At 60.9% G+C, this 57,671-nt stretch carries 51 protein-coding genes and 1 pseudogene (2 of these 52 cut by a window edge); 28 read left to right on the forward strand and 24 right to left on the reverse strand.

Annotated elements, in window-relative coordinates; all coding sequences use genetic code 11:
• The 3 genes in view from AXG89_RS34875 to AXG89_RS34885 are tightly spaced (at most 27 nt apart) and all read right to left on the reverse strand, a layout consistent with a single transcriptional unit that may run on beyond the window.
• Nucleotides 1-4, reverse strand: partial view of an ABC transporter ATP-binding protein gene (locus tag AXG89_RS34875; RefSeq protein WP_062001502.1) — the 5' portion only. Its footprint begins 800 nt before the window's first position; the window shows 4 of its 804 coding nt (coding positions 1-4); the start codon lies at nucleotides 2-4; its stop codon lies off the left edge, out of view.
• 3 nt (nucleotides 5-7) lie between these two features.
• Nucleotides 8-1,042 (reverse strand): aromatic ring-hydroxylating oxygenase subunit alpha, encoded by a 1,035-nt coding sequence (locus tag AXG89_RS34880; RefSeq protein WP_119024765.1) that lies wholly within the window; start codon nucleotides 1,040-1,042, stop codon nucleotides 8-10.
• Between the two features lie 27 nt (nucleotides 1,043-1,069).
• Complete coding sequence (locus tag AXG89_RS34885; RefSeq protein ID WP_075358037.1) at nucleotides 1,070-2,050, reverse strand: ABC transporter substrate-binding protein; 981 nt, start codon at nucleotides 2,048-2,050, stop codon at nucleotides 1,070-1,072.
• Nucleotides 2,051-2,492: 442 nt separating this feature from the next.
• On the opposite strand from AXG89_RS34885, the gene AXG89_RS34890 reads away from it, so the two are divergent.
• Nucleotides 2,493-3,515 carry a LacI family DNA-binding transcriptional regulator gene (locus AXG89_RS34890; RefSeq protein ID WP_075358038.1) on the forward strand — a complete coding sequence of 341 codons (1,023 nt, stop codon included), beginning with the start codon at nucleotides 2,493-2,495 and terminating at the stop codon, nucleotides 3,513-3,515.
• Here AXG89_RS34890 and AXG89_RS34895 read toward each other — a convergent pair.
• From AXG89_RS34895 to AXG89_RS34905, 3 genes are read right to left on the reverse strand one after another with little or no spacing between them, the layout of a single operon-like run.
• Nucleotides 3,510-4,379 carry an aldo/keto reductase gene (locus AXG89_RS34895; protein WP_075358039.1) on the reverse strand — a complete coding sequence of 290 codons (870 nt, stop codon included), beginning with the start codon at nucleotides 4,377-4,379 and terminating at the stop codon, nucleotides 3,510-3,512. The two genes, AXG89_RS34890 and AXG89_RS34895, sit on opposite strands and share 6 nt — an antisense overlap.
• On the reverse strand, nucleotides 4,376-5,602 hold the full coding sequence (locus AXG89_RS34900) for an MFS transporter (protein ID WP_075358040.1): 1,227 nt from the start codon (nucleotides 5,600-5,602) through the stop codon (nucleotides 4,376-4,378). Before AXG89_RS34900 ends, AXG89_RS34895 begins: the two co-directional genes overlap by 4 nt.
• Nucleotides 5,603-5,615: 13 nt before the next feature.
• Nucleotides 5,616-6,725: an alkene reductase gene (locus tag AXG89_RS34905; RefSeq protein ID WP_075358041.1), complete on the reverse strand. Its 1,110-nt coding sequence runs from the start codon at nucleotides 6,723-6,725 to the stop codon at nucleotides 5,616-5,618.
• Nucleotides 6,726-6,945: 220 nt separating this feature from the next.
• On the opposite strand from AXG89_RS34905, the gene AXG89_RS34910 reads away from it, so the two are divergent.
• From AXG89_RS34910 to AXG89_RS34955, 10 genes are all read left to right on the forward strand, one after another.
• Nucleotides 6,946-7,830 (forward strand): LysR substrate-binding domain-containing protein, encoded by an 885-nt coding sequence (locus AXG89_RS34910; protein ID WP_062002306.1) that lies wholly within the window; start codon nucleotides 6,946-6,948, stop codon nucleotides 7,828-7,830.
• A 133-nt stretch (nucleotides 7,831-7,963) separates the two neighbouring features.
• The gene (locus AXG89_RS34915) at nucleotides 7,964-9,088 is read left to right on the forward strand and encodes a Gfo/Idh/MocA family protein (RefSeq protein WP_075358042.1); all 1,125 of its coding nucleotides are present in this window, start codon (nucleotides 7,964-7,966) and stop codon (nucleotides 9,086-9,088) included.
• Nucleotides 9,085-9,840: an SDR family oxidoreductase gene (locus AXG89_RS34920; protein ID WP_075358043.1), complete on the forward strand. Its 756-nt coding sequence runs from the start codon at nucleotides 9,085-9,087 to the stop codon at nucleotides 9,838-9,840. The genes AXG89_RS34915 and AXG89_RS34920 overlap by 4 nt, the downstream gene beginning before the upstream one ends.
• Nucleotides 9,841-10,112: 272 nt before the next feature.
• Nucleotides 10,113-11,057 (forward strand): substrate-binding domain-containing protein, encoded by a 945-nt coding sequence (locus tag AXG89_RS34925; protein ID WP_062001494.1) that lies wholly within the window; start codon nucleotides 10,113-10,115, stop codon nucleotides 11,055-11,057.
• Between the two features lie 10 nt (nucleotides 11,058-11,067).
• Complete coding sequence (locus tag AXG89_RS34930; protein WP_075358044.1) at nucleotides 11,068-11,856, forward strand: ATP-binding cassette domain-containing protein; 789 nt, start codon at nucleotides 11,068-11,070, stop codon at nucleotides 11,854-11,856.
• 1 nt (nucleotide 11,857) lies between these two features.
• Complete coding sequence (locus AXG89_RS34935) at nucleotides 11,858-12,859, forward strand: ABC transporter permease (RefSeq protein ID WP_075358045.1); 1,002 nt, start codon at nucleotides 11,858-11,860, stop codon at nucleotides 12,857-12,859.
• Between the two features lie 3 nt (nucleotides 12,860-12,862).
• A complete protein-coding gene (locus AXG89_RS34940) occupies nucleotides 12,863-13,942 on the forward strand; it encodes a phosphotriesterase family protein (protein WP_075358046.1) in 1,080 nt (359 codons plus the stop codon).
• 89 nt (nucleotides 13,943-14,031) lie between these two features.
• Nucleotides 14,032-14,790, forward strand: a complete 759-nt coding sequence (locus AXG89_RS34945; protein ID WP_075358047.1) for a glutamine amidotransferase — start codon at nucleotides 14,032-14,034, stop codon at nucleotides 14,788-14,790.
• A gap of 122 nt (nucleotides 14,791-14,912) precedes the next feature.
• Nucleotides 14,913-17,357 (forward strand): penicillin acylase family protein, encoded by a 2,445-nt coding sequence (locus AXG89_RS34950; RefSeq protein WP_075358048.1) that lies wholly within the window; start codon nucleotides 14,913-14,915, stop codon nucleotides 17,355-17,357.
• Nucleotides 17,358-17,540: 183 nt separating this feature from the next.
• The gene (locus AXG89_RS34955) at nucleotides 17,541-18,032 is read left to right on the forward strand and encodes a DUF2501 domain-containing protein (protein ID WP_062001488.1); all 492 of its coding nucleotides are present in this window, start codon (nucleotides 17,541-17,543) and stop codon (nucleotides 18,030-18,032) included.
• 93 nt (nucleotides 18,033-18,125) lie between these two features.
• On the opposite strand, the gene AXG89_RS34960 is transcribed toward AXG89_RS34955, so the two are convergent.
• Nucleotides 18,126-20,003, reverse strand: coding sequence for an ABC transporter ATP-binding protein (locus AXG89_RS34960; RefSeq protein WP_119024766.1), 1,878 nt, complete (start codon nucleotides 20,001-20,003; stop codon nucleotides 18,126-18,128).
• A gap of 430 nt (nucleotides 20,004-20,433) precedes the next feature.
• On the opposite strand from AXG89_RS34960, the gene AXG89_RS34965 reads away from it, so the two are divergent.
• The 9 genes from AXG89_RS34965 to AXG89_RS35005 all read left to right on the forward strand — a co-directional run bounded on the left by AXG89_RS34965 (nucleotide 20,434) and on the right by AXG89_RS35005 (nucleotide 27,582).
• Entirely contained in the window at nucleotides 20,434-20,742 is a 309-nt protein-coding gene (locus AXG89_RS34965; protein WP_231941512.1) for a YXWGXW repeat-containing protein, read from the forward strand.
• A gap of 169 nt (nucleotides 20,743-20,911) precedes the next feature.
• The gene (locus tag AXG89_RS34970; protein WP_062001485.1) at nucleotides 20,912-21,496 is read left to right on the forward strand and encodes an RNA polymerase sigma factor; all 585 of its coding nucleotides are present in this window, start codon (nucleotides 20,912-20,914) and stop codon (nucleotides 21,494-21,496) included.
• On the forward strand, nucleotides 21,493-21,936 hold the full coding sequence (locus tag AXG89_RS34975) for a hypothetical protein (RefSeq protein ID WP_075358050.1): 444 nt from the start codon (nucleotides 21,493-21,495) through the stop codon (nucleotides 21,934-21,936). The genes AXG89_RS34970 and AXG89_RS34975 overlap by 4 nt, the downstream gene beginning before the upstream one ends.
• Nucleotides 21,933-22,406 (forward strand): periplasmic heavy metal sensor, encoded by a 474-nt coding sequence (locus AXG89_RS34980; RefSeq protein ID WP_075358051.1) that lies wholly within the window; start codon nucleotides 21,933-21,935, stop codon nucleotides 22,404-22,406. The genes AXG89_RS34975 and AXG89_RS34980 overlap by 4 nt, the downstream gene beginning before the upstream one ends.
• A gap of 72 nt (nucleotides 22,407-22,478) precedes the next feature.
• The gene (locus AXG89_RS34985; RefSeq protein ID WP_075358052.1) at nucleotides 22,479-23,873 is read left to right on the forward strand and encodes a DUF1800 domain-containing protein; all 1,395 of its coding nucleotides are present in this window, start codon (nucleotides 22,479-22,481) and stop codon (nucleotides 23,871-23,873) included.
• Between the two features lie 4 nt (nucleotides 23,874-23,877).
• Nucleotides 23,878-25,026: a DUF1501 domain-containing protein gene (locus AXG89_RS34990; RefSeq protein WP_062001481.1), complete on the forward strand. Its 1,149-nt coding sequence runs from the start codon at nucleotides 23,878-23,880 to the stop codon at nucleotides 25,024-25,026.
• 172 nt (nucleotides 25,027-25,198) lie between these two features.
• Nucleotides 25,199-25,828, forward strand: a complete 630-nt coding sequence (locus AXG89_RS34995; protein ID WP_075358053.1) for a cysteine hydrolase — start codon at nucleotides 25,199-25,201, stop codon at nucleotides 25,826-25,828.
• 29 nt (nucleotides 25,829-25,857) lie between these two features.
• Complete coding sequence (locus tag AXG89_RS35000) at nucleotides 25,858-26,373, forward strand: winged helix-turn-helix transcriptional regulator (RefSeq protein WP_062001479.1); 516 nt, start codon at nucleotides 25,858-25,860, stop codon at nucleotides 26,371-26,373.
• Between the two features lie 141 nt (nucleotides 26,374-26,514).
• Nucleotides 26,515-27,582 carry a threonine aldolase family protein gene (locus AXG89_RS35005; protein WP_075358054.1) on the forward strand — a complete coding sequence of 356 codons (1,068 nt, stop codon included), beginning with the start codon at nucleotides 26,515-26,517 and terminating at the stop codon, nucleotides 27,580-27,582.
• Nucleotides 27,583-27,598: 16 nt separating this feature from the next.
• Here AXG89_RS35005 and AXG89_RS35010 read toward each other — a convergent pair whose 3' ends face one another.
• On the reverse strand, nucleotides 27,599-28,408 hold the full coding sequence (locus AXG89_RS35010; protein WP_075358055.1) for an AraC family transcriptional regulator: 810 nt from the start codon (nucleotides 28,406-28,408) through the stop codon (nucleotides 27,599-27,601).
• 286 nt (nucleotides 28,409-28,694) lie between these two features.
• Here AXG89_RS35010 and AXG89_RS35015 point away from each other — a divergent pair, with 286 nt between their 5' ends.
• Both AXG89_RS35015 and AXG89_RS35020 read left to right on the forward strand, forming a co-directional pair.
• Nucleotides 28,695-29,192, forward strand: coding sequence for a hypothetical protein (locus AXG89_RS35015; RefSeq protein ID WP_231941511.1), 498 nt, complete (start codon nucleotides 28,695-28,697; stop codon nucleotides 29,190-29,192).
• A 74-nt stretch (nucleotides 29,193-29,266) separates the two neighbouring features.
• Complete coding sequence (locus tag AXG89_RS35020; RefSeq protein ID WP_075358056.1) at nucleotides 29,267-30,403, forward strand: PAS domain-containing sensor histidine kinase; 1,137 nt, start codon at nucleotides 29,267-29,269, stop codon at nucleotides 30,401-30,403.
• Nucleotides 30,404-30,407: 4 nt separating this feature from the next.
• Here AXG89_RS35020 and AXG89_RS35025 read toward each other — a convergent pair whose 3' ends face one another.
• On the reverse strand, nucleotides 30,408-31,901 hold the full coding sequence (locus AXG89_RS35025) for an MDR family MFS transporter (protein ID WP_075358057.1): 1,494 nt from the start codon (nucleotides 31,899-31,901) through the stop codon (nucleotides 30,408-30,410).
• Between the two features lie 186 nt (nucleotides 31,902-32,087).
• On the opposite strand from AXG89_RS35025, the gene AXG89_RS35030 reads away from it, so the two are divergent.
• A complete protein-coding gene (locus AXG89_RS35030; RefSeq protein WP_075358058.1) occupies nucleotides 32,088-32,513 on the forward strand; it encodes a GFA family protein in 426 nt (141 codons plus the stop codon).
• Between the two features lie 40 nt (nucleotides 32,514-32,553).
• Here AXG89_RS35030 and AXG89_RS35035 read toward each other — a convergent pair whose 3' ends face one another.
• The 3 genes and pseudogenes from AXG89_RS35035 to pdxR all read right to left on the reverse strand — a co-directional run bounded on the left by AXG89_RS35035 (nucleotide 32,554) and on the right by pdxR (nucleotide 38,488).
• Nucleotides 32,554-36,036, reverse strand: coding sequence for a response regulator (locus AXG89_RS35035; RefSeq protein ID WP_075358059.1), 3,483 nt, complete (start codon nucleotides 36,034-36,036; stop codon nucleotides 32,554-32,556).
• A 225-nt stretch (nucleotides 36,037-36,261) separates the two neighbouring features.
• A pseudogene (gene mnmD, locus AXG89_RS35040) lies at nucleotides 36,262-36,969 on the reverse strand (tRNA (5-methylaminomethyl-2-thiouridine)(34)-methyltransferase MnmD); the annotation flags it as partial.
• A gap of 55 nt (nucleotides 36,970-37,024) precedes the next feature.
• Nucleotides 37,025-38,488: a MocR-like pyridoxine biosynthesis transcription factor PdxR gene (pdxR, locus tag AXG89_RS35045; protein ID WP_075358061.1), complete on the reverse strand. Its 1,464-nt coding sequence runs from the start codon at nucleotides 38,486-38,488 to the stop codon at nucleotides 37,025-37,027.
• A gap of 148 nt (nucleotides 38,489-38,636) precedes the next feature.
• On the opposite strand from pdxR, the gene AXG89_RS35050 reads away from it, so the two are divergent.
• Nucleotides 38,637-39,350, forward strand: coding sequence for a GNAT family N-acetyltransferase (locus AXG89_RS35050; RefSeq protein WP_075358062.1), 714 nt, complete (start codon nucleotides 38,637-38,639; stop codon nucleotides 39,348-39,350).
• On the forward strand, nucleotides 39,347-39,808 hold the full coding sequence (locus AXG89_RS35055) for a GNAT family N-acetyltransferase (protein WP_075358063.1): 462 nt from the start codon (nucleotides 39,347-39,349) through the stop codon (nucleotides 39,806-39,808). The genes AXG89_RS35050 and AXG89_RS35055 overlap by 4 nt, the downstream gene beginning before the upstream one ends.
• A gap of 50 nt (nucleotides 39,809-39,858) precedes the next feature.
• On the opposite strand, the gene AXG89_RS35060 is transcribed toward AXG89_RS35055, so the two are convergent.
• The 6 genes from AXG89_RS35060 to AXG89_RS35085 all read right to left on the reverse strand — a co-directional run bounded on the left by AXG89_RS35060 (nucleotide 39,859) and on the right by AXG89_RS35085 (nucleotide 48,629).
• Entirely contained in the window at nucleotides 39,859-41,661 is a 1,803-nt protein-coding gene (locus AXG89_RS35060) for an NAD(P)/FAD-dependent oxidoreductase (RefSeq protein ID WP_075358064.1), read from the reverse strand.
• Nucleotides 41,662-41,745: 84 nt separating this feature from the next.
• Nucleotides 41,746-42,876, reverse strand: a complete 1,131-nt coding sequence (locus tag AXG89_RS35065) for a GAF domain-containing protein (protein ID WP_119024767.1) — start codon at nucleotides 42,874-42,876, stop codon at nucleotides 41,746-41,748.
• A 142-nt stretch (nucleotides 42,877-43,018) separates the two neighbouring features.
• The gene (locus AXG89_RS35070; RefSeq protein WP_086386616.1) at nucleotides 43,019-44,908 is read right to left on the reverse strand and encodes a sigma-54-dependent Fis family transcriptional regulator; all 1,890 of its coding nucleotides are present in this window, start codon (nucleotides 44,906-44,908) and stop codon (nucleotides 43,019-43,021) included.
• Between the two features lie 164 nt (nucleotides 44,909-45,072).
• On the reverse strand, nucleotides 45,073-45,465 hold the full coding sequence (locus AXG89_RS35075) for a DUF779 domain-containing protein (RefSeq protein ID WP_075358066.1): 393 nt from the start codon (nucleotides 45,463-45,465) through the stop codon (nucleotides 45,073-45,075).
• A gap of 77 nt (nucleotides 45,466-45,542) precedes the next feature.
• Nucleotides 45,543-47,063, reverse strand: a complete 1,521-nt coding sequence (gene adh, locus AXG89_RS35080) for an aldehyde dehydrogenase (protein WP_075358067.1) — start codon at nucleotides 47,061-47,063, stop codon at nucleotides 45,543-45,545.
• 201 nt (nucleotides 47,064-47,264) lie between these two features.
• A complete protein-coding gene (locus AXG89_RS35085) occupies nucleotides 47,265-48,629 on the reverse strand; it encodes a hypothetical protein (protein ID WP_075358068.1) in 1,365 nt (454 codons plus the stop codon).
• A 209-nt stretch (nucleotides 48,630-48,838) separates the two neighbouring features.
• Here AXG89_RS35085 and AXG89_RS35090 point away from each other — a divergent pair, with 209 nt between their 5' ends.
• The 3 genes from AXG89_RS35090 to AXG89_RS35100 are packed head-to-tail and all read left to right on the forward strand — an operon-like array spanning nucleotide 48,839 to nucleotide 51,669.
• Nucleotides 48,839-49,387: a lysozyme gene (locus AXG89_RS35090; protein ID WP_119024768.1), complete on the forward strand. Its 549-nt coding sequence runs from the start codon at nucleotides 48,839-48,841 to the stop codon at nucleotides 49,385-49,387.
• Nucleotides 49,388-49,400: 13 nt separating this feature from the next.
• On the forward strand, nucleotides 49,401-50,435 hold the full coding sequence (locus AXG89_RS35095) for a hypothetical protein (RefSeq protein ID WP_143325540.1): 1,035 nt from the start codon (nucleotides 49,401-49,403) through the stop codon (nucleotides 50,433-50,435).
• 34 nt (nucleotides 50,436-50,469) lie between these two features.
• On the forward strand, nucleotides 50,470-51,669 hold the full coding sequence (locus tag AXG89_RS35100; RefSeq protein ID WP_062001461.1) for a DUF2235 domain-containing protein: 1,200 nt from the start codon (nucleotides 50,470-50,472) through the stop codon (nucleotides 51,667-51,669).
• A 64-nt stretch (nucleotides 51,670-51,733) separates the two neighbouring features.
• Here AXG89_RS35100 and AXG89_RS35105 read toward each other — a convergent pair whose 3' ends face one another.
• The 6 genes from AXG89_RS35105 to AXG89_RS35130 all read right to left on the reverse strand — a co-directional run.
• Nucleotides 51,734-52,066: a DUF4148 domain-containing protein gene (locus AXG89_RS35105; protein WP_062001460.1), complete on the reverse strand. Its 333-nt coding sequence runs from the start codon at nucleotides 52,064-52,066 to the stop codon at nucleotides 51,734-51,736.
• Between the two features lie 341 nt (nucleotides 52,067-52,407).
• Nucleotides 52,408-53,475, reverse strand: coding sequence for a LacI family DNA-binding transcriptional regulator (locus AXG89_RS35110; RefSeq protein WP_062001459.1), 1,068 nt, complete (start codon nucleotides 53,473-53,475; stop codon nucleotides 52,408-52,410).
• A gap of 64 nt (nucleotides 53,476-53,539) precedes the next feature.
• Entirely contained in the window at nucleotides 53,540-54,871 is a 1,332-nt protein-coding gene (locus tag AXG89_RS35115) for an MFS transporter (protein WP_062001458.1), read from the reverse strand.
• Nucleotides 54,871-55,602 (reverse strand): ribonuclease activity regulator RraA, encoded by a 732-nt coding sequence (locus tag AXG89_RS35120; protein WP_062001457.1) that lies wholly within the window; start codon nucleotides 55,600-55,602, stop codon nucleotides 54,871-54,873. Before AXG89_RS35120 ends, AXG89_RS35115 begins: the two co-directional genes overlap by 1 nt.
• A gap of 22 nt (nucleotides 55,603-55,624) precedes the next feature.
• Nucleotides 55,625-57,391 carry an L-arabinonate dehydratase gene (gene araD / locus AXG89_RS35125; RefSeq protein ID WP_086386608.1) on the reverse strand — a complete coding sequence of 589 codons (1,767 nt, stop codon included), beginning with the start codon at nucleotides 57,389-57,391 and terminating at the stop codon, nucleotides 55,625-55,627.
• Between the two features lie 106 nt (nucleotides 57,392-57,497).
• Nucleotides 57,498-57,671 carry the 3' end of a TetR/AcrR family transcriptional regulator gene (locus AXG89_RS35130; protein WP_075358070.1) on the reverse strand. 504 nt of this gene lie beyond the right edge of the window, so 174 of the gene's 678 nt are visible here — the last part of the coding sequence; the start codon falls outside the window, past its right edge; it ends in the stop codon at nucleotides 57,498-57,500.

The following is a 57,671-nucleotide window of genomic DNA, read 5'->3' on the forward strand; positions in this document are numbered from 1 at the left end:
TCATGCTTCACTCCTCCGTTGCAATGCGAAACACTTCGCGCTCGCCGTGCTCTTCGAGCAGCTTAAGCAACATCCGGCGCATCAGCAGACCAGGTTGATCCGACGCCATGTGGCACTCCTGTTGACGACGTATGTCGGTACACGCGTCATAGTCAGTTGCCTCGAGAATCTCGCGGTCTTCGTCGGTGATGGGACGATCCCAGTCGATCAGCTCCTGTGTCGAGCACGCCTCCTCGCTGTCGTTGCGGTAGAGCCATTGCACGAGCATCATGGTTTTATCGTCGATAGGCGTCGCGCAGTTGTAGATGATGTGATGCACGCCGCTTGCCGGATACATGCAGCCGAAGCGCCGCGAAAACGGCATGAACCACCGGTTCACGAGGTGGCGTTCGGTGACGTCGTCGGTCGTGCCCGTGATGCGGAAACTCGCCTGCGGATTGCGAATGGGCACATGCGTTTCCGCTTCGAAGCCCCATTCGTTGGGGCGAAATTCATACTTCGACGGTTGCGGACTATTGAAAAGACCGAAGTTCGATTTATGCACGAAGCTGAAATGCGAATTGTCGAAAGAGTTTTCCATCATGCGCAGCGGGCTCGTGTTCCACTGCTCGTAGAATTGCATGATGCGTCTGTAGCCCGGCGTGAACTCCTCCGGAAACTCGGGAATGGGTTGCAGCGGCTCTTCGAGCGCAACCCACGCGTAACCGTAACGCTCCTCGCACCTGAACGACTCCACGATCGCCCGCGACGGAATCTCGCCGCCCGCGTTCTGCGGGATCTTCACGCATTGCCCCGTGCAGTCGTAGGTCCATCCGTGATAACCGCACGCGATGTTGCCATCGCCGTCAACGAAGCCTTTCGAGAGCTTGGCGGTTCTATGACAGCACCGGTCGCGCAACGCGTGAGGTTTGCCGCCCGCGCCCTTCCACAGCACGATGCCGACGCCCAGCAGCGTGAACGGCTTGGGGCCATCGTCGAGATCCGACACGGGCATGATTGCGTACCAGAAGCGGCGCAGGACTTTTTGACGTGTAACCAGCATGATTCGATTCCTTTTTATCAGCGCCGCTTACGGCATGACCTTGGCGGTCTGGATGTACTGCAGCGTGTAGGCGCTCTTGTAGTCGGTACTGGCCTTGAGAAGCTTCGCGCCGACCATGTAGTCGTAGGTCTTCTTCCAGCGGGCATCGGTCATCGCGCCTATGCCGAGCGTGCCTGCGTCGCCCCCTGTCACGAGCTTGAGTTTCTTCAGTTGCGCCACGCCGAACGCGAGCTGCGCATCGGTCATCTCGGGGTTGTCCTTCTTGATCAGCGCGTTGCCCGGAGCCGGATTGGCGAGGTAACTTTTCCAGCCTTCCATCGATGCCTTCACGAAACGCGCAGTCACGTCGGGCCGGTCGGCGAGCGTCTTGCGCAAGCCGACGATGGTCGTGTTGTAGGGCGGATAACCGTCGTCGGCAAAGAGGAAGAAGTGGGTCTTCACGTGCGCCTGATCCGCCTGGAATGTCTCCGATGACGGATACGCCTGCATCGCGACATTCGGATCTACAAAGAACGGTTGCAGGTTGAACGTGTAAGGGCGCGTCTGGCTGTCGGTATATCCGTATCTGGACTTGAGCCACGGCCACCAGCTTGTCCTGCCCGCGCCCGCGACCAGGATCGTCTTGCCCTTCAGATCGGCGAGGTTCTTCACATCATCGTGAACGAGCATGCCCTGCGGATCGAATTGAAACGATGCCGCCACGGTCGTGACTGGAATCCCCGCCTCCACGCTGGACAGGACCTGGAAGTCATAGCCAAGGATGAAATCCGCCTGTCCGCCAACGAGCAATTGCATGCCGTTCACTTGCGGACCGCCCATCTTGATCGTGACATCGAGGCCGGCCTGTTTGTAAAGCCCGGTAGCCAGCGCCTGATAAAAACCGCCGTGCTCGGCTTGCGCGTACCAGCTTGTGAGCACGGTGACGGAATCGGCGGCGTGAACAGGGGAAACAAGAATAACGCTTAAAACAAGCACTGAAAGATGAAAGAAGCGACGTAGAACACGCATGTTTTTTGACTCCGCGAGTGAACGTGGGGAGCCAGCTACAACGCCTGAACGTGTTCCGGATTGCCGATACGCACAACAGGGAGATGGTGGGGCAACTACACGCACGCTCCTCGTTGAGCGAGATCGGACGATCCCGTTCAAACGCCGACGCTGGTCGACGTGGGCGCGCGATGCGCCCCAAGAGCAATGCCCCATGCTGGTTACTGCGAATACACCAGACACTAGCCGCTTCTACTCTGCAATGTTTCTAAGCGAATTTTATGCCAATGATTTTATAAGGCCCGAACGTCGCTGACAAGCGATGCCGGCGTGCACACCGCACCCGCGCGATGCACGCTCGCACCGCCGAAGTGCCCGGCCATTATTAACCAGCGAACGCTCATGCAAATCCCCGCGTTACACTACGCCCGAACCCGGCGCCCAACCTGCGTGGAAACCCCAAGTGGCAAAAGTCTCTACCATTCGCGATGTTGCCGAACTGGCGGATGTGTCGAAAGCGACCGTCTCGCGCTACCTGAACGGCAGCCTCGTGCTGCCGCCTGACACGGCCAAACGCGTCGATGACGCCGTGCTCGCGCTCAACTATCGCCAGAACAGTCTCGCCCGGCGGCTCAGCCTTGGAAGCAGCGAGACCATCGGCCTCGCCATGCCGGAAGTCGCCAATCCATTCTTCGCCGAACTTGCCGACGCCGTCGAGGAAGCCGCCTCAGCCAGCGGTTATGGCCTCGCGCTCTGCATCACGCGCAACAAGCTCGAACGCGAGGCGCTTTATTTGAGCTGGCTCGACACGCGTCATCTCGACGGCCTGATCTTCGCGACGAACCGACCGGACGATGGGTCATTGCGAAAGCTCATGGGCGAGCGCGCTAACATCGTGCTGGTGGACGAGGACGTGCCGGGCGCGGACGTGCCGCGTGTTTTCGTCGATAACATCGAGGGCGGTTATCAGGCCACCCGCCATCTGCTCGATGCCGGCCACAAGCGGATCGCGCACGTGACCGGTCCCGAAGCGCTCTTCACGGTGCAGGAACGGCTCGCGGGTTACAAGCGCGCACTCGCCGAAGCACAGGTCCGCTTCGATCCGAAGCTCGTCCACTTCGGCTCGTACGGTCGCGCCTTCGGGCGCGAAATCGGCACGAAACTCGTCACGAGCGCAAAGCCACCGACCGCGCTGTTCGCGACCAGCGACTACATTGCGGTCGGCGTGCTCGATGCGCTGCGCGAACGCGCGCTGAGCGTGCCGGACTACATGTCGATAGTCGGATTCGACGACATGGAGTTCGCCAACCTCCTCATGCCCGCCATCACCACGGTGCGCCAGTCGGCCGCCGAACTCGGGCGAACGAGCGTGGCGCTGCTGGTATCGATGCTCACGGGCAACGTGACGTCCGACCCTGCCATACATCGCCTGCCGGTGCGCCTGATCGAACGCGCGTCGGTTGCGCCGCCGCGCGCCGGGTCATGACTCGTGCCCGCGTCCCGCGGTTGCGCGATCGAGTTCGCAGAACTCGTGATCGGAAAGCGTGATCGCGCTGGAGGCCACATTCTCGACGAGATGTGCGAGCCTGGAGGTTCCCGGTATCGGCAGCATGACCGGACTGCGCTGCAGTAGCCATGCAAGCGCAATCTGGCCGACGCGAGCGTCATGACGACGGGCGATGATATCGAGCAGCGACCCCGGCCGGGTCAGTTCCCCGGCCGCCAACGGGTACCACGGAATGAAGCCGATGCCATGCGCCGTGCAGTAATCCAGCACGTCTTCACTCCTGCGATCGCCCAGGTTGAAGCGGTTCTGCACCGTTGCTACCTTGAAGTATTTGGACGCGGCCTTGATGTCAGGCACGCAGACTTCGCTCAGGCCTGCGTGGCGGATCACGCCGGTATCGATGAGGTGCTTTACCGCCCCAAACTGTTCATCGCGCGGCACGGCGGGATCGATCCGATGCAACTGCCATAAACCAATCTGTTCGACACCCAATCTCCGCAAGCTGCCATGAGCCTGCTCGATCAGATACTCGGGGCGGCCATGCGATTCCCATCGGCCGGGCCCCGAGCGCACGAGACCGGCCTTCGTCGCGACGAGCAACCGGGCGTCATACGGATGCAGCGCTTCGCGGATCAGTTCCTCTGAAATACCGGGCCCGTATGAATCGGCAGTATCGATGAAATCCACCCCGAGTTCCGGCAGACGCTGCAATACGCGGATAGCTTCAGCGTGATCGGCGGGCATGCCCCAGACGCCCGGACCGGTAATGCGCATGGCGCCGAAACCGAGTCGCCGGACCTCGGTTTCCCCACCAATCCTGAACGTCGAGCGAAGAATGGTCATGCGGGGCAGGCGGTCGATGCGCACCGGACTTTGACCACAGGCCGGCCGATACTCACGGTCAGCACCAGCGCCCCTACCTCGCATAACGCGGCGACCCAGCCGAGGTCGCTCACGGACGCGACACTCAAGGTGAGTGAACCGAGCGCAGCGCCAAGCGAGAAACCAAGGTACATGAACGAAGCATTCAGCGACAAAGCGATCGGCGTGCCGCGCAATCCGGCGATGCCAATCAGTCCCGCCTGCTGCGCCGGATAGAAGCACCAGTGCGCGATTCCCCACGCCACCACACCCACGAGCACGGGAACCAGCGCAAGCGAAGCGGGCAACCAGTGCGCACTCGCCGACATCAGCGCGAAAGCGAAAATCGATACCGTCAGACAAGGAATGATCACGCGCCGCGAGCCGAGCCGATCCACCGCCTTCCCGCCGATAAACACCCCTACCGCCGCCGCGACGCCCCATGTGAAGAGCACGTACCCGATCTGCGCGCCATGCAGCTGCGTCGTCCTGGCAATAAAGAGCGCGAGATACGTATAGATCGTATAGGCGCCCGTGGCCCACAGCGTGGTGACGAGCAAGGTCATCAGGACCACGGGTTGGCGCGCGGTATCGATACGTTCACGCAAGGTAGCCGTCGGCAATCCTGCGCCGATTGAACGCGGCAGTCCGAACAACAGCCCGGCGCTCGCGGCAGCGGAAAGCGCCGCGACGCCCGCGAACGTCATGCGCCAGCCGAGCCGGTCACCAATCACCGCGCCCAACGGCACGCCGAACGCCACGGCAATCGTGATTCCGCCATTCACGATTGCGAGCGCCGTGCCGCGCCGATCCGGTCCGGCGATCGCGCCCGCCAGCGCGTTGGCGCCGGGCACGTACAGGCCCGCGGCGGTTGCGAGCACGATGCGCGCCGCCATCAGCTCCCAGTAATTCTGCGCGCCCCAGGCGAGGACGTTCGCCACAGCGAATGCCGAGAGCGCCGCAATCATCAGCGTGCGCCGATGAAACGCGCCGGTCAGCGCCGTCAGCACGGGCGAACTGAACGCGTAGGCAAGCGCAAACACCGTGACAAGCTGCCCCGTCGCAACGATGCTCGTGTGCAGGTCGGCAGCCATGTCGGGCAACAGCCCGGCGATCATGAAGCTCTCGGTGCCGACTGCAAACGTACCCAGCGCGAGCCAGTAGAGCGGCGCAAGGGACGGGGAAGACGAGGATGAAGAGTTCACGTTCGGCTCCCGGTCATGCGGCCACGGCTTCGCCGCTATGGAACGGATAGTCGGTATAACCGACCTCCGTGCCGCCAAAGAACGTGGGACGATCATATGGATTGAGCGGCAACTCAAGACGCAGGCGTTCGGGCAGATCCGGATTCGCGATGAAATCACGGCCAAACGCCACGAGGTCCGCGTCGCCCGCCTGAATCACGGCTTCCGCTGTTCCGGCCTTGAAGCCGCCTGCCGCGATGATCACGCCCTTGTAGTGCTTGCGGATAAGCTGTGCAGCGACGGGGTTCGGGTCCTTGCTGTCGTCATCGACATTGCCAAGCACACGCGGCTCGATCAGATGGATATAAGCGAGGTTCAGCTTGGCCAGTTCCTCTGCAACGTAAGTAAAGAGGCCTTCCGGGTTGCTGTCGGACATATCGCCCCATGTGCCGCTCGGTCCAAGGCGCACGGCCACGCGGTCGCTGCCCCAGACCGAGATGACCGCACGCGTGACTTCCATCAGGAAGCGGGCGCGGTTTTCGAACGAACCGCCATAGATGTCCGTGCGCTTGTTACTGCCGTCCTGCAAGAACTGATCGAACAGATAGCCGTTCGCCGCGTGCAACTCGACGCCATCGAAACCCGCCTCTTTGCCGCGCAAAGCGGCGGTACGGAAGCTCTCGACCAGCCCGGCGATTTCGGGCACCGTCAGCGCACGGCTCGGGGTATTCGGAATCCAGCCAGCTTCGGTATAAGCCACGCCGCCGTGCAGCACCTCGGAAGGTGCGACCGGCTGGGCGCCATCCGGCTGCAACTGGCTGTTCGACTGCCGTCCCGCGTGATAGAGCTGCAGGAACATGTGGGCGCCTTTGGCATGCACGGCATCGGTGATGTGCTTCCAGCCGGCGATCTGGCTGTCGTCGTACAAACCGGGCGCGCCCAGATAACCGTTGCCGTTGGGCGCGGCAATGGTAGCTTCGCTGATCAGGAAACCGCCCTTCGAGGCGCGCTGGGTGTAGTACTCGGCCATCAACGGACCGGGTCTTGCGCCTTCCTCGGCACGCATGCGGGTAAGCGGCGCAAGCACGACACGATGCGAAAATTCCAGGGGACCCACTTTGACGGCGGAATGAAGTTTAGACATGACTCTCTCCAGATTTGGTGGGCTGCCGATATTGACCGGCAGCGGGTGCTTCGACCTTGGATGAGAGTGTAGGAACGATTCAAAAGAAGAAAAATGGGCTAAGGTTCCGAATATATTGGACAGAAAAGTCCTTAATCGCATTTGCACGGTCGTGACCGGCCAGGCGCAAATGCGCCGCGTGGCGGACGGAAAATCTGCGAACTTCTCCCGGGACACAATCATGGACAGCCTTGGCGGCATTTCGATGTTCGTACAGGTCGCAGACACCCGCAGCTTCACGGAAACGGGGCGGCAGCTCGGTTTATCGTCGTCGGCGGTTGGCAAGAGCATCGCGCGAATGGAAGAACGCCTGGGCGTGCGGCTTTTTCATCGCAGCACGCGCAGCATCACGCTAACCGCCGAAGGCACGCTGTTCCTCGAGCGATGCCGGCGTATTCTCGGCGAGGTGGAAGCCGCTGAAGCCGAACTGTCCGACGCCGCCGGCAGCCCGCGCGGCCGCCTGCGGATCAGCACGCCGCAGTTGTCCGGGCTCATCATGCCGGCGCTCGATGGCTTCATGGCGCAGTACCCGGACATCGAAATCGATGTGGACTTGTCCGATCGAATGGTCGATGTGGTTGAAGAAGGCTTCGACACCGTGATTCGCACGGGCGCACAACATGACTCGCGGCTGGTATCGCGCCGTCTCGGTTCCTGCGGGCAGGTACTGGTCGCCTCGCCCGGTTATCTCCGGGAACGGGGCACGCCTTCACATCCGTCGGAACTCGTTCATCACGCTTGCCTGCTGCACAAATTCCCGGCTACAGGCAGGCTCGAACGCTGGCCGTTCCAGCTTGCGGCATCGGAGGCGGATCCAGAGCTGCCGCAAACTTTCGTCAGCAACACGATCGAAGTCCTGGGGTTTCTTGCGCTGCAGGACAAAGGTCTGGCGTTCCTGCCAACCTTCCTCGTTCGCGATGCGCTTGCCAGCGGCGCACTGCAAGTCGTGCTCGACGATTACATCAACCAGACCGTAACCTTCTGGATTCTCTGGCCGGCGAGCCGCTATGCGTCGCCCAAGCTGCGCGTGTTCATCGACTACATCAGTCAGAACCTGAAGATCTAGTGCGCTCAATACGTTTCGGACATCGATGTCCGCAATGTTCGGAATCGCAGCCCGTTTATCTTTAATCCCGTCACTCCTACGATGCCTCCTGTCGCCGCGCAGTCGTCTGCGCAGCCTAACGCAGGAGTTTCTCGTGAACGATAAAAAGATTGGCGTCGGTGTCATCGGCCTTGGCCATTGGTCGGAATACGGGCATTTGCCGTCGCTCAAGCGGTTGCCCGATTACGAACTGACGGCCGTGTACAGCCGCAGCGCCGACAAGGCATCGAGCCTCGTGGAACGGCACGGCTTCAAATACGCGGCATCGTCGGTGCAGGAGCTGGTATCGAATCCGGAAGTCGATCTGGTGCTCGTGCTGACGCCGGCGTTCCAGCACGAAGAAGGTATTCGCGCCGCGATCGCGGCAGGCAAGGACGTGTACTGCGAGTGGCCGTTGACGCCCGACACGGCTTTGTCGAAGGAGCTGCTTGCACTGGCCGACAAAGCGGGCGTGCGCACGATCGTCGGCCTGCAGCGGCGGTTGAATCCGGGATATCGCTACGTGGGCGATTTGCTGGACCACGGCGATATAGGCGATATCCGTTCCGTGCGCCTGCATGTCAGCGTGGAATATTTCCAGCGTGAACGCCCTGCTTCGCTTTACTACACCATCCCCGAGAAAAACTTTTCGAGCCTCCTCTCAATCTATGGCGGTCATTTCCTGGACGCCTTCTTCACGACGATGACCGGTTTCCCGCAAAGCCTGTCCGCGCTCACAGTCAATCAGTTCAAGGAAGTCACGCTGTTGGAAACGGGCGAAACATTGCCGCATACAAATGCAGACCAGGTCGTTCTCGCGGGAACGTTCGCAAACGGCGCCGTGCTGAGCGTTCATCTCGAGGCAGGCAAACGCAACAACTACGGCGTTCAGCTCGACATTACGGGCAGCAAGGGCGACCTGAAGATCACGAACACGTCGAGCTTCGGCGACACGTTCAACCGTATCGAAATCGCACGAGGCGACAGCCAGCCAATGACCGTGCTTACGGTTCCGTCCGAATACGAATGGCTGGAAGAGGGCGAACTGGGCGGCAGTGTCGTGGAGCTGGCGAGCCTCTATGCGGCCCACGCTCGCGATGTCAAGACCGGTTCGACGCTCGCACCTTCATTCGCGGACGCAATCCGGATGCATGAGTTGATGGAACAGATCAAGGAATCGGATCGTTCAGGCAAAAGGGTCGAGTTGTCGTTCAGTCATTCCATAAAGGACGCATCATGAAACTCACAGGCAATACGATCTTCATCACCGGCGGCGGTTCGGGCATCGGCCGGGGCCTCGCTGAAGCGCTGCACAAACTCGGCAACCAGGTAATCATTGCAGGCCGGCGACGCAACCATCTCGACGCCGTGATCGCAGCCAATCCGGGCATGAAGGCCGTTGAGCTCGACATCTCCGATCCAGCGAGCATCGAACACGTGGCAGCAAAGCTGATCGTCGATCACCCCGAGCTCAATGTGCTGATCAACAACGCGGGCATCATGCAGGCCGATGCAGTCGCCGGCAAGATCGACGACGCCCAGATGGTGTCCATCGTCACGACCAATCTGATCGGTCCGATCCGGATGACCTCCGCGCTGATCGAACACCTGAAGACCCGCAACGACGCAATTGTCGCGTACACCAGCTCGGTGCTCGCGTTCGTGCCGTTGGCGCTTACGGCGGTCTACTCGTCGACCAAGGCGGCGCTGCACTCGTACGCACTGTCACAACGTTTCATGCTGAAGGACACGTCGGTCCGCGTTCTCGAAATCGCGCCGCCGTGGGTGCGCACCGAACTCATGAACAGCCAGGAAGCCGAGATGGCGATGCCGCTCGATCAGTTTATCGATGAGACGATCAAGGCGCTCGGTAGCGGGGCGGACGAGATTCTGGTGGCAGCAGCCAGGCCGATGCGCGCGAACCCCGGACCGGGCGAGCACGATTTCGTCAACGGCTTCAATTCCCAGATGATGGCAACAATGGGCGGATAACCTTCCTCCGCGCATATGAGCCGGCTGGAGCCAACTGCGCCCCAGCGGCTCGAGCACTAAGCTTTACTTCTCTCCCTGCACTCCCTCGTACTTTCCCCTATCTTTTTTTGAAAAGATTGACAGCCCAATACTCGCGGTTTAATTTTTATAAACCGGTTTACAAGCGGGCGGCGCAATGTCGGTTGCGCCCACGAAGTCTTCCTTCAATTTACCGGCCGCGCGGCTTTCAATGACCGTACAAAACGGCCGGACCAACCAGGAAAGGGATTCCGATGAGCGCTGCATTGCATTTCCGCCGCATGACCGCCGTGTTGCTTGGCGCGTCCCTGCTCGCTTTCGCGGGCGCGGCACTGGCCGCGGGCAAGAAGATCGCCATGGTGCAGATCAATCAGGAGGCGCTCTTTTTTACGCAGATGGACCAGGGCGCGCAAGCCGCCGCGAAAGCCGCGGGCGTCGAGCTCGCCATCTTCAATTCGAACAACGACCCGAGCGCGCAGAACAGCGCCATCGAAACGTATATCCAGCAAAAGGTCGATGCGATCCTGGTCGTCGCCATCGACGTGAACGGGATCAAGCCCGCGATCACCGAAGCCAAGAAAGCGGGCATTCCGGTGGTAACCATCGACGCAATCGTCGATGGCGATAACGCGGTGCAAGTGGGTGTCGACAACAAGAAGGTCGGCGAGGACATCGGTAAGTACACGGCGAATTACATCAAGACGAATCTTGGCGGGAAGGCGAGCATCGGCGTGGTGGGCGCCCTGAATTCCTTCATTCAGAACGTGCGGCTGGATGGCTTCAAGGCGGGTATCGCGACGGTACCGGGCGCAAAGATCGTCTCCACCGTCGATGGGCAGAACGTGCAGGACCAAGCCCAGACCGCAGCAGAAAACCTCATCTCCGCCAACCCGAATCTGCAGATCGTCTATGCAACCGGTGAACCCGCCTTGATCGGACTCGTCGCGGCAACTTCGGCGCAAGATGCAACGGGCCGCGTGAAGATTGTCGGATGGGATCTGAGCGCGCAGGCCATCAAGGGCATCGATGCAGGCTTCGTGGCGGCGGTCGTGCAGCAGGACCCGGAAAGCGAAGGCCGCGTAGCCGTGAACTCTGCGCTCAAGCTCATCGCCAAGCAGCCGGTCGAGAAGAACATCTCGGTGCCGGTGACGATCGTGACGAAGGCAAACGTCGGCAAGTACCGGGCCGTTTTCAAGTAAGGAGAAGCCGATGCAAAACGATGCCGCCATTCCACGCGTACGCATGGAAAACATCATCAAGAGCTACGGCGCCGTGCAGTCGTTGCGCGGCGTGAACCTCCACGTCATGCCGGGCGAAGTGCTCGGCCTCGTGGGCGACAACGGCGCGGGCAAGTCGACGGTGTCGAAGGTGTTGTCGGGCGCGGTGGTTCCGGACAGCGGCAGCATCGAGATCGACGGCAAGCCGGTTCATTTCACCGATCCCGGCGACGCCCGCGCGCATCACATCGAAATGGTTTACCAGGACCTGTCGCTGTGCAATACCGTCGATGTCGCCGGCAATCTCTTTCTCGGCCGCGAACCCATGCGACGCGTCTGCGGCGTCTCCGTGCTCGATCATCGCAAGATGCATCGCGAAGCGCGCGACATGCTGAACAACCTCGGCATCCGCATTCCCAGCACGAAGCTCGACGTCGAGAACCTGTCCGGCGGCCAGCGCCAGGCCATCGCGATTTCGCGGGCGGTATCGTTCGATCCGAAAGTGCTGATCATGGACGAACCCACCGCCGCGCTCGCGGTCGCCGAAGTGGAAGCGGTGCTCGACCTCGTGCGCACGATCAGCGAGCGCGGCGTGAGCGTGATCCTGATCAGCCATCGCTTGCAGGATCTGTTTCTGGTGTGCGACCGCATCAGCGTGATGTACGAAGGGCAGAACGTGGCGGACCGGAAGATCGGCGAAACGAATCTGGAAGAGATCGTCGATCTGATCGTCGGCCACAAGTTCAGTGCGCGCTCGGCTCGTGCGCTTGCGGAGAATTGACATGGAACTCGCCATGCACGACAAGTCCAAGGCGCCGCGCCTGCCGCTCAAACATATGCTCGGCCGCAACGCGGGCGTGGCGAGTATCGCCGCGTTTTTCATTGTCTGCGCCCTCGCCTTCACGTTCACCACGAGCACCTTTCTCACGACCGGCAACCTGCTCAACGTGCTCCGTCAAAGCGCACCGCTGCTGATCGTCGCCACGACAATGACACTCGTCATCACGACGGGCGGCATCGATTTGTCGATAGGGTCCACGCTTGCGCTGGTCGGCGCAGTCTCGGCGATTGCGTTGCGCGCGGGCGTGCCGGGAATCGTCGTGCTGATCGGCGGTCTTTCGCTCGGCGCGATCATCGGCGCAATCAACGGTTATTTCATTGCGTTCGCAGGGATGCCCGCGTTTATCGTGACGCTGGGAACGTTGTCTGTAGTACGCGGCATTGCATTGCTCATCACCCAGGGCTTTTCCATACCGATCGAAAACGACGGCTGGTTCGTCGAACTCGGACGCGGCCGGATCCTCGGCATGCCAACACCGGCGGTGATCGCTATCGTGACCTTGCTTGCAGGCTTCGTCACGCTCCGGCATACGCGCTTCGGACGGTATGTGACGGGCATTGGCACGAATGCCGAAGGTGTGCGGCGCGCAGGCGTCAACGTGCGCAGCGTCATCATGAAGGTCTACGTGTTGAGCGGCGCGGCGGCGGGTCTTGCCGGCCTCATCACCACGGCGCGGCTGGGAAGCGGTTCATCGAACCAGGGCGTAGGGTTCGAGCTCGCGGTGATCGCCGCCGTCGTGCTTGGAAGCACCGATCTCTTCGGCGGTCGAGGCACGATCCTCGGCACGGTGCTCGGCGCGCTGACCATTGCGGTGCTCGGCAACGGACTGATCCTCATCAACGTGTCGCCGTTCTATACGCAGATCATTCAAGGCGCGATCATGCTGCTCGCCATCTGGCTCAATACGCGGATTTTCTCGCCGCAGCGGCGCAAGAAGGCTTAAGCGATGAGTTCGATCTTTCGCCACGATGCATCGTTGAAGATAGGCACACGCAGCGCTCAGGTGATGACGGTGCTTGGCCCCATCCCCGTTTCGCAGATGGGCGTGACGCTCATGCATGAGCACATCTTGCTGGATGCATCGGGCAAATGGGTGCCGCCGGCTTGTTGCGGCGACAGGTTCATCGGTGAGCAGAAAGTGCACATCGGCATTCTGGGCGCGCTGCGCATGAACCCGCTGATGAACCGCGACAACTGCCAGCTCTTCGATGCCGATGTCGCCGTCGAAGAACTCATGCGCTTTCGCGAGCTGGGCGGCGAGACGGTGATCGACCCGACCAATCTCGGACTGGGGCGAGACCCCGCCGCGCTGCAACGGATCGCACGGCGCACGGGGTTGAACATCGTGATGTCGACGGGGTTTTATCTCGAGCCTTCGCATCCGGATTATGTGAAGCACAAGTCCATCGATGAACTCGCCGCACAACTGATCTTCGATGTCGGCGGCGCAGATGAAAAGCCCGATGTGCTCGCCGGCATGATCGGCGAGATTGGTGTATCGGCGGCGTTTACCGCCAACGAGGAAAAGTCGCTGCGCGCCGCCGCGCGTGCGAGCGCCGCGACGCACGTGCCCTTGTCCGTGCATCTTCCTGGATGGGTGCGGCACGGGCACCGCGTGCTGGACATCGTGGAGGAAGAAGGCGCGGACCTGAATCACACGGTCCTGTGTCACATGAACCCGAGTCACATGGACGTCGAATATCAGCACACGCTGGCCAGACGCGGCGCATGGCTCGAATACGACATGATCGGCATGGAGTATTTCTACGCCGATGAAAACGCGCAATCGCCATCCGACGAAGAGAACGCACGCGCAATCAAGGCGTTGATCGATGCGGGGTTCATCGACCGGATCCTGATGTCGCAGGACGTGTTCATGAAGATCATGCTCACGCGTTTTGGCGGCCATGGCTATGGCTACATCCTCAAGTATTTCGTGCCGCGCTTGCGGCGCCACGGCGTCTCGAACGAGCAGATCGAAACCATGATGATTACCAACCCGACGCGGGTTTTCTCAGGCAGTTGATCGATAACCTGTAACCATACGATGTGGACCGGTTCCACCTGCGCCGCAAGCCGCCGACACGGCAAGCCGCGCGTTCAAGGAGCACACGCATGACCAAGTCTGTTCTGCTTGCCGGCGAGAGCTGGGCGAGCATGTCGATGCACGTCAAGGGCTTTGACCAGTTCCCGACTGCGACCTATCACAACGGCGCGACGATCTTCCTCGATATCTTCAAGGACAGCGACTTCAAGATCACGCACATGCCGAGCCACGAAGCGCAGGAGATGTTCCCCTCCACGCTCGATGGCCTGCTTGCCTACGACGCGATCATTCTTTCGGATATCGGAGCAAATACATTGCTGCTGCATCCCGACACGTGGATCAAAAGCGAGCGCACGCCGAACCGCCTCAAGCTGTTGCGCGACTATGTTGCGGCGGGGCGCGGGCTGATGATGATCGGCGGGTATTTGAGCTTCCAGGGTATCAACGGCAGCGCGCGGTTTCGCAACACGCCGGTGGAAGAAGTACTGCCGGTAACGTGCCTTCCCTACGATGACCGCGTCGAGGTTCCCGAAGGATTCAACGCGGACGTCGTCGCTTCGCATCCGATAGTCGAAGGCCTCGGAACGCAATGGCCGCACTTGCTCGGTTACAACGAAGTGCAGGTCAAGCCCGACGCAACGTTGATTGCATCGGTTCCCGAAACGGGCCATCCGTTGCTGGTCGCGGGAACATATGGACGAGGCCGTACCCTCGCGTGGACCAGCGACATGTCGAGTCACTGGTTGCCGCCTGCGTTCTCCGCGTGGGAGGGCAACGCGCGCTTGTGGACCAACTGCCTCGACTGGCTGACAGCGGGCGAACGATAACGGTTTAAGAGGCGCGCGCTCCGTGTAATCGGCAATACTGCTGTCGATCCGGCGCTCCCCGCTTCACACTGCTGCAGCCACAGCCGTGCTATGTTCTTTGCCGTCTGCCCATACCGCGCGCAATGAACCGTCCGAGCCCACTGACAAAGAGGCGCTGTTTCGTCTCGCTGGTCGCAATCCTGTGCCTCCTGATGCTGATGATCCTGGTGGCGGGAATCGCGGGCTGGATCACCTTGCGCGGCAGCCTTGCGCAACTCGACGGCATGCATGCATCGGCGGCGACTTCGGCGTTGCATGCGCCGGTCAGCATAGAACGCGATAACCTCGGCGCGCCGACCATCAAGGGCAGCACGCGCGGTGACGTCGCGTTCGGCACCGGCTTCGCGCAAGCGCAAGATCGCTACTTCCAGATGGATCTGCTGCGCCGCGTCGCCGCCGGCGAGATGTCCGAGCTGATCGGCCCCGCAGCGCTCGAACTGGATCGACGCAACCGGCCGCATCGATTTCGCGAACGGGCGCGCAAGGCATTCGACGCGCTGCCGGCAACCCAGCAGGGGTTGATTGAACGCTACACGGCCGGCGTCAATGACGGGCTCGCGGCGCTGGCTTCGCGTCCGTTCGAATACTGGGTGCTGCGTACGCCACCGGCGCCCTGGCGTCCGGAGGACACGCTGCTGGCCGTCTACGCAATGTACTTCGACCTGCAGTCCGATGAAGTCCGCCACATTCTGTCGCGCGCTGCGTTGCGCGAACGGGTGCCGGCGGACTTGTATGAATTCCTGCTGCCCGCAACGAGCCATTGGGACGCACCCTTCGATACTGCAACGCCTTCCACCGAACAACAGCCTTCGCCGCCCGCAACCCGCCCGGACTGGCTGCGGGCATCGAAAGACACGAAGCACAGCAGCACTGCCATCACAGATTCGATGATCGGCAGCAACGGCTGGGCAGTCGATGCCGCCCACAGCGCGCACGGCGGCGCGATCCTCGCGAGCGACATGCACCTGGGTCTTTCGCTGCCGAACATCTGGTACAGGATGTCGCTGACGTGGCCCGCAGCCGATGGCCAGCCGCGCCGCATCACAGGCGTCACCCTGCCCGGCGCACCGCTCGTGATCGCGGGCAGCAACGAACGGATCGCGTGGGGCTTTACGAACAGCTATGGCCGTTTCATCGATCTGATTGTGTTGCAGCGCAATCCCGCCGATCCGCTGGAATATCGCGTTGCAGGCGGCAAGTGGGCGCGTGCGACCGTTGTTCATGAGCGCATCCTGGTGAAGGGCGGCGCGCCCGTGGACTTGCCGGTCATCGATACACAATGGGGTCCGCAAATCATCGCCGGTCCAGACAAGACCGCCTATGCCTTGCGCTGGACCGCGCACGATCCCGAGGCCGTCAACCTGAACCTACAGCAACTGGAAGATGCCACGAACGTCGCGGACGCGATCCACGCCGCGCAAATCAGCGGCATTCCCACGCAGAATTTCATGGTCGCGGATTCGCGTGGCGAAATCGGCTGGACGCTTGCCGGGCCGCTGCCCAAACGCAACGCCGCCACTGACCCGTCCACGGGACCACTCAGCGAGCTGCCGTTCGATTCGACGATGTATCGCGGATGGCAAGCTTATCTCGCACCCGCTGCCTACCCTTCGCGCATCAGCCCGCCGCTCGGGCGGCTCTGGAGCGCGAACAATCGCACCTTGCCGCTCGATCAGGCCGCAATCGCAGGCGATGCCGGCACCGACCTCGGCGCGCGTGCAGCGCAGATTCGCGACGACCTGTTCGCGCTGCCGCACGCCACGGAGCGCGACATGCTCGCGATCCAGACCGACGACCGCGCGCGCTGGATCGAGAACTGGCGCGGCATCGCCCTCTCGGCGCTAGACGCCAGCGCGCTTAAAGATCACCCGCAACGCGCGGAATTCCGACGGCTGATCGAAACATGGAACGGCCGCGCGGATGCCGATGCCACCGGTTACCGCCTCGTGCGCGCGTTCTATTTCTCTCTCTACGATGCCTGGTTCGGACGGCTCGATGCAGAACTCGCCGCAGCCGGTCCGCAGCTCAGTTTTCGCGCCGCAAATTCGCGCTATGAAGCGGTGATGGAAACGCTCGCCGCGCATCGTGCGTGGGTGCCGGATGGCGTTGCCGACTGGCGCGCCTTCATGCTCGACCGAATCGATCATGCGATCGCGCAATTGCCACCAGACACAACACTCGCCGATGCAAGCTGGGGCGCACGCAATCGTGCAGTTATAGAACATCCGTTTGCGCGGCTTGTGCCATCGTGGCTGCCATGGGTGCGCGGCTGGCTTGGCGCACCGCACGATGCGCTGCCGGGCGACTTCAACATGCCGCGCGTGCAAACGCCTTCATTCGGTGCATCGGAGCGCATGATCGTGTCCCCTGGACGCGAGCAGGACGGCATCTTCGAAATGCCAGGCGGCCAGTCGGGAAATCCGCTGTCACCGTATTTCATGGCGGGACATGAGGCCTGGGTTCGCGGCGATGCAACATCCTTCATGCCCGGTGAAACCGTGCACCGGCTGGAACTGGTTCGGCGTTAGCAACGGCGCGCGCCGTTACTTCGGACTCTGTAACTTTTGTATGTCCTGACGCGTTACGCGGAACCAATTCGTCGATTACGTCCTCTGAACCCTGCATGGCCGCAAACAAGCCGCGTTCTGATCCGGCTTCGCGCGAAAGGCACTATATTAGAAGCTTGATTTTGTTATCTGAAGGAGTACCGCATGAAAGTCCGCAACACGCAAAACTCAGTTCGAACCACCATTGCAGGCGTCGCCATTGCGCTGTCATTGCCGTTTTTGTCCATGTCCGCCGCACACGCGCAACTTGGCAACCTGCTGAAGGGAGGTGGAAGTTCCGACGGGTCATCGAGCGGACTCAGCAGCCTTGGCAGCATGGGCAGCGCGCTGACCGGGCAATCGGTGTCATCGGGCAGCACCAGCAACGTCGCGGGCGTGCTGCAGTTCTGTATCAAGAACAACTATGTGAATGCCAGCAGCGCGTCGACGGTGAAGGATTCGTTGATGAGCAAGCTGGGCGGCACGTCGGCGGCATCGCAGGACAGCGGTTATACCGACGGCGCAAACGGTCTGCTGAAAAGCAGCAACGGCAAGCAGGTGGACCTGAGCGGTGGCGGCCTGAAAGAACAGGTCACCAAGCAGGTTTGCGACAAGATTCTTTCGCAAGGCAAGTCGTTGATCGGCATGGGCCAGTAAGCAATGTAAGGCTGGTTTGGTGAAACAATTAAAAAACGGTCCTGGTTTTTCCAGGACCATTTTCTTTTGCTTCACGCTTTTTATGGCTTCACATCACGTGCCCGACGCCAAGGTCGGATCGCCGATGCCGATGTAACCAGTTGCCTTTTGCTTCGACAGCACGGGCTGATCGAATTCCTTCATCAAGCCGAGCGCCTGCCGCTCATACAACCGGCGATACAAGCCGTTATCGAGTTCGATCAATTTGTCGTGGCTGCCCTCTTCGGCAATCCGGCCTTTGTCGAGCACGAGCAGCCGGTCAAGCGAGCGCACCGTCGATAACCGATGCGCCACCACCAGCGTGGTCCGGCCGACCATCAGCCGTTCCATTGCCTGCTGGATCAGCACTTCGCTTTCGCTGTCGAGGCTCGACGTCGCTTCATCGAGTATCAGCACCGGCGCATCCGCAAGGAACGCACGCGCAATCGCCACGCGTTGACGCTCGCCGCCCGACAACTTGATGCCGCGCTCGCCCACCAGCGTGTCATAACCCTGCGGCAACCTGTCGATGAAATCATGCGCGCTCGCAAGCCTGGCCGCACGCTCGATTTCCGCCCGCGTCGCGCCCGGCTTCGCATACGCGATGTTCTCCGCAAGCGACCGGTGAAACAACACCGGCTCCTGCTGGACGATCGCAATCTGGCCTCGCAGCGATGCCTGCTTCACATTGGCAATGTTCTGCCCGTCGATGGTGATCTTCCCGCCCGAGACATCGTAAAGACGCTGAATAAGCTTGATCAGCGTGGTCTTGCCCGATCCCGAATGCCCAACCAGGCCAACGCGTTCTCCCGACTTGATGTGGACCGAGAAATCGTCGTAAAGCGGCGTGGTATGGCCTTCATAGCAAAACGTCACGTGCTCGAAACGAATCTCGCCCTTGCTGATCGCAATGTGTCCGGCACCCGGCTTGTCTTCGATACCCAGCGGCTGCGCCTCGAGCGACACGAGTTCTTCCATGTCGTTGACCGAACGCTGCAGATTGCGCACATGCATGCCGATTTCGCGCAAATAACCCTGCAGCATGAAAAACATGGTGAGCGTGAACGTGATGTCGCCGACGCTGGCTTTATCGGCGTTCCAGAGCAGCAGCGCCGCGCCCAGGATTGCCACCTGCATGAGCACGAGCATGCCGCCCTGCACGCCGCCGTTGATCGTGCCGCGCGCCCATGTGCGTTTCGTGCGATGCCGCCACTTGCCGATCACCCGCGCAAGCCGCGCTTCTTCACGCGTTTCCGCGCCGAACGCCTTCACCACGGTATTGCAGCTCACCGCGTCAGCCAGAGCGCCGCCCATGCGCGTATCCCACGCGTTGCCGAGCCGCGCGGCAGGCGCGACAAATCCCAGCGACAACGCCACGGTCACGCCGATATACACCAGCGATCCGATACCCACCACCACGCCCATCACGGTCCAGTGGGCGCCGAGCAGCGCGGTTGCGCCAACCAGCATGACCACCGACGGCAACAGCGCGATCAGCAACGTGTCATTGAGCAGGTCGAGCGCCCACATGCCGCGCGTGATCTTGCGCACGGTCGATCCAGCAAAGCTGTTGCCGTGCCAGTCGGTGGAAAACCGCTGCACACGATGAAACGCGTCGGCGGCGATTTCACTCATCATCCGCAACGTCAACGCGATGATGTTCATGAACACGAGCTGGCGCAGGAGCGTGGCGCTCAAGCCCAGCGCGGCCAGCGCGCAGAACGCGGTCACGGCTGCCTCCCACGCGAGCGCCTTGCCGCTCGCACCCGCGGCGAGTGCATCGACAAGACGTCCCGCGAAAAGCGGCGTCAGCACGTCGGCCAGCGCGGCGAGCAATGCCAGCGCGACGATTGCAACGATCCGCCAGGGCTGTTTGCCCCAGTGAACCACCGTGAAACCGAGAACATCCTTGAACGCCCGGCCGCCGAAATCGAGTTTTTTTGTATTGGCCATTTGCCAAAGCTCGTGGCGCGAAACGCCGCGAAGCTATCCAGTCAAAAAGAAAATAGAGCGACAGCCGGAGCGCGCCTTATGGAGAAGGCGAACTGATCAGGGACTGTCTGGAATTGGCGCGGGCTTTAGTGCCTGCGCGGACGGCGGCTCAAATGCGTCGCGACGTCGGGGAAAAGACAGCACAAGGGAGAGCGATAGCCATTGCGTACATATGGTGCCTCCCTTTGAGAGATGAACTGCGGTGAAGGATTGAAGTCGGGGTCAAACCGAGTCCTGATTTTATCAGGCGTGTGCGATCCTTGCCAACACCTGCGATCAACTTTCGGCCACCCCACAGGTGAAATTTTGTGCGACGGATTTTCGGCGGTGCGCCGTTTAACGATCCGGGATGACGTGCACGTTGCGCGTCACACAGGCCAGAGGAACCGTTATGAATCTATTGAAGACCCGGGCAGCAATCGTCCTGATTTCGGCCGTTGCAGCGCTCGCGAGCGTTTCGGCGTCCGCGCAGACAATTATTGTCGCGCCCTCCGCCCCTCCGCCGCCGCGCGTGGAAGTCGTACCCGCCGTGCGTCCCGGATACGTGTGGGACGCAGGGCACTGGCGCTGGGCCGGCCGCGGCTATGAATGGGTGCCCGGCCACTGGCGGCCGGTTCGCGTCGGCGCGCATTGGGTGCCGGGCCACTGGGTACAGCGCGGTCCGAACTGGCGGTGGATCGAAGGGCATTGGGCTCGTTGAGCCACGGCTGCTCGTTCGGCGGACGCTGGCCGCCATTGACTGAGACGTCGGCCAAAGTCACCGCCGGGTCGCCCGACCGGCCAGCGCCGGCTGTTCAACAAGCAGGGCGGGCAATACAGCGAGACCCAGGACGAGACCTAGGACGAGACTCAGGACGAGACCCAGCACATTGAACGAAGAAGATCCGGACGCGGGCCTCCTGGCCCGCATAGACGAACAGGAACCGGGCGCAGTCCGCGAGATGGTCGCGCGCAAGCTGCCCCGTCTGCTCGCGCTCGCAACCCGCATGCTGGGCGACCGTGACGAGGCAAGCGACGTGGCGCAGGAAGTGTTCATCCGCATCTGGAAGCAGGCGTCGCGCTGGCAGAGCGGGCAGGCGCGCTTCGATACGTGGCTGCATCGCGTGGCGCTGAATCTTTGTTATGACCGCTTGCGCCGCCGTCATGAAGTGCCGCTCGACGACGGCATGCCGGAGCCGGCCGACCACGCGCCGCTCCCCGAAGATCAACTCGACGATACCGCCCGCAGCGCGCGTATCGCCGCTGCGCTCGCGGCGCTTCCCGCGCGCCAGCGCGAGGCGCTGGTGCTGCAGTACTACCAGGAACTATCGAATATGGAAGCCGCCGCCGTGATGGGCATCAGCGTGGACGCGCTGGAAAGCCTGCTCTCGCGGGCGCGCCGCACGTTGCGCAGCCGTCTTGTCGCCGAGCGCGACGACGGCGGCGCGCATGTCTCTGGAAAGGAACGCCGATGACCCCCGAACGTTTTCGCCGCCTCACCGAGGCCTATGGCGCGATGCCCGAGCATTGGCCGCAAGCCGAACGCGCCGACGCGCAGGCGCTGGTCGCCGGGCGGGATCCGGAAGCGCTTGCTGCGCTCGCCGATGCCGGTTCGCTCGATCTGCTGCTCTCGGCGCATACGGTTGCCGCGCCCGGGAACGATTTGATACGGCGCATCGTGGAAGCGTCGCCTGTGGGGTCATCGACGAGAAAACCTGCTTGGAAAAAGCCGGAGTGGTGGCTTTCGGGCGCTGGGTTTGTCGGTGTCGGCGTGGCGGGTATCGCGGCCGGCGTGCTGGTCATTTCGCTGACGACGTCTCTTTCGGGAACGGCGGGCGGCCCGCCGAGCCTCTTCGATCAAACCGGTGAAAGCACCGTGTTCAACAGCAGTGCGTCCGACTGGAGCGATCAATGACCATGCCGGCAAAGAGGCTCAAGACGCTGCTGGTGGTATCGGTGGTGCTCAATATTTTTCTGCTCGGCACGATCGGCGGCGGCACGTACCGGTGGATCGAAAAGCAGAAGGCCGATGCCATCGCGCAGCAGCGCGGCTTGCGTTTTGCCGCCGCGGAATTGCCGCAGGAACGCCGCGATCAACTGCGCGATGCGCTCAGGCAGACGCGCCGTGACAGCCTGCCGCTCGTGCTGAGCGCGCGAGCGGGACGTATCGATGTCGTGCAGGCGCTGCAGGCGCCGCAGTTCGACCGCGCGACGCTCGATGCCGCCCTCGCCCGCACGCGTGATGCCGACATTGCCGTGCGTTCGCGCGTGGAAGGCACGGTGGCGGATTTTGCCGCGACGCTCACCGCCGACGAACGGCTGAAACTCGTCGATGCGTTGCAACGTCACGGACCGCTGCATGTCGGCCCCGCACCGAAAAAATAACCGCCAGGAACGCGACGGATTCACGTTGCCTCCACGTTTAAGCAGCATGACAATTTCAAACGTGGGGAGCACATGACCGACGTCACACCCGCTGCGATCGCGATGAACCGCTTCGGACTCGGCGCCCGCGCGGGAGAAACGGCGCCCGCCGATCCGAAGCAATGGCTCGCCGCGCAGCTCACAGGCGCAACCTATCAGCCCGTGCCGCCCGCGCTTGAAAATCAGCCATCGAGCAGCGTACTCGCCGCGGAGTTTGCCGAACGTCAGGTTGCGATCCGTGCTGCCGGCGCCGACGATAAAAAAGGCGTACGCAAAGCCTACAACGAAAAACTGCGCGATACGTATCGCGCGGCCGTGAACGCACGCTTCACCAGTGCGTTGCAGACGCAGGCGCCGTTTATCGAAAGGCTGGTGGCGTTCTGGGCGAATCACTTTGCGGTATCCGTGGAGAAACCGGCAGTCGGCATGCTCGCCGGATCATTTGAAACCGAGGCCATTCGTCCGCACGTGCTTGGCCGTTTCGAGGACATGCTGGTCGCAGCCGAACGTCATCCGGCCATGCAGATTTTCCTCGATCAGGCGCGCTCGGTCGGCCCGGATAGCCCTGCAGCAGAACGCGCCGCCGCGCGGCATCCGGAGAACAGGCCCGGGCTCAACGAAAATCTCGCGCGCGAGATCATGGAGTTGCATACGCTCGGCGTGCGCAGCGGCTACGCGCAGGAAGACGTCACGGAATTCGCGCGGGCGCTGACGGGGTGGAGTATCGGCGGGATGGGAGGGGGTCCGCGTCGTAACGACGCCGCGCCCGGCCAGTTCGTGTTTCGCGAACCGCAACACGAACCGGGTGCGCGCACGGTCATGGGTCGCCAGTACGATCAGCCCGGCGAGCAACAGGCGCTTGCCGTGCTGCACGATCTGGCGGCTTCGCCCGCAACGGCGCAGCATATCGCCGGCAAACTCGCACGGCATTTTGTCGCCGATAACCCGCCGCCATCGCTCGTCGAACGCCTCGCCGGTGTATTCAGCGCCACGAACGGTGACCTGCCGAGCGTGTACCAGGTGCTGATCGATTCGCCGGAAGCGTGGTCACCTGTCGATGCCAAGTTCAAGACGCCTTGGGACTGGACCGTCTCGTCGATGCGAGGCCTTGGCCATACTGATATCGGCGCCTTGCAGATCGCGCCTTTGCTCACGCAGCTCGGCCAGCCGGTGTGGCGCCCGGGCTCCCCTGCCGGCTACGACGATATCGCCGCGAGTTGGGCCGCCCCCGATGCGCTCGTGCGCCGCGTAGAAATGGCCCAGCGCTTCGCCGCGCGCGTGGGCGATACGCTCGATGCCCGTACACTCGGCAATCAGTTGCTTGCTGGATCGCTCAGCGATGCTACGGCATCCGAACTATCCCGCGCCGAAAGCGCGCCGACCGCGCTTGCACTCCTGCTGGTTTCCCCCGATTTTCAAAGGAGATGACGCCATGATCTCGCGTCGAAATTTCTTGTGGTGCGCAGGTGCCGGCGTCGGCTCGATGCTGGTCGGATCGCGCATGGCGTTTGCATCGGTGGAATCGGACCGGCGGTTTGTGTTCGTGATCCAGCGCGGCGCCGCCGATGGACTCAACATCGTCGTGCCTTATGCCGATCCTGCTTACGCGAAGCTGCGCGGCGCGCTGGCAATCGATCCGTCGTCCGCGACGAAACTCGATGGCACGTTCGCGCTGCATCCATCGCTGGTCGAAACCGCGAAGATGTACGCCGCGCAGCAGGCGTTGTTCGTGCACGCGGTCGCATCGCCGTACCGGGACCGCTCGCACTTCGACGGACAGAATGTGCTCGAAACCGGCGGGACCGCCCCGTACCAGATGAAGGACGGCTGGCTGAACCGGCTTGTTTCGATGCTGCCGGCAGCGAAGGCAAACGCCATTGCGCTTGCGCCCACGGTTCCGCTGGCGCTGCGCGGCCGCGCCGACGTGACTTCATACGCGCCGTCCGGACTTCCGCAAGCGCCCGACGATCTGCTTGTACGCGTCACGCAGCTCTATTCCGGCGATGCACAGCTTCACGCGCTCTGGACCTCCGCCATGGACGCACGCGGCCTCGCCGCCGATGCCGGCGCACGCCAGGACCCCGCGAGCCTCGGCAAGCTCGCCGCGAGCTTCCTGGGACGTCCCGACGGACCGCGCATAGCGATGATCGAAACTGGCGGATGGGACACGCATACCGCGCAGAACCAGCGGCTCGGCGCGCAACTAAAGGCGCTCGACACCATGATGGCCGCGATGCGCGACGAACTCGGCGACCATTGGGCCAACACGACGGTGCTGGTCGCCACAGAATTCGGACGCATGGCCGCGGCGAACGGGACGGGCGGGACGGACCACGGGACGGCATCGGCGGCAATGCTGCTGGGCGGCGGCGTGCAAGGCGGCAGGATTCTTGCGGACTGGCCGGGGCTTGCGCCGTCGGCGCTTTACCAGGGGCGCGATTTGCGGCCGACGCTCGGGCTCGACTCGTTGATTGCAGCGGCGGCCGGCGAGACGTTTGGTCTCGATCCGGCGCGGGTCAGAGCAACGCTGTTCAATCAAAAAGCTGCAAGCCCGATGTCGACGCGGCTGCTTCGGACCTGAGTTTCTCAAGCGTTCTAAAAGTCTTAAGTTCTTAATGAACATTTAGATGCCGTGCCACGGGCGACCAAGCGCCGCCAATGGAACGGCATCTTTTTTGTTGTGCCTTCATTTTTGAAGTAACATTCGGTCACCGTTGCCTGATTCATCCATTTCCACTTTTCCGGGAGCCGCCATGTCTGCATCGAACTATGAGCAACACAACACCGCGCTGTTGATCGTCGATCCGTACAACGACTTCATGACCGAGGGCGGCAAGCTCTTCAACGCGATCAAGGAGACCGCGGACGCGTCGCACATGTTCGACAATCTCCGCCAGATCATCCCCACGGTGCGGGCAGCAGGCATTCAGGTTTTTATCGTTCCGCATCACCGCTCGCATCCCGGCGACTTCGATCATTGGCAGCACATCAACATGTTCCAGCAGGCGGGACTGCCGACCAAGGCGTTCGAAGTCGGCACGTGGGGCGGCGAGTTCAATCCGGAATTCGGTCCGCAACCAGGCGATGTCGTCATCAAGGAACACTGGGCGCAAAGCGGCTTCGCCAATACGGATCTCGACCTGCAACTCAAGCAGTATGGCATCCAGAAGATCATCCTTGTCGGCCTGATCGCGAATAGCTGTATTGAGTCCACGGGCCGTTTCGGCATGGAGCTCGGCTATCATGTGACGCTCGTAAAAGACGCGACCGCTGCATTCAGCCATGCGGGAATGGTCGCGGCGCAAACCAACGCCCCCATGTTCGCGCACGCTATATTGACGACTGACGAGTTGTTATCGAAGCTGCCAGTGCATGTTGCGTGAACCCGATTGTTTGATAGCGGAGAGGAAGGATGAGTTGGGACGAGGTTTGCGAAAGTGTCTGCCCCATCGCGCGCTCGTTGAGCGTGGTGGGTGACCGCTGGACCCTGCTCATTCTGCGCGAACTGAGCATGGGCTCGCGGCGCTTCGAGGAAATCCAGGCGCAGACGGGCATGTCGTCGTTTTTGTTGTCGACACGACTGAAGCGCCTCGAGAAGGACGGCGTGATCGAGCGGCGCCTGTATAACGAACGGCCGCCGCGATACGAGTATCACGCAACGGCCAAAGGCAAGGATCTCGATGAAGTCCTGCTCCTGCTTCGTGCGTGGCAAATGAAGTGGGACGACCCGCAAGGCAAGGCGGAACCGGCGGTGCATCTGGTGCATAAGCGCAGCAAGAAGGTTGTCGATGCATCGTGGCGGCCGACTCCAGGCAGCAAGCCATTTTCTTTTGACGATACCCACGCGACCATCAGCCCTGCCTTTGCGGCGGAAAGAGAAGAAAGGAAGGCGGCGTTCCTGGCGGCACGGCGCAGCGGCGATTCGTGAACGGTCTGGCGCGCTGCCGTAAAAAGCCGCACTGATTTACGGCGGTCACGCCGATCAATTTTATACAAGCGTACAGATCAGGTTTTCACTAAGCTCACGAGTTTGAAGCGCACCCCTTGCCGCCGCAGAAAGGACCGACTCGTGAATCAGCAAGCTGTATCGACACACAAAGAACCCGCCCTCGGCTTCTCGAGCGACAACATTGCCGGAGCTTCGCCGGAAGTCCTTGAAGCCATGGTGGACTGCAACACGGGCCAGTCAACGCCTTACGGCGGCGATGCGCTCACGGCGCGCGTCGAACGCAAGCTTGCCGAACTGTTCGAGCGCGACGTGGATGTGTTTCTCGTGCCTACTGGAACGACGGCAAACGCGTTGTGCCTCGCGGCCATGACGCCGCCCTGGGGCAGCGTCTTTTGCCACCCGTCGAGCCATGTCAACAATGACGAATGCGGCGCGCCCGAGTTTTATACGAACGGCGCGAAGCTGATTTCTGTCGACGGGCCGTCCGCGAAGATCGACCCCGTGAACCTGCGCAAGGCCGCGAACGTCAAGGTCGGCGACGTCCACGTGACGCAGCCTTCGTGCGTCAGCATCACGCAAGCTACGGAAGTGGGCAGCATCTACAGCCTCGATGAAATCCGCGAACTGGGCGACCTCTGCCGCGCATCCTCGATCGGCCTGCACATGGACGGTTCGCGCTTTGCGAATGCACTCGTCTCGCTCGATTGCACGCCCGCTGAAATGACATGGAAAGCAGGCGTCGACGCGCTGTCTTTTGGCGCAACAAAAAATGGTGTTCCATGCGCTGAAGCCATCGTTTTGTTCGATAAAAAACTGGCCGCCGAGATGGGTTACCGGCGCAAGCGCGCCGGCCATCTGTTCTCCAAGATGCGCTTTCTTTCAGCACAGATGGACGCGTATTTGACCGATGATCTATGGCTGCGCAATGCACGCCAGGCAAACGACACCGCCCGGCGCCTTCAGGACGGCATCAAGGACCTGGAGGGCGTGGAGATCTTCGGCGCGCCGCAAGCGAACATTCTCTTCTGCCGCTTGCCGGCAGCGGTCATTGAAGGGCTTCTGGCAGCGGGGTTCGTGTTCTACCACGACCGATGGGAACCGGGCGTGGTGCGCTTCGTGACGTCGTTCGCGACGACCACTGAAGACGTCGATAACCTGATCGCCAACGTCGCGCGGCTTGCCGGTTAAAACCGCATGAAGCGTATCAATAGCGCGATGGCGCCACGCCGAATGCACGCCGGAACGCGCGGTTGAAATGGCTCTGATCGTAGAAACCGACGTCCTGCGCGACATCGGCAATGCTTCGCGACGTTGAATGCAAAATAGATGCGGCCTGTTCAAGCCGCAACCGCACGAGCCACGCGTGCGGCGTCATGCCAACGGTCTGCCTGAACAGCTTGAGGAAATGAAATCGCTCCAACCCACAAAGCGCAGCGAGTTCATCCAGCGTGATCTTGTGCGCCAGATGCGCGTGGCAATAATCTTTCACGCGATGCCAGTCCTCGGCGCGCAACCTACCCTTGACCGACTGCGGCGCGACCACGCGCGATTGCGTGAACAAGCGGTCGAACAACGTCAACCATTCCGATTGCAACGCCAGCGGCGACGCTGCGGCACTTGCCTGCATCGTGCTGTGCAGGTTGATCAGACGCGCCGCCAGTCCGGCGTTTTCGAGGAGCGCGCCGGCAGGGGTCGGTTCGGCATTCGAGCCCGAGATTTCTTCGGCCACGGCGCCAAGAAGCTCGGGCGATAAACGAAAAGTCTTGAGCACATATGCGCCGTCGCCATACCGATCGCCATCGTGTATCTCGCCCGGCGGCATGAGCGAGATCCGTCCGGGCGCGAGAAATTCCGTATTGCCACGATGCCGCTGCCGCTGGACTCCCTCGGTCACCATGCCCACGTGGTAATCCAGATGATAATGACGCTCGAAGCGAAAATCCGAAAAACGCGCCTCGCCAAGCACAAGACCGGGAGTCAAGTTGCTACGATGGTAGGCGACGCTATCTGGCATATTCCGATGGCTGCACGTGATTCGAAACCTGATTCTAGCGTCGATTCATGCAGCGGGCATTCCGACCGATTCAGCATAGGATTTGCCGCACGCCAGCTCTTTGACGTATGAAATTAAAATCGGGCAATACCCCGTCCACGAAGCGCTGTTTCGAGAATGTTCGTCCGGCGCGATATGATCGGGAAATACGAGCGACGCTCGAAAGCCATCGTGATCGATTTTTGAACGACAAATAAGCGCCCCAGTCATGCCCAGCCGGGCGTAGGCAGAGTCTCGGCTGCGACTGGTGCATACCAGCAACTACAGGAACAACGGGTCACAAGCTTTGGATATTTTCTATTACTGGAAAGATTATGCGTCGGACATCAAGGAAGGGCGCATCGGGACATTGGGTTCAAACGGCGACAAGCTGGAGGGGATGAAGGAACGTCTCCCCCGCAAGGTCTGGACGTTTCTGACCCCAAAGACAATGAAGGGCAAGCTCCAGTTGATCGGCTCGTTCCTGGTGACAGATACGAAGCCCGAGAACTTCGTGCCCAAGTGGAAGCACAATCTTTTCTACGATGCCGCGTCCCCAAAAACGGTTCTTTATCCGGATTCGGGGACCCTCGAGCATATCGAGGAAATCAGCGACTTCATCAATACTCGCTTTCATCCGGCCGTTCGCGCGAGATTCCAGGGTGACAAGGCGCTGCTTGAAATGGAAGCCGATGTGGTGCGCGGCCTGGAAAAACTCGTCCAGAACTACGAGACCGTTCAGTTGATGGATGGCCTGAAGAAGTGACCGTCTGATCTTCCGCGGCCAGCGGCGCGCGGGAGTGATGACGGTTTTGCGAGCAATCCAAGCGGGAGAATCACGTGCCGGTCGACCAACCAGACGATCCATCTTCCTCGCGACGGGCAAACGACGCCTCATCAAGCAATGCGTTCCCGTTTGAAATAAGCGACGTTCACTTCCGCATGCTCGTCGATGCGGTCCAGGACTATGCGATCTTCATGCTCGATCGGCTCGGGCATGTGGTGAGCTGGAATCGCGGCGCGCAAAGTATCAAGGGTTATACGGCCGGCGAGATCGTGGGGCAGCACTTCTCCGTGTTCTATACGCCCGAGGACATCGCGATCCGCAAGCCCGAGACCGAACTGGCGCTTGCGGAGGCCGAGGACCGCATAGAAGACGAAGGCTGGCGCGTGCGCCAGGACGGGTCGCAATTCTGGGCAAACGTCACGATCACGGCAATACGCGCGCCCGATGGCGCGCTTCAAGGCTTCGCGAAAGTCACGCGCGACATGACCGACCGTCTCCGGCTGATCGATTTGCAGCACACCCGCGCATTGTCCGCGCATGTGCAGAGCGCCCGGGAGGAGGAACGGGCACGGATCGCGCGTGAACTGCATGACGACCTCGGCCAGCAACTGATCGCACTAAAAATGGATGTTGCGATGCTGGATCGGGTTTTATCGCATGGCACTGACGACTCGCGCCTATCAAAATCGCGCACGCATCTCGTGCAGGACAAGATCGATTCCATCATTGCGGCCACGCGGCGCCTAGCCGGCGGGTTACGGCCGTCCATGCTCGATGACCTGGGACTCGAAGCCGCGATCGAATGGCTTGCAGGCGAGTTTCGCGGCCGCTATCAACTGGTCATCTCGGTGAACAATCTGGCGGGTCCGCTGGATTTATCAGCGACGGCGGCGACAGCCGTTTTCCGCCTTGTGCAGGAAGCGCTGAACAACGTCACGCGTCATGCGCAAGCCACGTGGGTTCGCATCGAAATGCGCCTCACGCATGATCACCTGCAGCTCGATATTGAGGATAACGGCAAGGGCACGACGATCGACCGGAACCGCAGCAAGGACAGCTTCGGACTTCTCGGCATGCAGGAACGCGTGCATGAATTGCAAGGACGGATTGCTTTTGAAAGCGCGCCGTCCGACGGCTTTCGCATCCATGTCGAGCTGCCGCTCGACGTGGTCAACCGAAAGACGCAATGAGGCTTCAGTCCTCCAACGGCGCGAGCGCTTCCACCGGCATCTTCCGCTCGCCGCCAATGTCGACCTTCGGCACGAACAACAAGAATCCCACCGCGAATAGTGCAATCACGAAGATCGAGACGAACGTCAGGTGCAGCGAGTCGTGCAGCACCTGACGTATCGCGTCCCCGCTGCCCATGCTCCCCGCCTGGTTCTGCAGCAAGGCTTTCAATTGATCCGATGTCACCGCGGCCACGTCCTTTGAATGGCTCAACCCGAAGTTCAGGACCGCGCCGAACAAGGTCGCCCCGAGCGTGCTTCCCAGATTGCGCGAGAACAGGTTCGATGCCGTCGCGCTGCCGCGCTGCGCGACGTCCACGATCTCCTGGATCAGCATGAGCGAACTGACGCTGGACGTCCCCATGCCGAAGCCCATGATCAACGACCCGAACGCGGCGATCAACGGCGAACTTCCCGGTGACAACGTCAGCAAAAACACCGCGCCGATAGGAATGAATGCGCTGCCCCCGATCAGGATGGGCCGTAATCCAAAGCGATGCAGCGACTTCGCAGCAAAGGTCGCGCCGGCGGGCCAGCCGACCATCATCATCGTGAGGGCGAGGCCTGCAATCACCGGCGAACGGTGCAACACGCCCTGCACGTACATGGGAAGGAACGTCGTCGATCCCATCAGGATCATGCCGGACAGTACCGTCGAGCCATTGCACGCGGCAATCGGGCGGCGGCTCCAGAGCGCGAATGAAATCATCGGTTCGGCCGCGCGTTTTTCCTGCATCAGGAAGAACAACAGGCACACCACGAACGCGCCGCCGGCCATGGATGCCTTGGCGATATCGTCGTCACCTGCGTAGGTCAGCGCCATCATCAACGAAGCAATGGTGACCATGAACAGCCCCGCGCCCGCGAAGTCGATGGACGGTTTTGCATGCCGTTCCGACTCGCGCAGGAACATGATGAAACCCGCCGCCGATAAAAGCCCGATCGGTACGTTCATCCAGAAGATCCACGCCCACGAGAAGTCGTGGATGATCAACCCGCCGACCATGGGTCCGACCACCGCTGAAATAGCCCAGACGCTGGCGAGATACCCCTGCACCTTGCCGCGTTCGCGCGCCGGGTAAAGATCCGCGACGATGGTCAGCGTGACCGGCTGGATCGCGCCTGCGCCTACGCCCTGGATCAGGCGGAACACGATCATGGCGGGCATGGACCACGCGAAGCCGGCGAGCACCGACCCGATCAGGAAAATCGCAATGCCGATGAGCGCAATCGGCTTGCGGCCGTAAAGGTCCGCGAGCTTGCCGAAGATGACAGTCATTGCGGTCTGCGTCAGGAGGAACGACGAGAAGACCCAACTGTACAAATGCAGGTCGCCGAGTTGCGCGACGATCTGCGGCATGGCGGTGGAAACAATGGTGGCTTCAATGGCGACCATTGCCATTGATGCCATCACCGATGCAATGACTAACGGACGCGACGTCTGCTGGTTGCGGGGCATGAAGTTGTTGTAATGGGGAACGTGGAGACGGCGCGGGGTCGTTGCCGCCGCGACGCGTGAAACGGTCGCAGCAAGGCGGCCAGCCGTAAGTATGAACCCTGCTAAGGATATTCGCTCGACGGGATAGCGCAGACACGCGCGCCACGCCTAAACTTGCGGCATACGAGGCTCTTTCATCCACCGATCATGAATTCATCGAACGAGGTTCACGCCCGTGCCTTGCTTGCCGGAAAGTGCCTGTGCGGCGCGGTCCGCTACGCGGTGAGGGACGAATTCGTCTATGCGTTGAATTGCCATTGCTCGAATTGCCGGCGCGCAACAGGCTCGGCTTTCAAGCCGTTTGCGGGCATCGAACGGCACAAGCTCACGCTTGTGCAAGGTGAAAACGCGCTGCTGATCCACGGCGATCCACGCGCCGCGCACGACGTCCATTGCAGGCATTGCGGCTCGCTCATGTACTCCGTCGTGCGTGAAGGCGCGTTCGCTCATGTGACGATGGGCACGCTGATGGATAGCCCCTCCATCCGTCCCACGGCGCATATTTTTGTTGGATCGAAAGCGCCGTGGTACACGATCACTGATTCATTGCCGCAATACCAGGAGTTCGATTGAAAGAACGGTCAGGGGCCCTGCAGAGTTTCTTCAAGACCCGTCAAGCCCGGATTCTTTCCAGCCCCGGCAACCAGACACGCAACAGGGAATAGAGCCGGTCCAGATCGATCGGCTTCGCCAGATAATCCGTCATCCCGGCCGCGCGCGCCTGTTCCTGATCGTCTTTCATCGCCTTCGCTGTAATCGCGATGATCGGCAGGGTCTTGAAGCGGGCATCGGTACGAATGCGGCGCGTGGCTTCGAGCCCGTCCATTGCGGGCATCATCACGTCCATCAGCACCAGGTCGATATCCGTCACCTCGTTGAGCTTGTCGATGGCTTCAAAACCGTTGCGCGCGATATCGACCGTCATGCCCTTGTGTTCGAGCGCGCTGCTCAGCGAAAAGATGTTGCGGATGTCGTCATCGACGAGAAGAATGCGGCGGCCCTCGAACACGCGATCACGGCCGCGCACGGTTTTCAGCATGGTTTGCCGCTCGGTGGACAGATCGGTCTCCACCTTGTGCAGGAACAACGTGACTTCATCCAGCAAGCGCTCGGGCGAGCGCGCGCCCTTGATGATGATCGAGCGCGAGTACTTGAGCAGATCGGCTTCTTCCGCGTGCGTCAGGTTACGTCCGGTATAGACGATCACCGGCGGGAACGAATACATGTTCTCGCCCGACATGCGCTGGAGCAGCTCGCCTCCTTGCATGTCCGGCAGTTTCAGGTCGATGATCATGCAATCGAAAATGGTCGTGCGCAGCAGCGCGAGCGCTTCCTCACCGAACTCGACGGCGGTGATGTCGATGTCATCATCGCCGATAAGCTGCACGATACTTTCGCGCTGGCGGGCATCGTCTTCGACCAGCAATACGCGCTTGACCTTCTGCGTGAACTTGTCTTCCAGCTTGCGGAAGATGTCCTTGAGCTGGTCGCGCGTGGTCGGCTTGACTGCATAGCCAATAGCGCCAAGATGCAGCGCCGCCTCGCCGCTGTCGTTGGCGGAGACCACGTGCACGGGGATATGACGGGTCTGCGGCCCGTCCTTAAGTTGTTGCAGGACCATGAGCCCCGAACGATCGGGCAAGCCGATATCGAGCAGGATTGCGTCGGGCAGATGCTGCGCGACGAGTTGCATGGCTTCGGCCGCGGTTTGCGCCACCAGACAGCGATAACGCATTTCGTGCGCGAGGTTGTACAGGATGCTCGCGAATGCCAGGTCGTCTTCGATCACCAGCACCGAGCGTTTTCCCAGATTGGCTTCGTGCCGGTCGTCGTCATACGCGGCGACGGCGACGGTCGCAGTCTCCACGAGCGGCGCCTCGACACGGACGACGGGTACGGGGACCGCACGCGGCGGCGCCACGACAGGTGCGCTCTCCGCCACTTCACTGATATCCGTCCAGCGCGCCGGCAAGATGAGTTCGAAGGTGCTGCCCGCGCCCAGCGCGCTCGTCACGTGGATAGTGCCGCCCAGCAGTTTCGCGAGATCGCGCGAGATGGAAAGGCCGAGTCCGGTGCCCCCGTATCGACGGCTCGTGGTGCCGTCCGCCTGACGGAAGGCTTCGAAGATCGTCTCCTGGTTTTCCGGCGCAATGCCGATACCCGAATCCTTCACCGCGAAGCGCACACGATCGTCGCCCGTGCGGCCCAACGTCAGTGAGATGGCGCCGGTATCGGTGAACTTCAGCGCATTCGATATCAGGTTCTTCAGGATCTGTTCGAGCCGCCGCGAGTCGGTGAAGATTGAAGACGGCGTGCCGGATTCATTACCGACCGTGAACGTCAACCGCTTCTGACCCGCGAGCGGTTCGAAGGTCCGCTGCAACGATTCCGTCAGGCGCGCGAGCGATACTTCTTCCGGCGCGAGTTCGAGCTTGCCCGCCTCGACCTTGGAGATATCGAGAATATCGTTGATGAGGTTGAGCAGGTCGTTGCCTGCCGAATAGATCGTGTTTGCGAACTTGACCTGTTCGTCGCTGAGATTGCCATTGTGGTTTTCGGACAGCAGCTTTGCGAGGATCAGCGAACTGTTCAGCGGCGTGCGCAACTCGTGCGACATGTTCGCGAGGAATTCGGACTTGTAGCGGCTCGCCCGCTGCAAGTCTTCAGCGCGCGCCTCGAGTTCGGTCTGCGCCTTGTTGAGCGCTTCGTTTTTCTCATCGAGCGTCAGCGCCTGGAACGTGAGCTGCTCATTGATGGTTTCGAGTTCGGCCTTCTGATTGTTCAGGTTGGATTGCGACTCTTCGAGTGCGGCGGTCTGCTCTTCCAGTTCTTCGTTTGCGGAGCGTAATTCTTCTTGCTGGACCTGCAACTCTTCGTTAAGTTGCTGCGTTTCGGCGAGCACATCCTGCAGACGTTCACGATACAACGCCGCTTCCACCGAAGCGCCTACGTTCGCCGATATCAGCTTGAGCAACTCGACATCGCGCTTCGACGGTGTCTGCATGAAGCCGAGTTCGATCACACCGTTCACGGCGCCGTCGTTGTCGATGGGCGTCATCACCACGCTTTTAGGCGGGCTGGTTCCAAGTCCCGACGTGACCTTGAGATAGTTGTCGGGGATATCGTCGAGTTCCATCAGCCGGCGGCTCTCGGCCACTTGCCCGACAAGTGTCTCGGCGTTCTCGAAGGATTGTTCGCGCGCCTCGTTCTCGCGGCTGAAGCCATACGCGGCGACGCGGCGCAGCTTGCCGCTTTCATCGCGCACGTAAAGCGCTGCGACCACCACGCCAAGATACTGCGAAAGGAACTCGAGCATCGCGCGGCCGAGGCGCGGCAATGTCTGCTGGCCGACCAGACTCTCTGCGAGCTGGCTCTGCCCGGTTCGCAGCCACGCCTGCTGATGCAGGACCTCGTTGTGTTCGGCCTGTGCCTGCAGCGCGTTATCGTAGGTCTCGGACAGCTTCATCAACTCGCGACGCCCGAAGATGGCAAGCATCGCGCTCAAGGACAAACTGATCGCAAGGAAGATGGCGACAGCCGTGATCGTGACCTGCTTCGCGGTCGCGGCGCGCTCCCAGCGCAGATTCAGCTCCACGTCCATGAAGTCCTTGAACTCGCGGCGGGTCTCGTCGAATTCAAGCTTGCCGCGCCCGGTGCGCAAGATCCCGACGACGTCCTGATTTGCCCGCCGCATGGCGATGGTCTGTTCGGCAAAGCGTTCCCATTGCGTTTGCAACGCTTCGATGCGCTTCAGGCGTTCGACCTGCGGCGGGTTATCGCTGACCAGGTCCATGAGCGTCGAGAGCTTTGCGTTGAAGCTCGCCTTGCCAAGCTGGTAAGGGGCAAGAAAGCTGTCGTCGCCCGTGAGCAGGAAACCGCGCTGGCCGGATTCACGATCGACCGCAAGCTTGATCAGGTCGTTGCCATCACCGATCACCCGCTCCGAATGTTCGAGCCAGTTCATGGCCGAGAGCAGATAGAACAGCAGGCCCACGAACACGGCCGCAGTGGCGATTCCCGCGCCAAGCGGCAAGGCGATGTTGCGTCGGATGATACGGCGAAAGCTGTTCTGATCGACAGCACTACGATCGGGCATTGCGTTATCCCTGTTATTGAATTGAGCGCATCGGGGGCGCGGTTCCTGCCGGTGTAATGGGTGCGCGGCGCGTTCCGGAACCAGGCCGCCGCGCCTGCTGGCGCAGATCATACATTTTCTGCAACGCGCTGTCGGCGATGGAAAGCGATGCGCCTTTCAGGTAAATTTCATTCAGAGCAATAGCCGGAAAATCGGCAATTTATGGTTATTCAGCAACGATTAAAGCGGTAAATATTTCCCAGCCAGCATCGCGCGTTTCCAGCCGAAGCCCGGTATTTTTTTGTATTGGAAACCGGCATGCAACAGCGCGCGTTTGACACCGCCGGCGCTCGTGTAGGTCGAGAACGTTGCGCCTTCGTTCGCTAGCGCCCCGAGCGACTCGAACACCGATGGCGTCCATAGCTCCGGGTTTTTGGCGGGCGCAAAACCATCGAGATAAAACGCATCGGCGCGAAATTGCAGCGTAGGCAAGACAGTGACCGCGTCGTCGAATATCAGTGTCAGGGTGATGTCGTCATCGAAGGCGAGCGTGTGCGTGCCGGGCGTGAGGTCGGGCCATGCGTTGGCGAGCGTTTGTGCGAGCGCTGCGACGGGTGCATCGTCTATGGTGGCTGCGTGCGTGAGACGGAGGTCACTGGCGGAGAACGGATGCTTTTCCACGGATACGAAGTGCAGACGGCCGCCACGCAGTGGATCCGCGCGCCATGCAGCCCACGTCGTCAGGAAATTGATGCCCATGCCGAAGCCGGTTTCCAGCACGGTGAAATCGGGGCAGCCCTGCCATCGTTCGGGAAGGCCGTTGCCTTGCAAGAAAACGTATTGCGCCTGCGCAACGCTGCCCACGACGCTGTGATAAATGTCGCCATAAAGCGGCGAATAAGGCGAGCCGTTCGGGCGGAATGCAACGGTTGCGGGAATCAGCGGTTCGGACATGGATGGTCGGTAATAAACGCGGTGATGAACGCGCTGATAAACGCGCTGATAAACGTCAAGGCAGCATCGATCTTACGATCCGTGCGAGTTTTTCGACGGCGGCATAGGCCTCGGTCGGCGGCACGCTTGCGTATCCCAGCACGAGACCGTTGTACGCTGCGATGTTTGTATCGGCAACACAGAATTCGCTGACCGGGACCGCCCATAACCCTTCGGATCGTGCTGCGCGACAGACGTCCACATCGCGCAAGGGCGAGTTCAGTCGAGCCGTCAGGTGCATGCCGCCTGCTCCGCCCGATACTGTAAGCAAATCCCCGAAGTGCTGTTCGAGCGCGACCTGCAGCGCAACGCGCCTGCGCGAATACAGTCCACGCATGCGCCGCAAATGCCGCGTGTACGCGCCGCTTCGCATGAAGTCCGCAAGCGCGAGTTGATCGGCGGCGCGGCCTTGCCGTGATATTTCACCGAGCGTGCGTTCGAACTCGCGGGATAGTCCGGGCGGCACGACCATGAAGCCGATTCGCAGCGCGGGAAACATCGTCTTGCTGAACGTGCCGAGGTAGATCACAGGGGTATCGCCGGCGAGTCCCTGCATGGCCGCGAACGGTGAGCCGGTGTGACGGAACTCGCTGTCGTAGTCGTCCTCGATCACCCACGCTCCGTGGGCGCGAGCGTCCTCGATGATCTTCATGCGACGTTCAATGCTGAGCACGCTTCCAAGCGGATATTGATGCGACGGAGTCACGTAGATCAGTTTGGGCGGTGACTGCGCCCAGTGTAAAGGCGTGGGCGCGATGCCATCGGCATCGACAGGTATGGATACGAGCGACAAGTTCGCCCCCTTGAACGCCGCACGCGCACCGGCGTACCCAGGATCCTCGACCCACACGCGCTCGCCGGCATCCGCCAGGATGCGCGCGCAAAGATCGAGGCTCGTCTGCGTGCCATCGGTGATGAAAACCTGATCGATATCACAGCGCACGCCCCGCGAAACCTTGAGGTAATCGACCAGCGCCTGCCGGAGCTCGGGTGCGCCGGCGCTGTTCGCATAACCCAGGTCTGTTGCTTCGAGCTTTCGCCATGCGCGGGCGATGGCCGCGCGCCATTGCGTCATCGGGAATTCATCGAGGGCCGGCAAGCCCGGACGAAACGATACCGCAATAGGGCTTGTCTGCGGCTCGCGCCTCAATCCATCGATACGTCGCGAAAGTTGCGCCGGCTGAGGTTTCTTCGCCGCGGGGTTCAATTGCGTCTGAGCCCTGACGGAGGCCACGACCGAACCTCGCCGGGTGACGTGCAGGAAACCTTCTTCGGCGAGTTGCTCGTAGGCGAACATGGCCGAGTTGCGCGCAATGCGAAGTTCGTTCGCAAGCACCCGCGTGGCCGGCAAGCGCGTGCTTGCGGGAAGCAGGCCATCTAGAATGGCATCGCGCAACGCTTCGTAAAGCAAACGCTGCTGCGTGATCTTCCGGCCATTCAGTCGGTGTGAGAACGACGAAAAAAGTAAAGCGAGGTCCATGAAATGGTGGATCGTCAGAAATGTGTGGCTCTAAATAAATCGGAGTTATTGGGTCTATCATTGGCGCCATCGGCATTTTATTCTTATACCAGAAGCTGGAACCACACGAACTCGCATCGCAAAACCATTTACCTGGACGGAGAATCGATTGAGCACGTTCCAAAATGAATTCGCACAGCCCATTGGCGCACCGCTCGCGAACTGGAAAGGCGCAAAGCCGCCGTCACGCGTCACGCTCGAAGGACGCTATTGCCGTCTGGTTCCCGTCGATCCGGCCGCGCATCTGAACGATCTGGCCGAGGCTTACGACTCGGCTGCCGATGGCCGCGACTGGACGTATCTCGCAACAGGGCCATTCAGCACGCTCGAGGCTTATCAGGCGCATCTGGAAAAACTCGCATCCAGTTCGGACCCGCTGCACTTTACGGTGATTGATGCCGCCAGCCGCAAGGCGCTCGGTACGCTCGCGCTGATGCGCATCGACGCGGTGAATGGTGTGATCGAGGTCGGATTCATTGCGTTCTCGCCGTTGCTGAAGAAGACGCGCATTGCAACCGAAGCGATTTTCCTGCTGATGCGTCATGTCTTCGACGATCTGGGCTATCGGCGCTTCGAATGGAAGTGCGACTCTCTGAACGAACCATCGCGCGCTGCGGCCAAGCGCTTCGGCTTCACGTTCGAAGGCATCTTCCGGCAAGCGACGACCTACAAGGGACGCAGCCGCGACACCGCGTGGTTTTCGATCATCGACCCGGAATGGCCGGCGTTGAAGACTCGCTACGAACGCTGGCTCGACCCAAAGAATTTCGATGCCGATGGCGCCCAAATCGAACGCCTTTCAACGCCGCAGAGCGCTAAATGACCGACACAGTCTGCATACGACCAATAGAGCAAGCCGATTACACCGCATGGAAACCGCTATGGGACGGCTACAACGCGTTCTATGGCCGAGCCCGGGAAACCGCGTTGCCGCAGGACATCACGGACGCGACATGGGCGCGATTTTTCGATGCCGACGAACCCGTTCACGCGTTGGTCGCCGAACGCGACGACAAGCTGATCGGCCTCGTGCATTTCATCTATCACCGCAGCACGACCCTGCTCGGTTCCATTTGTTATCTGCAAGATTTGTTCACGGCAGAAGATGCGCAGGGACATGGCGTGGGCCGCAAGCTGATCAACGGTGTCTATGCGAGCGCGAAAAGCGCAGGCTCCGAGCGCGTGTATTGGCATACGCACGAGACCAACTTCACGGCAATGAAGCTCTACGACAAGATTGCGGACAAACCCGGCTTCGTGATGTATCGGCAAGCGGTTTGAACGGTTGAAGCGCGCAATGCGAATCCTCCGGCATCGCGCGCTTACCTTCATCAAGACAAGTGATGCACTTCCTGCAAGCCGTAGACCGGCGTTTCAATGCCTTCCATCCGCGCCTTCAATTGCAGCGATAAATATTGCGAGTAATGCCGCGACTGATGCAGGTTGCCGCCATGGAACCACAGCGCATGCTGCTGCGTAGGCTTCCACATGTTGCGCTGCTCGCCTTCCCACGGCCCTGGATCCTTGGTCGTGGCCGATCCCAACCCCCATACCTTGCCGACCTTGTCCGCCACTTCGCGCGAGATCAGGTCCGCGGCCCGGCCGTTCATCGAGCCATAGCCGGTTGCGTAGACAATGAGATCCGCCTCGAGCTCGCTGCCGTCGCTCAGCACGACCGAATGCTCTTTCAACTCGACCACATCAACGCCGCTCTTCAGCTTGATCTTGCCGTCCGCGACCAGGTCCGACGCACCCACATCAATGTAATAACCCGATCCGCGCCGCAGATACTTCATGAAGAGCCCCGACTCGTCGTCGCCGAAATCGAGCATGAAACCGCGCTTTTCCAGGCGGTCGTAGAATTCGGCATCGCGCTTCTTGATGGCGTCGTAGACCGGGATCTGGAACTCGTGCAGGATCTTGTACGGGATCGATGCAAAGGTCAGGTCGGCTTTCATCGTCGTCATGCCGGATGCCACCGCACGCTCGGAGTAGAGATCGCCAAGCGCGAGATCCATCAGCGAAGCGGACTTCACTATATGCGTGGACGAACGCTGCACCATGGTCACGTCAACGCCGGCTTCCCACAACGCCGCGCAGATATCGTGCGAAGAATTGTTCGCGCCGATCACAACCACCTTCTTCCCCGTGTACGCATCAGGCCCGGGATGTTGCGACGAATGATGCTGCTCGCCCTTGAACACGTCCATGCCCTTGAATTTGGGCACGTTCGCCTTGCCAGACATGCCTGTGGCAAGCACGAGTTGTTTTGGCCGCAGCCTCACCGCCTTGCCGTTGCGTTCGACTTCAACGATCCACTCGCCTGCGGCCTCGTCGTAACGCGCGGACTTGCACATCGTCGAGCCCCAGTAGTTCAGCTCCATCACCTTCGTGTACATCTCCAACCAGTCGCCGACTTTGTCCTTCGGCGAAAACACCGGCCAGTTGTCGGGAAACGGCAGGTACGGCATGTGGTCGTACCAGACCGGATCATGCAGGCACAGTGATTTGTAGCGGGCACGCCATGCGTCACCGGGTTTCTCGTTCTTGTCCACAATGATGGTCGGCACACCAAGCTGTCGCATCCGCGCGCCGAGCGCAATGCCGCCCTGCCCGCCGCCCACGATCAGGCAATACGGCTGCTTCTCGTAACCCAGCGCCTCTTGTTCCGCCGCGCGTTTTTCGGTCCAGCTCGTGCGGTCGATGCGCGCGCCGTGCTCGGCGCCCATCGGGCGCCTCTGGCCCTTGGGTTCCTCATGACCCTTGAGTTCGGTCATCGTGGTGAGCAGCGTCCAGATCAGTCCGTCCTTCACGCGGATGAAGCCCGTTCCCCGCGCGACGCCCGTCTCGAACGTGATCCAAGATTGCGTCACGCCATCGGATTCGGTCGCCGTTTCGTTTTCCGCAATCCGGAGCTTCGAGGGCTTGACCGCATTCAGTTGCGAATCGAGCATCGCTGCGATCTGTTCGCGGCCCTCCATTGTCTTGATGTTCCAGGTGAACGCAACGAGATCGCGCCAGTAGCCCTCAGGCTGGAACAGCGCGGCGGCGGCTGTGGAATCGCCGCTTCTCAATGCGGCTTCGAACGACTCCAGCAACTGGGAGATGGTCTGGTTCGGATTGCTTTCAGGCATGGTCGCTCCTCCATGAGATACGGATCACTAAACATCGGTTAAGTCACGCGGGTTCTTTGCCCGCTGGAAAAGATGCTGCTTACGCTAACGCCGGTGAGGCGCCAGAATTCCCAGCTTCGCGATACGTCTGTAAAGCGTCGCCCGTGAAATGCCTAGGGTTTGCGCCGCGAGAACCGGGCGCCACTTGGCGGCGGTCATCGCAGCAATGATGCGGGTGCGCTCGACCGCTTCATCCTCCGACAGCGAAGGCTGCGGCGCTTCCTTGGTCTGCAGCTTCGGCGCGTTTCTCGCTGCGCGCGCAACGCGCGCATGCAACGGCGCGCCGGAGCCGATCAATCTGAATGAAATGAGGTCGCGTCCCGGTCTTGCATCGAGCAGACGTTCTGCGCGGATATCGAAGAGTTCAGAGACGTGACACGGCATTTGATTCAGTCCCGGCACGCACTCCTTCGCGCGCCGGTTAGCGGCGATCGCGAAACCGCGTGCATCGAACGCAATAAGAATTTCCGGCTGCGCCTCGACGTAATGGCGGTTTCGATGCGCGAGCAACACCCAGCATTGCGTGGTTGCGTCGAGGAAAAAACCGTCTTCGATCAGCAACGCGCTTTGGCGCACGATATGGTTCACGAGCCGCTGGCTCTCGCGCTCTTCCGGCGAACGCACGGCCGAGGCATCCAGCACGCCGATCAATTCGCCCTGCACGCCAAAGATAGGCGACGCGCTGCACGTAAGAGTGGTGAACGCCGCGCGAAAGTGATCGGTCTTGTGGACGGTGATCGCTTCGGCATCCAGCAGCACCGATGCAACGCCGCACGTGCCTTCTTCGCGTTCGGACCAGCATGAGCCGAGATACAACCCTGCGCGCTTGAACTCGTGACGCCGGTCGCGATCGACCCGGTAATCGATGGTCACGCCTTGCGCATCGGTCAGCATCACGCAATAGTCGGCTTCGCGAACGGTCTCGTGCAGACGCGACAGACATTGCCCCGATGCACGCAATACGGTTTCCTCGCGCTGCTGAACATCGCGCAATTCGGGTACGGTCAGGATGCGCGGCCCGACGGTCGCGCCGGGATCGAGATGATATTGCTCCAGAGACCTTCTATACGACGACGCCAGCCTGAGCGAATCGGCGTCCGTGCCGGCATTGAGCACGCGCCCTTCGATCACGCTGCGCACGCGGTCGATATGTCTGGTCGGCGATACATACGGCATGAAGGATCTCCGGCGGCTTCGGCTGTGCTCGAACGTTCACTGGAACATCAACGCATGATGACGTTTTAACATGCGTGTTCCGCGAGATCACACCGCAGTGCACCATCATCGAGAATGAGACGTTTGTCTCAATCGTCATGATTCAACGTCTGCGCAATTCCCCGAGAGCCGCCATCTTCCGGTACAGCGTATTGCGCGAAATGCCCAGCATGCGCGCGGCCGCCGAGACGTTGCCGCCATGGGTATCGAGCGCAGCAGAGACAGCGGAAAGCGCCAGGTCATCCAGACGGCCGCTCTCTTTAGAATGCGCCTGCGACGCCGCGCCTTCCCGCTCGAAGAAATCTTCCGGGAGATGGTCGCGAAGGATAGTGGTTTCGTCGTCATCGAGCATTGCGCAGGCGGTCCTGAGCACGTTCGCCAACTGACGGAAATTGCCCGGCCACGCATGCTGCGTGAATGCTTCAAGCACCTCCGGTGAAACCCTGGTGACGGGGCCGCCCGGACGTTCTGCCCGAAGGATCTTTTCGACTGTCACCGCGAGATCCGTGCGCAGTCGCAGCGGCGGCAACGTCACCAGCAAGCCGTTGATCCGGTAATATAGGTCCTCACGAAACTCGCCGCTGTTCACGCGCTCGCGCAAATTTCGATTGGTCGCGCAAATCAATGCGAAGTCGACCGGCACCGAGCGCGAACTGCCCAGCGGTGTCACCGTGCGTTCCTGCAGTACGCGCAGCAAACGGCTTTGCAACGCGAGCGGCATGTCGCCGATTTCATCGAGGAACAGCGTGCCGCCGTCGGCTTGCAGGATCTTGCCGCACGCGCCGCGTTTCGATGCGCCCGTGAACGCGCCCTCCTCGTAGCCGAACAATTCCGACTCGATCAGCGTATCGGGGATGGACGCACAATCCACCGCGACGAACGGTCCGTCGCATTGCGGCGAATCGCGATGCACCGCGCTCGCGAGAACCTCTTTCCCCGTCCCTGTTTCGCCGCCGATCAGGATCGGAATGTTCTTGCCGATAACCTTGCGCACGCGCTCGACCAGCGCGGCGACCTGCGGGTCGCCGGTCATCAGGTAGCGCAGGCCGGAGAGCTTCGCCTGAGGCTCGGGTGTGCGTTTGCGAGCGGCGACATCGGTGATGTCAGTGGCGTCGGTTGTGAATGCCACTGACGTGGATCGCCTGAAGTCCACGCTTGCAAACACATTCACGCCGCTTGGCAGGCGCAACGACAGCAGCCGATCGCCCGGTGCCGACACGCCGGTGCGCATCAGATCGATCAACTCGCCACACGACACGTTGAGCAACGACGACAGGCTATGCGCCTTCAGCGATGCGAGCGGCAAACCGAATTGAAACTGCGCGCTGCGATTCGCTGAGAGAAAACGTCCATCGGCGCGAAAGGCGGCAATGCCCTCCATCAACGTGCCGATAAACTCGGGACGCCCGTGAAAATGGACGCGCATGGCTTCGGGGAATGCACTGGTGAACAAGTGGTTTTCGATCATCTGCGCCGACATCTTGGCGAGCGCCATGGTGTGACGGCTGTGACCGCGGCAATCGCCGGAGACATCGAGTACGCCGAGCAACTCGCCGAAGGGGTCGAGTATCGGCACGCTGGAACAGGCGAGGAACTGATTGGCGCGCAGGTAATGCTGGTCGCCCAGAATCATGGTGGCGTCGCCGGAGGCGATGGTGGTGCCCACTGCGTTGGTGCCCTGCTGCTGTTCGCTCCACAATGCGCCGGCCCGCAATGCAACGCGATCCGCGCGCGCAAGGAAATCGTCGTCGCCGAGGGAATGGAGAATCAGCCCCTGCGAATCGGTCAGCACGACCATGCTGTGCGTATTCGCAATTTGCCCGTATAGCGTTTCGATGACCGGCAGCGCGTGTGTGCACAGCGTGCGGTTCTGTTCGCGCTTGAGCAGCAGGTCGGGTTCACCGAGCACGCTGTAATCGGGACGCATCGTTTCCGAGAGCCCGTAACCGCGGGACCTTTCGTGAGATTGCCGGACGATGTCGAGTACTTCCATGCGGCCGGCTTGATCGCTCGCAAGCGTACCGGCACGGCCTAGAGAAACCGGGGTCATAACCATTGTCTCCTCCGCCAGCATTCGCGGATGGAGTCGATGCTAAGCTCCGGCCGTCGCGTGGTCGATCGAGACAATGTACCACTAGAAACGGCGTCTTTTCAGCTTCAACCTGTTACATGCTCGACCGGATGTCCGTCGAGCCATGCAGATTCTTTGTCGTCGAATAGGCGCGAACGGGTGAGAAAACGCAGACCGCTCGGGCGTTCCAGCGAAAACATGCCGCCGTTACCCGGCACGCAATCGATGATCAGTTGCGTATGCTGCCAGTATTCGAATTGCGAATCGCTCATGTAGAAAGGCACGCCGGCAATCTCGCCAAGTTTGACGTCGGACGAACCGACCATGAATTCAGCAACCGGAAAGCACATGGGCGCGCTTCCGTCACAACATCCGCCAGATTGGTGAAACAGTATTTGCCCGTGTTCCGCCTTCAGCTTTTCGATTAACTCGATTGCCGCGGGCGTGACTATCACGCGCGAAACTTCGTCTTGGCTCATCAGGGTTTCCACTTAAAGTGTCGGGGAGCGGGCCGCATTGCGTTTGCATGTGCGGCCCGCCATTCAGGCTACCCGCTTTAGAAGAAGCCGAGCGGTTTGTCGCTGTAACTTACCAGCAGGTTTTTCGTCTGCTGATAGTGGTCGAGCATCATCTTGTGATTTTCCCGGCCAATGCCAGATTGCTTGTAACCACCGAACGCCGCGTGCGCCGGGTATGCGTGATAGCAATTCGTCCATACGCGGCCGGCCTGGATGTCACGGCCGAATCGGTAAGCCCGCGTACCATCGCGTGTCCACACGCCTGCACCAAGACCATAGAGCGTGTCGTTGGCAATTTCGAGCGCTTGCGCTTCATCCTTGAAAGTCGTGACCGACACCACCGGTCCGAAGATTTCCTCCTGGAAGATGCGCATCTTGTTGTGGCCTTTGAACACGGTCGGCTTGATGTAATAACCGTTCTTCAATTCGCCATCCAGCGTATTGCGCTCGCCACCGATCAGGCATTCCGCGCCTTCCTGCTTGCCCAGATCGATATACGACAGAATCTTTTCCAGTTGCTCTTGCGAGGCTTGCGCGCCGATCATCGTGCTGGCATTGAGCGGATGGCCCTGGCTGATTGCGGCCACGCGCTTGAGCGCACGTTCGATGAACTTGTCGTAGATGCTCTCTTCAATCAGCACACGCGACGGACACGTACACACTTCGCCCTGATTCAGCGCGAACATGGCGAAGCCTTCGAGCGCCTTGTCGAAGAAGCTGTCGTCCGCGTTCATCACGTCGGCGAAGAAGATGTTCGGGCTCTTGCCACCGAGTTCGAGCGTCACTGGAATCAGGTTCTGGCTCGCGTACTGCATGATCAGGCGGCCGGTCGTGGTTTCGCCGGTGAATGCGATTTTCGAAATGCGTTTGTTCGATGCCAGCGGCTTGCCCGCTTCGAGCCCGAAGCCGTTGACCACGTTCAGCACGCCGGCCGGCAGCAAGTCTTCGATCAGTTCGAGGAACACGAGGATCGATGCCGGCGTTTGTTCTGCCGGTTTCAGGACCACGCAATTGCCGGCGGCAAGCGCGGGCGCAAGCTTCCATACCGCCATCAGGATCGGGAAATTCCACGGAATGATTTGCCCGACCACACCTAGGGGTTCGTGGAAGTGATAGGCAACCGTGTCGTTATCGATTTGAGAAATCGAGCCTTCCTGCGCACGCACGGCGCCGGCGAAATAGCGGAAGTGATCGATTGCAAGCGGGATATCCGCGGCCATGGTTTCGCGTAGCGGCTTGCCGTTGTCGATTGTTTCGGCCACCGCGATGCGCGTCAGATTCGCTTCCATACGGTCGGCGATCTTGTTCAGGATGTTCGCGCGCTCGGTGGGCGAAGTCTTGCCCCACGCAGTCTTGGCCTTGTGCGCTGCATCAAGCGCGAGTTCGATGTCGGCTTCGCGCGAGCGCGGAATGGACGTGAACGCTTCGCCTGTGATCGGCGAAATATTGTCGAAGTATTCACCGCCTACGGGCTTGACCCATTGTCCACCGATGAAGTTGCCATACTGCTTTTTGTACGGGAAGTCGGTGTTCAGGAACTGCATCTCAGCGTGATTCATGTGCGTGCTCCTCGCATGTCGGTGAGTGTGACCGTCACGGCGAACATTCCCGTGACCGGTGGGAAACTGCACGCGAGATGCGTGCCAACTTCCGCATGCCCGACCGGCAAAGAGCGAGTGCAAATCCGGCATAGTTCCATTGCTCCGTTTCGGAACACCTGCACCGGCACACTGTCATTCAACAGAACACATTTATATAAATTAGTTCGATGGCCCTCGTCTGTCGTGATTGCTCACATTAAAGACGCGGCTTGTCAGCGTGTCGAGCATACGGAAGAAACCATCGGCGGCGTAGCCGGCAAGGAACGCGAGGCCCGATGCGGTCAGCGTCAACACGCCCGCACCCGCGCTCACCTGCGTCGCAACCGATGACGGACTGAAGAACAATCCAACGGCGACGCCCGCCATCAAACCCAACGGTACGCGCATCAGCGCAAGTGTTTCGTCCCTTGGAGCAAGGAGGTTACCGGTGATCTTGTTGCCAATATCGCGCAGCAGCGAAGCAATGGTGCCGACCAAAGCAAAGAGGATTGGAAGGACATAACTCGCGTACGCGGACAACACCAGCGTGATCGACTGGATGGCCTCCTGCGGCGCTTTTGGTTCTTCGTCGCGCAACGCGCCCGTGCGTGTTCCGGTCGTCCATTCGCCCCGTCCGAACGCGGTCGGAAACATCCACATGAGGACCTTGGAAGGAAAGCTGTTGGCGAAAGTCGCCGCGTCGGCGATCGACATGTCGTAGCGCGCCTGCATATACGACCACTCGTTGCATAGCAGGCGGACCGTATTCGTCTGGTCTTCGATGCTCGACGCATCACATCGCTCGGGCACAGTCTTGCGGTTCGCGATGACTCTCTGATCGGCGGGGCTGGCCGCGTTTTCCTTGTCGACTTCTGCATAGATTTTCTGCGTAATATCGGTTGCAGCCCTTCCGTCTGTTTCAAAACGCGCGGTGATCTGCACGCCGTACGTGACAAGCCATAAGAGCACGGCGGCGAAGATCGTCACGCATACGCCAATGACCGTATTGGACTTGTGGATCCATCGGAACCGGCGTGCGCTGCCGATTAGCCCCGGATAAGCCTCGCGCGCCACCGACGCACGGGTCTGCGCTTCCCGGTCGGGATCGTGCGCACCCTGAATGGGGCGTTGCTCTTCAACGAAGATATAGGTGTAGGCGATGCTCAACCCCGTCGCCGGATACGCAAGACTGTTCAACCGGTCTTTCACGTAAAACAGCAAGGTGGCGTCGTAAGCCTTGTCGGTTGAAGGCGGTGTCGGCGGATAGCGCAGCTTGCACACCCACTTGATGGTTTCGAACGCATCGAGCGTGGTGTCATGCTTTCCGCAACAGGCGGGTTTCTCTTCCGTTGGGGGCGCGACGTCCGTGGCGCTCCTGGCGCCCGAGGGTGGTAGTGGAACCTTGCCGTCGAGGTCCCAAATGTGCGCGTTCGGCCGGCCCGATATGAAGTCGAGCAGCAGGTGCACTTCGTTCAGTTCGCGGCGGAAGATGAGTTCGTCGAATGTGCCGGGATGGTGATGGTTGTTCTGGTCCGATGGCGCCATCGATTACCTCGATTGTTTTAAGGTGCATCCAGAAGACGATTTAAACGGTCTGCGATTTAAGACGCAGGCTGTAAATGCAACACGTTGTGTGGTCCGGCCCACGCAGGTTCGTTTCCAAAACAAGTTCACTCGTTCGTTCTTCGTATGGCGCGTCAAGGCGCCTGCATGCCCCGCGCAAGGCCATTTGGCAAGCGTCCAAGGAGAACGTCATGACCCCTCGCCCCGTATGCAATGCCGCTGTCAACCTGGTGAAGCAATATGAAGGCATCCCGGGATTCGGCGATAGCACGGGGACCATCCGACCTTATCTCGATCCGGTAGGTATCTGGACCATTGGCTGGGGACACGCCATCTCAAGCGGAGGCCACTTCCTGCGCGGCAACGCCTCGCTCGCCCAGGTCAAGGCGCTGTACCCCGCGGGCATTACTGTCGCGCAAGCAGAAACGCTGCTGCAAGGCGATCTCATGCAGGCGGGGGCCGGCGTGCTGGCATTGGTGACCATTGCGCTCAATGACAACCAGTACGGCGCGCTGACCAGCTTCGCGTTCAACCTCGGCATCGCAAATCTTCGATCGTCCACGCTGCTGACCCTGCTCAACGCCGGGAATTTCACGGGCGCCGCAGACCAGTTTCTTCGCTGGTGTCACGCAAACGGGCAGGCGTTGCCGGGCCTGCTAAAACGCAGGAATGCGGAGCGCAGCTTGTTCCTCGAGCGGGTTTCGTTGCCGCTTAATGCCGTTGCCGAGCACGCAGACTGATTCGGGAGGGCATATGAAATTGTTTTGCCGCGCTGCACTGACATTGCTCGCGTCGCTGCTGCTCTGCACCGCCTCGCACGCCGAGCCTGAAGTCATACAAGGCTCACTTGGAGACGTCATCCGCGTTCCGATAACTGCCGACTGCCCGGCGCAGTCCGTTGTCCGGCAATACACGCTGATCGTCGATGGCAACAACACCGGCATCCCGGCGCAAGGTTGCGGGGGCGACCCGCACGCCGTATCGTTCCTGCTGGACGGGACAAGCGGTGCGGTACCGCCGGAGAACGCGGCGGCATGGCATCGGATGACCGGCTTTCCGTGGCAAGGCAACGGTTCCGCGCTTGCGCGCGAGCTCTCGGCAAGCGTCGCCGGCGCCGACGGCAAGTCGGTCGCCGGCCCGGGCACCACGCTTTTGTTCACTTGGTCGCGCGCGTGGCGTATTGCGGTAGCCGTCGTCATAGCCATCGCGACGGTGGCGCTCTTCGTCTGTCTCGGGGCGAAAACGGCCATGCTGCGGGACGTGGGCGCCGAGACCACCGTTCCCTTTCAGGACCGCACGTTCAGCCTCGCGCGCACGCAGATGGCTTGGTGGACAGCGATTATCGTAGTGTCTTATGTGTTCGAATGGCTCGCGCTCGGTGGGGTGCCCCCGCTATCCGCGCAGCCGCTCGTCCTGATGGGTTTCTACAGCGTCCTCGGCGTCACGGCGCGCGGGGTGGACCTGTCGAGGCGCACGCAATTCCCACCGACGACACCGCATTTTTTCAAGGACCTCACAAGCGACGAAAGCGGCGTCGCCGTCCACCGGGTGCAAATGCTCATCTTTACGATCGTGGTCGGCCTGATGTTCCTCAATCAGGTCTTTACCACCTGCACGATGCCCCGGTTCGATATCAACACGCTCTTGCTGCTGGGTATCAGCGGTGCAACCTACATTGGCTTCAAGACGACCGAAGCGCAGCCGAAGACCGATGGCGCGGCAACATCGGAAGACATGGCGGGCGAAGCGTTCAAGTCGGGGTATTCCACGGGGGACGCTCACCCCTGATTCGCCGCAACGCAATCCAACAAAAAGGAGAGTCATGCCAAAGAATATTGTGTTCTGTGCCGACGGCACCTGGAACGGCCCCAACTCCGGCGAAGATGACGACACGCCCAAGACCACCAACGTATGGAAGCTGTTCCTGAACCTTGCCAGCGATCCGCATTCGGGCGCCGTGGTCTATGCAACCGAACAAGAATCGTCGCTGACTGCGGATGGGACATGCCTGCAAGTGGCCAAGTATCTGCACGGCGTGGGCGACTCGGACAACGCCATCATCAAGATGCTCGGCGGCGTTTTCGGGTGGGGATTGATCGCGCGGATCGTCCGCGGTTACACGTTCATCTCGCGCAATTACGAAGAGGGCGACCGCATCTTCATCATCGGCTTCAGTCGCGGGTCCTACACCGCCCGCGCGCTTGGCGGACTGATCGTCGATCAGGGTTTGCTCAATGCAAAGACGCTCGATCTGGCCGACCCGATAGTCGGTTATCGCAACGGGGTTGCTGCATGGCGCGCGCATCGTTCGAACCGGGTGACGGCCATATCGAAGACGTGGAACACTTCCATTGTTTCATTGTTCAGGGATGTAACGAGCTTCCTGACACTGAATCCGCCCATCGATCCCAAGGATCTCGTTCCAAACGTAAAAATCCAGGCAATCGGAGTGTGGGATACGGTCGGCGCCATGGGCATTCCGCTCTATGTGGAATCCAACGATGCACGCGTGGACGTGTTCCGCTTTGCCGATACATCCTTGAGCCCCGCTGTGCAGTACGGTTTTCATGCGATCAGCCTGGACGAAGAGCGCGGCGACTTTACGCCGACGCTGTGGGACGAACGCGCGAACGTCACGCAAGTGCTTTTCCCCGGCGCGCATTCGGATGTCGGCGGAGGTTACCCTTCTACGGACAACGAAAGTGGTTTGTCCGATTGTGCGCTCGCATGGATGACAAGCAGTCTGGCCGAGATCGACAACGGCATCATTTTCCAGAATCCTTACCTGCCGATGTCGCCAAGCGCCCTTGGGGTAGCGCATCGACCGTGGGCGAGCGGCGTGTTCGTCGATCTTCCGCATGGACCGCGCGACTTCTCGAAGTTCCTTCCGCTTTGCGCCTATCACTCGATTCGTGATCGTCTTGCGGGAACATCAGTGCTTGGAGACCCGGCAGGCACCCCTGGTCCTTATGTTCCTTCGACACTTGCGAACTATTTCCCGACCGTCAAGACATGGATCTGACGACAAGGCGAACACGTTGTGGGGCATCGGGCATGACAAGCCGCCCGATGCCCCACGCACTACCTTACTGTCCCTTGTAGACCGCTTGTGTATCGACCGCGGCTTGTGGGCGTCCCGCCTGCGATGAACCGCTGGACGACGTCCCGTACTCGCTGTTTTGCGGCATCTGCATCTGCGCCTGCGCCTGGTTCTTTTCGGCCACGCGGGCGAGCGCGGCTTGCAGTTCAGCAGGGTAAGTCGTGTCGCTGGCGCTGCCGGTGTATCCGGCTTCGCGAAGCTGCACGAGTTCATTATTCACTTGCTCACGAGTGATTGGCCCGTTTCCCTGCTGAGCAAATGAGGTGATCGGCGCGGCCAGAACCGAAACAACAAGGACCGCATAGATCGACGATTTCATAGTTACCTCCAGAAGTTGTGTCCTGCGACTGAGAGCCAGATACGCAGGGTATTTCCCCGGTGTGATAAAAATTTAATCGCCGGTGTTACACACGATTAGTAAGTTTCTTATATGCCATGTAACGCCGACTCAGGCATGGCCCAGCTCAACCGTGCACCCTTCTTGTCGTAATCCCTTACTACGTGCTTCGATCAATCAAGCCCACCACATCGATCGGCCCGGTTGATCCGGGAGTGATTGTTATCGATCGATGAATGTAGTGTCGTCGGCAAACGGACTTGCCGAAACCATGCATGAGAAGGGGCTGAAGGAGCCCGTCGGAAGGAGGGATGCGTTTGACTCTAGACCGTCTCGCGCTCGACGATGTGAAAGCCTACGTCGCTGATGCTCGCATGCTGCTCGCCTCTCAGGCGTGCGAGCAGACACTGCGCTGCGTTGAGGCCGATATGCGTGCCGTCCACGCGCACAGTGGTGAGGGTGGGGCTTGTTTCCGATGCAAATTCAAGGTCGCCGAATCCGCATATGGACAACTGCGACGGCACGTCGATACCGCGCCGTTTCGCTTCGCCAAGCACGCCGATGGCAAGCAGATCCGAGCCGCAAAACACGGCGTCCAGTTGCGGCATGCGGGCGAGCAATTCCGGCAGCGCGGCTTTGCCCACCGATACCGAACTCGGCGGCGACACGATCACGTCGGCAATGTTGCAGATTCCTTCATGGGCGAAACGCGCTCGAAAGCCGGTGATGCGCGCGATCGCGCGGTCGTCGTTGGCGGAAACGAGCCCCGGATAACGCACGCCCCGCGCAATGAAGCGCTCGGCCACCGCAACGCCCACTTGATAATGCGAAAAACCCACGAGCATATCGATAGGCGTGTCCGTCATGTCCCACGTTTCTACAATCGGAATACCGACGTTGCGCAGCCGCTCACGCAACGAATCCGTATGCGCGACGCCGGTCAGCAGCACACCTTCGGGACGCCGGCTCAGCACCGCGTCGAGCAGGGTTTCTTCGCTCGTGTCGCTGTAGCCGCTGAGCGCGAGCAGCACCTGATACCCGGCCTTCGACATCGTTTCGCTAAAGACTTGAATGGTTTCCGAGAACAACGAATGCGCGATGGTCGGCACAATGGCCGCGATCAACCGTGACCTCGACGAAGACAATCCCCCTGCCAGCCGGTTCGGCACATAGCCAAGCTTCTGGACGACCCGCCGCACGCGCTCGAGCGTTTCGGGCGCGACGGTTTCGGGACTGTTGAATACGCGCGAAACCGTGATGGGCGAGACGCCTGCGGCCGTGGCGACGTCGGTGATCCGCAAGCCCTTCGGGCCGCCGCGCGTTCGCTTCACGCGCGTGGCGCCACTAGTTGGGTCATCGATGGAAAACGCAGCGGGCTTGTCGTTCGGCATGATTCGCTTGGAGCGTGGAAAGGTTAAACGCCGCTATTGTAGTTGGCAGCCGGTGCCAGGCAACTCAAGCCGCTTCCACGCGCCGCTCGCGGGCGACATCCCCCTGGGCATGACGCTCACGCCGCATCAGGATCAACGTGACGATACCGAATGTGAAGAGACACGCTGCTGGAATCAGCATGGGCGCCTTGGTGCTGCCGCTCGCCTGCCTGACCCAGGGCACGAGATTCTGCGCAATGAAACCACCCACGTTCCCCAGCGAATTGATCGCCGCGATGCCCGCTGCTGCACGCGCGCCGGTCAGGAACCTGGGCGGCAGCGTCCAGAAGCACGGCAGCAGCAAATACATGCAGGGCGCGCCGAGACTCAACGCAATGAAGCGCAGCGTGTTGGTCGGCAGGAAGACGCTACCGAGAAAAAAGATCACGCCGAGCACCGCTGCGCACAACATGGCGGCCATCGTGCGGTTCGCCGCACGCAGTTTCGACGGCAGCCATATCAGCACGAGCGTTGCGAGCAGCCACGGAATGATGTTGATCAGGCCGTTGACCGTGTTGCTCACGCCAAAGCCTTTGACGAGCGTTGGCAGCCAGTAGCTCACGCCGTAGACGGACATCGAAAGCATCATGTAGTACAACGCCATGCCGATCACGCGCGGTTCCGTCACGACGCTCAGGAAACTGCTCTTTCCGGACTCCGATTGCGCGGCAAGTGCGCGTTCTTTCTCGAGCGTACCGGCGAGCCATTTCTTTTCGGCATCGGTAATGAATTTCGCTTTGAGCGGAGACTCGGGCAGGTACAGCAATACGACCGCAGTAAGCAGGATCGATGGAATGCCGGTGATGATGAACACCAACTGCCAGCCTTGCAGACCGAGCAAGCCGCCCTTGTCGAGCAGCCAGCCGCAGATTGGCGCACCCACCATGTTGCCGAGGCTGCTGCCGATCGTGAAGTAACCCAACATCCGCACGCGATGCCGCGATGGAAACCATAGCGTCAGGTAATAAATCACGCCCGGATAAAGCCCCGCTTCCGAAGCGCCCAGCAGGAAACGCAGCACATAGAACGAAGTCGCGTTCTTCGTGAACGCGAGCAGCACGGTCACGATGCCCCACGTCAGCATGATGCGCGCGATCCATCGCGGCGCGCCGAACTTGTGCAGCAGCAAATTGCTTGGCACTTCGAAAATCAGATAGCCGATAAAAAACAGCGATGCACCCAGCCCGTACGCCACTTCGCTCAAGCCGAGACTGCCGAGCATCTGCAACTTGGCGAAGCTGATATTCGACCGGTCGATATACGCAATGAGGTAGAGCAAACCGAGGAGCGGCATCAGCCTGAGTGCGATGCGGTTGATCAGCGGCGTTTCATCGATAGAGGGCTGGGCGGTATCCATCATTTTTGCGCACGCCATTGTGCGTAGGCAGCAAGCGTTTCTTCGTTCGGCGGATACGTGCCGCGCAAGGGCCTGCCCTCATCGATTCGCTGCGAGATAAAAATTTCCAGTTGCTCCTGTTCGGTTGCATCGCGTGCGACATCTTCCGCCATTTCGTGCGGCACGATCACGACGCCATCCACATCCGCGACCACGATGTCTCCCGGATAAACCGCCACGCCGCCGCACGCGATCGGCACGTTCATATCGACCGCGTGATGCCTGGCCAGATTGAGCGGTGCGCTCGCGCCCGCGCACCACAGCGGCAAGCCGAGGCCGGAGATCGTGCCGCTGTCGCGCACGGCGCCGTCGGAGACCATGCCTGCGACGCCGCGCTTCGCAAGCCGCAGCGCGAGAATCGATCCCACCGACGCCACCGACCGGTCGCCGCGGCAGTCCTGCACGAGCACGCTACCCGGCGGCGCGCTCTCGACCGCCTTGCGTTGTGGATGGTCCGGGTCCTGGAACACCCCCACGTGATCGATGTCCTCACGCGCCGGAATATTGCGCAGCGTGAACGCAGGGCCGACAAGATTCGGCGCGCCCGGCTCCGGCTTCACGAGCGGAGCGACGCCTTGCAGGAAGACATTGCGCAAGCCGCGCTTGAACAACTGCGTGGTGAGCGTCGCCGTGCTGACATGGCGCAACAACTCCAGCGCTTCGGCGCTGACGGCGGTACCGGAGGAAGTCATTTAGTCAGTACTCGGAATAAAATTAATGAATCTCGGGTTCGTCGCGATCGGCGTTCGTGGAGGCGGTGGACGTCGTGGATGCCGTCAGCGGTTCTTCGAGGAAATCGAAGTCGCAACCCTTGTTCGCCTGCGTGACATGAAGCTGGTGCATCACGCCGAACCCCCGTTCGAATGGTCGCTTCGGCGCTTTCCATGCAGCCTTGCGCGCGGCGAGTTCTTCGTCGCTGACATTGAGATGAAGGCGCCGGCCGGGGACATCGAGTTCAATCATGTCGCCGTCCCGCACCAACGCAAGCGGACCGCCTACGAACGATTCAGGCGCCACATGCAGCACGCACGCGCCGTAACTCGTGCCGCTCATGCGTGCGTCGGAGATGCGAACCATGTCGCGCACGCCTTGTTTCAGGAGCTTTTGCGGTATCGGCAACTGGCCCCACTCCGGCATGCCCGGTGCGCCGACGGGTCCTGCGTGCTGCAGCACGATCACGGACGCGGCAGTGATGTCGAGGTCTTCGTTGTCGATGCGCGCCGCCATGTCCGCGTAATCCTTGAATACCACGGCCGGGCCACGCGCTTTCAGCAGATGCTGTTCCATTGCGGCGGGTTTGATCACGGCGCCATCGGGGGCGAGATTGCCGGTCAGCACCGCGAGGCCATCGCGTTCCACGACCGGGTTGTCGCGCTTGCGGATGACGTCGGTATCGAAGATCTCCGCGCCTTCTATGTTCTCCGCGAGCGTCGTGCCGCTCACCGTCATTTGCGAACCGTCGATCAGCTTTCCCAGCTCCACGAGCAGCGCGCGCAAACCGCCTGCGTAGAAGAAGTCTTCCATCAGGTACTTGCCCGCCGGACGCAGGTTGGCGAGCACGGGCGTGATGCGCGCGAGTTCATCGAAGCGCGCCGTCGTCAGGTCGATGCCCGCGCGGCGCGCCACCGCCACCAGATGGACGATCGCGTTGGTCGATCCCGACATGGACAGCACGGTGGTGACGGCGTTATCGAAGGATTTGGCGGTCAGGATGTCCGATGGCTTCTGGTCCGTCCAGACCATCTCCACGATCCGCTGGCCCGTGAGCGAAGCGAACTGCGCGTGGCGCGAGTCGACAGCGGGTATCGATGAAAACCCCGGCAGGATCAGGCCGAGCGCCTCGGTGGCGGTGGTCATGGTCGATGCCGTGCCCATGGTCATGCAATGGCCCGGCGAGCGTGCGATACCACTTTCGATGCCCTTCCATTCCTCTTCCGTGATTTTCCCGGCGCGAAGTTCGGCCCAGTATTTCCAGGTATCGGACCCGCTGCCGAGCGTCCGGCCGTTCCAGTTGCCGCGCAGCATTGGGCCGGCGGGCAAGAAGATGGTCGGCAAGTTCATGCTGATGGCACCCATCAACAGGCCGGGCGTGGTCTTGTCGCAACCGCCCATCAGGACACAGCCGTCGAACTGATACGACTTCAGCAGTTCCTCGGTTTCCATCGCGAGGAAGTTGCGGTAAAGCATGGTGGTCGGTTTCTGGAACGGCTCGGCAAGCGTCATGACCGGCATTTCGACCGGGAAGCCGCCGGCTTGCCAGACGCCGCGCTTGACCTCTTCCACGCGCTGCTTGAAGTGCGTGTGGCACGAGTTGATTTCGCTCCACGTGTTCACTACCGCAATGACGGGTTTGCCCATGTAATCGGACGGGTGATAGCCCATTTGCGCGGTACGCGACCGATGTCCGAACGAGCGCAGGTCATTCACGCCATACCAACGAAAGCTTCGAAGTTCTTCTGGGGTTTTACGTTTTGGGGCCAAGCTTTTCTCCAGGCCGGGTTGTATCGTGAACGGATGGTAACGCTATCATTCCAGATCGTCCGTAGGGGGTTTTACGGACGAACTGGTCGATCAGCGGGTGCGGCGCCTACCCAATCCGCATTTGTTCGATCGTCGCATCGACCAGCGCGTCAGCGCTTTCCACGCCGTCGGCTGCGAGCGCGAGGCCGTTCAGGCGTCCATCGATAAGCAAGGTGGCGAGGCCGTGCACATAAGCCCAGGCGGCGGTCATGGCGACGGCGCGGGTGGCATCGAGTTTTGG

Source organism: Burkholderia sp. PAMC 26561 (genome assembly GCF_001557535.2).
In the GTDB taxonomy this organism is placed as follows: Bacteria; Pseudomonadota; Gammaproteobacteria; order Burkholderiales; family Burkholderiaceae; genus Caballeronia.

Coding starts and splice junctions, on each gene's coding strand:
- AXG89_RS34880 (WP_119024765.1), bottom strand. CDS start 1,042: ATGCTGGTTACACGTCAAAAAGTCCTGCGCCGCTTCTGGTACGCAATC.
- AXG89_RS34885 (WP_075358037.1), bottom strand. CDS start 2,050: ATGCGTGTTCTACGTCGCTTCTTTCATCTTTCAGTGCTTGTTTTAAGC.
- AXG89_RS34895 (WP_075358039.1), bottom strand. CDS start 4,379: ATGACCATTCTTCGCTCGACGTTCAGGATTGGTGGGGAAACCGAGGTC.
- AXG89_RS34905 (WP_075358041.1), bottom strand. CDS start 6,725: ATGTCTAAACTTCATTCCGCCGTCAAAGTGGGTCCCCTGGAATTTTCG.
- AXG89_RS34910 (WP_062002306.1), top strand. CDS start 6,946: ATGGACAGCCTTGGCGGCATTTCGATGTTCGTACAGGTCGCAGACACC.
- AXG89_RS34920 (WP_075358043.1), top strand. CDS start 9,085: ATGAAACTCACAGGCAATACGATCTTCATCACCGGCGGCGGTTCGGGC.
- AXG89_RS34925 (WP_062001494.1), top strand. CDS start 10,113: ATGAGCGCTGCATTGCATTTCCGCCGCATGACCGCCGTGTTGCTTGGC.
- AXG89_RS34930 (WP_075358044.1), top strand. CDS start 11,068: ATGCAAAACGATGCCGCCATTCCACGCGTACGCATGGAAAACATCATC.
- AXG89_RS34935 (WP_075358045.1), top strand. CDS start 11,858: ATGGAACTCGCCATGCACGACAAGTCCAAGGCGCCGCGCCTGCCGCTC.
- AXG89_RS34940 (WP_075358046.1), top strand. CDS start 12,863: ATGAGTTCGATCTTTCGCCACGATGCATCGTTGAAGATAGGCACACGC.
- AXG89_RS34945 (WP_075358047.1), top strand. CDS start 14,032: ATGACCAAGTCTGTTCTGCTTGCCGGCGAGAGCTGGGCGAGCATGTCG.
- AXG89_RS34950 (WP_075358048.1), top strand. CDS start 14,913: ATGAACCGTCCGAGCCCACTGACAAAGAGGCGCTGTTTCGTCTCGCTG.
- AXG89_RS34955 (WP_062001488.1), top strand. CDS start 17,541: ATGAAAGTCCGCAACACGCAAAACTCAGTTCGAACCACCATTGCAGGC.
- AXG89_RS34960 (WP_119024766.1), bottom strand. CDS start 20,003: ATGGCCAATACAAAAAAACTCGATTTCGGCGGCCGGGCGTTCAAGGAT.
- AXG89_RS34965 (WP_231941512.1), top strand. CDS start 20,434: ATGAATCTATTGAAGACCCGGGCAGCAATCGTCCTGATTTCGGCCGTT.
- AXG89_RS34975 (WP_075358050.1), top strand. CDS start 21,493: ATGACCCCCGAACGTTTTCGCCGCCTCACCGAGGCCTATGGCGCGATG.
- AXG89_RS34980 (WP_075358051.1), top strand. CDS start 21,933: ATGACCATGCCGGCAAAGAGGCTCAAGACGCTGCTGGTGGTATCGGTG.
- AXG89_RS34985 (WP_075358052.1), top strand. CDS start 22,479: ATGACCGACGTCACACCCGCTGCGATCGCGATGAACCGCTTCGGACTC.
- AXG89_RS34990 (WP_062001481.1), top strand. CDS start 23,878: ATGATCTCGCGTCGAAATTTCTTGTGGTGCGCAGGTGCCGGCGTCGGC.
- AXG89_RS34995 (WP_075358053.1), top strand. CDS start 25,199: ATGTCTGCATCGAACTATGAGCAACACAACACCGCGCTGTTGATCGTC.
- AXG89_RS35000 (WP_062001479.1), top strand. CDS start 25,858: ATGAGTTGGGACGAGGTTTGCGAAAGTGTCTGCCCCATCGCGCGCTCG.
- AXG89_RS35010 (WP_075358055.1), bottom strand. CDS start 28,408: ATGCCAGATAGCGTCGCCTACCATCGTAGCAACTTGACTCCCGGTCTT.
- AXG89_RS35025 (WP_075358057.1), bottom strand. CDS start 31,901: ATGCCCCGCAACCAGCAGACGTCGCGTCCGTTAGTCATTGCATCGGTG.
- AXG89_RS35030 (WP_075358058.1), top strand. CDS start 32,088: ATGAATTCATCGAACGAGGTTCACGCCCGTGCCTTGCTTGCCGGAAAG.
- AXG89_RS35035 (WP_075358059.1), bottom strand. CDS start 36,036: ATGCCCGATCGTAGTGCTGTCGATCAGAACAGCTTTCGCCGTATCATC.
- pdxR (WP_075358061.1), bottom strand. CDS start 38,488: ATGGACCTCGCTTTACTTTTTTCGTCGTTCTCACACCGACTGAATGGC.
- AXG89_RS35055 (WP_075358063.1), top strand. CDS start 39,347: ATGACCGACACAGTCTGCATACGACCAATAGAGCAAGCCGATTACACC.
- AXG89_RS35060 (WP_075358064.1), bottom strand. CDS start 41,661: ATGCCTGAAAGCAATCCGAACCAGACCATCTCCCAGTTGCTGGAGTCG.
- AXG89_RS35065 (WP_119024767.1), bottom strand. CDS start 42,876: ATGCCGTATGTATCGCCGACCAGACATATCGACCGCGTGCGCAGCGTG.
- AXG89_RS35070 (WP_086386616.1), bottom strand. CDS start 44,908: ATGGAAGTACTCGACATCGTCCGGCAATCTCACGAAAGGTCCCGCGGT.
- AXG89_RS35075 (WP_075358066.1), bottom strand. CDS start 45,465: ATGAGCCAAGACGAAGTTTCGCGCGTGATAGTCACGCCCGCGGCAATC.
- adh (WP_075358067.1), bottom strand. CDS start 47,063: ATGAATCACGCTGAGATGCAGTTCCTGAACACCGACTTCCCGTACAAA.
- AXG89_RS35085 (WP_075358068.1), bottom strand. CDS start 48,629: ATGGCGCCATCGGACCAGAACAACCATCACCATCCCGGCACATTCGAC.
- AXG89_RS35090 (WP_119024768.1), top strand. CDS start 48,839: ATGACCCCTCGCCCCGTATGCAATGCCGCTGTCAACCTGGTGAAGCAA.
- AXG89_RS35095 (WP_143325540.1), top strand. CDS start 49,401: ATGAAATTGTTTTGCCGCGCTGCACTGACATTGCTCGCGTCGCTGCTG.
- AXG89_RS35100 (WP_062001461.1), top strand. CDS start 50,470: ATGCCAAAGAATATTGTGTTCTGTGCCGACGGCACCTGGAACGGCCCC.
- AXG89_RS35105 (WP_062001460.1), bottom strand. CDS start 52,066: ATGAAATCGTCGATCTATGCGGTCCTTGTTGTTTCGGTTCTGGCCGCG.
- AXG89_RS35110 (WP_062001459.1), bottom strand. CDS start 53,475: ATGCCGAACGACAAGCCCGCTGCGTTTTCCATCGATGACCCAACTAGT.
- AXG89_RS35115 (WP_062001458.1), bottom strand. CDS start 54,871: ATGGATACCGCCCAGCCCTCTATCGATGAAACGCCGCTGATCAACCGC.
- AXG89_RS35120 (WP_062001457.1), bottom strand. CDS start 55,602: ATGACTTCCTCCGGTACCGCCGTCAGCGCCGAAGCGCTGGAGTTGTTG.